55 protein-coding genes (1 of these 55 cut by a window edge) are annotated in these 55,999 nt (G+C 67.5%); 29 read left to right on the forward strand and 26 right to left on the reverse strand.

All coding sequences use genetic code 11. The features are described from left to right. On the reverse strand, positions 1-677 hold a 677-nt coding region (arsH, locus tag HCU64_RS21065; RefSeq protein ID WP_325170007.1), incomplete at its 3' end, for an arsenical resistance protein ArsH. 50 nt (positions 678-727) lie between these two features. Here arsH and HCU64_RS21070 point away from each other — a divergent pair. The 11 genes from HCU64_RS21070 (at position 728) to HCU64_RS21120 (ending at position 12,113) form a co-directional block, all read left to right on the forward strand. Continuing rightward, a complete protein-coding gene (locus tag HCU64_RS21070; protein WP_233386223.1) occupies positions 728-1,087 on the forward strand; it encodes an ArsR/SmtB family transcription factor in 360 nt (119 codons plus the stop codon). Continuing rightward, complete coding sequence (locus tag HCU64_RS21075; protein WP_233386224.1) at positions 1,080-1,607, forward strand: arsenate reductase ArsC; 528 nt, start codon at positions 1,080-1,082, stop codon at positions 1,605-1,607. Before HCU64_RS21070 ends, HCU64_RS21075 begins: the two co-directional genes overlap by 8 nt. Continuing rightward, positions 1,604-2,032 (forward strand): arsenate reductase (glutaredoxin), encoded by a 429-nt coding sequence (gene arsC / locus HCU64_RS21080; protein WP_233386225.1) that lies wholly within the window; start codon positions 1,604-1,606, stop codon positions 2,030-2,032. Before HCU64_RS21075 ends, arsC begins: the two co-directional genes overlap by 4 nt. Positions 2,033-2,066: 34 nt before the next feature. Then, complete coding sequence (locus tag HCU64_RS21085; protein ID WP_233386226.1) at positions 2,067-3,380, forward strand: arsenic transporter; 1,314 nt, start codon at positions 2,067-2,069, stop codon at positions 3,378-3,380. Then, positions 3,377-4,249: a substrate-binding domain-containing protein gene (locus HCU64_RS21090; protein ID WP_233386228.1), complete on the forward strand. Its 873-nt coding sequence runs from the start codon at positions 3,377-3,379 to the stop codon at positions 4,247-4,249. Before HCU64_RS21085 ends, HCU64_RS21090 begins: the two co-directional genes overlap by 4 nt. Continuing rightward, positions 4,246-5,697 carry a sensor histidine kinase gene (locus HCU64_RS21095; protein WP_233386230.1) on the forward strand — a complete coding sequence of 484 codons (1,452 nt, stop codon included), beginning with the start codon at positions 4,246-4,248 and terminating at the stop codon, positions 5,695-5,697. Before HCU64_RS21090 ends, HCU64_RS21095 begins: the two co-directional genes overlap by 4 nt. Then, positions 5,687-7,036, forward strand: a complete 1,350-nt coding sequence (locus HCU64_RS21100; RefSeq protein WP_233386231.1) for a sigma-54-dependent transcriptional regulator — start codon at positions 5,687-5,689, stop codon at positions 7,034-7,036. Before HCU64_RS21095 ends, HCU64_RS21100 begins: the two co-directional genes overlap by 11 nt. Before the next feature lie 21 nt (positions 7,037-7,057). After that, complete coding sequence (locus HCU64_RS21105; protein WP_233386232.1) at positions 7,058-8,434, forward strand: FAD-dependent oxidoreductase; 1,377 nt, start codon at positions 7,058-7,060, stop codon at positions 8,432-8,434. A gap of 207 nt (positions 8,435-8,641) precedes the next feature. Continuing rightward, entirely contained in the window at positions 8,642-9,166 is a 525-nt protein-coding gene (locus tag HCU64_RS21110; RefSeq protein WP_233386233.1) for an arsenate reductase (azurin) small subunit, read from the forward strand. Positions 9,167-9,179: 13 nt separating this feature from the next. Then, positions 9,180-11,792: an arsenate reductase (azurin) large subunit gene (locus HCU64_RS21115; protein WP_233386234.1), complete on the forward strand. Its 2,613-nt coding sequence runs from the start codon at positions 9,180-9,182 to the stop codon at positions 11,790-11,792. 114 nt (positions 11,793-11,906) lie between these two features. After that, positions 11,907-12,113: a hypothetical protein gene (locus HCU64_RS21120; protein WP_233386235.1), complete on the forward strand. Its 207-nt coding sequence runs from the start codon at positions 11,907-11,909 to the stop codon at positions 12,111-12,113. Between the two features lie 80 nt (positions 12,114-12,193). On the opposite strand, the gene HCU64_RS21125 is transcribed toward HCU64_RS21120, so the two are convergent. The 7 genes from HCU64_RS21125 to pstS all read right to left on the reverse strand — a co-directional run bounded on the left by HCU64_RS21125 (position 12,194) and on the right by pstS (position 17,940). Then, positions 12,194-12,565: a hypothetical protein gene (locus HCU64_RS21125; RefSeq protein WP_233386236.1), complete on the reverse strand. Its 372-nt coding sequence runs from the start codon at positions 12,563-12,565 to the stop codon at positions 12,194-12,196. A 31-nt stretch (positions 12,566-12,596) separates the two neighbouring features. Further along, a complete protein-coding gene (phoB, locus tag HCU64_RS21130; protein WP_233386237.1) occupies positions 12,597-13,301 on the reverse strand; it encodes a phosphate regulon transcriptional regulator PhoB in 705 nt (234 codons plus the stop codon). A 12-nt stretch (positions 13,302-13,313) separates the two neighbouring features. Beyond that, positions 13,314-14,042: a phosphate signaling complex protein PhoU gene (gene phoU, locus HCU64_RS21135; RefSeq protein WP_233386239.1), complete on the reverse strand. Its 729-nt coding sequence runs from the start codon at positions 14,040-14,042 to the stop codon at positions 13,314-13,316. A 109-nt stretch (positions 14,043-14,151) separates the two neighbouring features. After that, positions 14,152-14,967 carry a phosphate ABC transporter ATP-binding protein PstB gene (gene pstB, locus HCU64_RS21140; protein WP_233386241.1) on the reverse strand — a complete coding sequence of 272 codons (816 nt, stop codon included), beginning with the start codon at positions 14,965-14,967 and terminating at the stop codon, positions 14,152-14,154. Continuing rightward, positions 14,964-15,863, reverse strand: coding sequence for a phosphate ABC transporter permease PstA (gene pstA / locus HCU64_RS21145; RefSeq protein ID WP_233386242.1), 900 nt, complete (start codon positions 15,861-15,863; stop codon positions 14,964-14,966). Before pstA ends, pstB begins: the two co-directional genes overlap by 4 nt. 19 nt (positions 15,864-15,882) lie before the next feature. Next, positions 15,883-16,857, reverse strand: a complete 975-nt coding sequence (gene pstC / locus HCU64_RS21150) for a phosphate ABC transporter permease subunit PstC (RefSeq protein WP_442785996.1) — start codon at positions 16,855-16,857, stop codon at positions 15,883-15,885. Positions 16,858-16,905: 48 nt separating this feature from the next. Continuing rightward, the gene (gene pstS, locus HCU64_RS21155) at positions 16,906-17,940 is read right to left on the reverse strand and encodes a phosphate ABC transporter substrate-binding protein PstS (RefSeq protein WP_233386243.1); all 1,035 of its coding nucleotides are present in this window, start codon (positions 17,938-17,940) and stop codon (positions 16,906-16,908) included. Positions 17,941-18,208: 268 nt separating this feature from the next. Here pstS and HCU64_RS21160 point away from each other — a divergent pair, with 268 nt between their 5' ends. The 10 genes from HCU64_RS21160 (at position 18,209) to HCU64_RS21205 (ending at position 28,494) form a co-directional block, all read left to right on the forward strand. Then, positions 18,209-18,523, forward strand: coding sequence for an ArsR/SmtB family transcription factor (locus tag HCU64_RS21160; protein ID WP_233386353.1), 315 nt, complete (start codon positions 18,209-18,211; stop codon positions 18,521-18,523). Between the two features lie 58 nt (positions 18,524-18,581). Next, positions 18,582-19,958, forward strand: a complete 1,377-nt coding sequence (locus HCU64_RS21165; RefSeq protein ID WP_233386244.1) for an FAD-dependent oxidoreductase — start codon at positions 18,582-18,584, stop codon at positions 19,956-19,958. Then, complete coding sequence (locus HCU64_RS21170; RefSeq protein WP_233386245.1) at positions 19,955-21,115, forward strand: MFS transporter; 1,161 nt, start codon at positions 19,955-19,957, stop codon at positions 21,113-21,115. Before HCU64_RS21165 ends, HCU64_RS21170 begins: the two co-directional genes overlap by 4 nt. Positions 21,116-21,197: 82 nt before the next feature. Further along, positions 21,198-21,992 carry a sulfite exporter TauE/SafE family protein gene (locus tag HCU64_RS21175; protein WP_233386246.1) on the forward strand — a complete coding sequence of 265 codons (795 nt, stop codon included), beginning with the start codon at positions 21,198-21,200 and terminating at the stop codon, positions 21,990-21,992. 165 nt (positions 21,993-22,157) lie between these two features. Next, positions 22,158-22,550, forward strand: coding sequence for a hypothetical protein (locus HCU64_RS21180; protein WP_233386247.1), 393 nt, complete (start codon positions 22,158-22,160; stop codon positions 22,548-22,550). Positions 22,551-22,631: 81 nt separating this feature from the next. Further along, positions 22,632-23,027: a FixH family protein gene (locus HCU64_RS21185; RefSeq protein ID WP_233386248.1), complete on the forward strand. Its 396-nt coding sequence runs from the start codon at positions 22,632-22,634 to the stop codon at positions 23,025-23,027. Next, positions 23,024-24,490: an efflux RND transporter periplasmic adaptor subunit gene (locus tag HCU64_RS21190; RefSeq protein ID WP_233386249.1), complete on the forward strand. Its 1,467-nt coding sequence runs from the start codon at positions 23,024-23,026 to the stop codon at positions 24,488-24,490. The genes HCU64_RS21185 and HCU64_RS21190 overlap by 4 nt, the downstream gene beginning before the upstream one ends. After that, positions 24,487-27,654 carry an efflux RND transporter permease subunit gene (locus tag HCU64_RS21195; RefSeq protein WP_233386251.1) on the forward strand — a complete coding sequence of 1,056 codons (3,168 nt, stop codon included), beginning with the start codon at positions 24,487-24,489 and terminating at the stop codon, positions 27,652-27,654. The genes HCU64_RS21190 and HCU64_RS21195 overlap by 4 nt, the downstream gene beginning before the upstream one ends. Before the next feature lie 16 nt (positions 27,655-27,670). Then, a complete protein-coding gene (locus HCU64_RS21200; RefSeq protein ID WP_233386252.1) occupies positions 27,671-28,147 on the forward strand; it encodes a DUF411 domain-containing protein in 477 nt (158 codons plus the stop codon). Positions 28,148-28,278: 131 nt separating this feature from the next. Next, positions 28,279-28,494: a heavy-metal-associated domain-containing protein gene (locus HCU64_RS21205; protein WP_233386253.1), complete on the forward strand. Its 216-nt coding sequence runs from the start codon at positions 28,279-28,281 to the stop codon at positions 28,492-28,494. A gap of 201 nt (positions 28,495-28,695) precedes the next feature. Here the strand turns inward: HCU64_RS21205 and HCU64_RS21210 are convergent, their stop codons facing one another. Further along, a complete protein-coding gene (locus tag HCU64_RS21210; protein ID WP_233386254.1) occupies positions 28,696-28,926 on the reverse strand; it encodes a hypothetical protein in 231 nt (76 codons plus the stop codon). 215 nt (positions 28,927-29,141) lie between these two features. On the opposite strand from HCU64_RS21210, the gene HCU64_RS21215 reads away from it, so the two are divergent. Genes HCU64_RS21215 through copM form a run of 4 tightly spaced genes read left to right on the forward strand, consistent with a single transcriptional unit; the run spans position 29,142 to position 34,855 of the window. Then, entirely contained in the window at positions 29,142-30,863 is a 1,722-nt protein-coding gene (locus tag HCU64_RS21215; protein WP_233386255.1) for an efflux RND transporter periplasmic adaptor subunit, read from the forward strand. Between the two features lie 12 nt (positions 30,864-30,875). After that, the gene (locus HCU64_RS21220; protein ID WP_233386256.1) at positions 30,876-34,022 is read left to right on the forward strand and encodes an efflux RND transporter permease subunit; all 3,147 of its coding nucleotides are present in this window, start codon (positions 30,876-30,878) and stop codon (positions 34,020-34,022) included. A gap of 27 nt (positions 34,023-34,049) precedes the next feature. Then, on the forward strand, positions 34,050-34,415 hold the full coding sequence (locus HCU64_RS21225) for a hypothetical protein (protein WP_233386257.1): 366 nt from the start codon (positions 34,050-34,052) through the stop codon (positions 34,413-34,415). Positions 34,416-34,456: 41 nt separating this feature from the next. Further along, complete coding sequence (gene copM / locus HCU64_RS21230) at positions 34,457-34,855, forward strand: CopM family metallochaperone (protein WP_233386260.1); 399 nt, start codon at positions 34,457-34,459, stop codon at positions 34,853-34,855. On the opposite strand, the gene cueR is transcribed toward copM, so the two are convergent. Continuing rightward, positions 34,791-35,276 (reverse strand): Cu(I)-responsive transcriptional regulator, encoded by a 486-nt coding sequence (cueR, locus tag HCU64_RS21235; RefSeq protein ID WP_233386354.1) that lies wholly within the window; start codon positions 35,274-35,276, stop codon positions 34,791-34,793. The genes copM and cueR overlap by 65 nt on opposite strands. A gap of 76 nt (positions 35,277-35,352) precedes the next feature. On the opposite strand from cueR, the gene HCU64_RS21240 reads away from it, so the two are divergent. Then, a complete protein-coding gene (locus HCU64_RS21240; RefSeq protein ID WP_267922557.1) occupies positions 35,353-37,776 on the forward strand; it encodes a heavy metal translocating P-type ATPase in 2,424 nt (807 codons plus the stop codon). Positions 37,777-37,959: 183 nt separating this feature from the next. Here HCU64_RS21240 and HCU64_RS21245 read toward each other — a convergent pair whose 3' ends face one another. The 6 genes from HCU64_RS21245 to HCU64_RS21265 form a co-directional block, all read right to left on the reverse strand. Beyond that, positions 37,960-38,124: a hypothetical protein gene (locus tag HCU64_RS21245; protein ID WP_233386261.1), complete on the reverse strand. Its 165-nt coding sequence runs from the start codon at positions 38,122-38,124 to the stop codon at positions 37,960-37,962. A gap of 7 nt (positions 38,125-38,131) precedes the next feature. After that, complete coding sequence (locus HCU64_RS25315; RefSeq protein ID WP_267922558.1) at positions 38,132-38,257, reverse strand: hypothetical protein; 126 nt, start codon at positions 38,255-38,257, stop codon at positions 38,132-38,134. Between the two features lie 44 nt (positions 38,258-38,301). Then, complete coding sequence (locus HCU64_RS21250; RefSeq protein WP_233386263.1) at positions 38,302-38,856, reverse strand: threonyl-trna synthetase; 555 nt, start codon at positions 38,854-38,856, stop codon at positions 38,302-38,304. Positions 38,857-38,860: 4 nt separating this feature from the next. Beyond that, a complete protein-coding gene (locus HCU64_RS21255) occupies positions 38,861-42,109 on the reverse strand; it encodes an efflux RND transporter permease subunit (RefSeq protein WP_233386264.1) in 3,249 nt (1,082 codons plus the stop codon). A gap of 11 nt (positions 42,110-42,120) precedes the next feature. After that, the gene (locus HCU64_RS21260) at positions 42,121-43,473 is read right to left on the reverse strand and encodes an efflux RND transporter periplasmic adaptor subunit (RefSeq protein ID WP_233386266.1); all 1,353 of its coding nucleotides are present in this window, start codon (positions 43,471-43,473) and stop codon (positions 42,121-42,123) included. A 125-nt stretch (positions 43,474-43,598) separates the two neighbouring features. After that, entirely contained in the window at positions 43,599-43,979 is a 381-nt protein-coding gene (locus HCU64_RS21265; protein ID WP_233386267.1) for a hypothetical protein, read from the reverse strand. Positions 43,980-44,134: 155 nt separating this feature from the next. On the opposite strand from HCU64_RS21265, the gene HCU64_RS21270 reads away from it, so the two are divergent. Beyond that, positions 44,135-44,371, forward strand: coding sequence for a hypothetical protein (locus HCU64_RS21270; protein ID WP_233386269.1), 237 nt, complete (start codon positions 44,135-44,137; stop codon positions 44,369-44,371). Between the two features lie 220 nt (positions 44,372-44,591). Here the strand turns inward: HCU64_RS21270 and HCU64_RS21275 are convergent, their stop codons facing one another. The 6 genes from HCU64_RS21275 to HCU64_RS21300 all read right to left on the reverse strand — a co-directional run bounded on the left by HCU64_RS21275 (position 44,592) and on the right by HCU64_RS21300 (position 50,918). Continuing rightward, positions 44,592-44,849, reverse strand: coding sequence for a hypothetical protein (locus tag HCU64_RS21275; RefSeq protein WP_233386270.1), 258 nt, complete (start codon positions 44,847-44,849; stop codon positions 44,592-44,594). Between the two features lie 98 nt (positions 44,850-44,947). After that, positions 44,948-46,282 (reverse strand): ATP-binding protein, encoded by a 1,335-nt coding sequence (locus HCU64_RS21280; protein ID WP_233386271.1) that lies wholly within the window; start codon positions 46,280-46,282, stop codon positions 44,948-44,950. Further along, positions 46,279-47,025 carry a response regulator transcription factor gene (locus tag HCU64_RS21285; RefSeq protein ID WP_233386272.1) on the reverse strand — a complete coding sequence of 249 codons (747 nt, stop codon included), beginning with the start codon at positions 47,023-47,025 and terminating at the stop codon, positions 46,279-46,281. Before HCU64_RS21285 ends, HCU64_RS21280 begins: the two co-directional genes overlap by 4 nt. Positions 47,026-47,037: 12 nt before the next feature. Further along, a complete protein-coding gene (locus HCU64_RS21290; protein WP_233386273.1) occupies positions 47,038-47,724 on the reverse strand; it encodes a ZIP family metal transporter in 687 nt (228 codons plus the stop codon). A gap of 7 nt (positions 47,725-47,731) precedes the next feature. After that, complete coding sequence (locus tag HCU64_RS21295; RefSeq protein WP_233386274.1) at positions 47,732-48,715, reverse strand: cation diffusion facilitator family transporter; 984 nt, start codon at positions 48,713-48,715, stop codon at positions 47,732-47,734. A gap of 4 nt (positions 48,716-48,719) precedes the next feature. Then, entirely contained in the window at positions 48,720-50,918 is a 2,199-nt protein-coding gene (locus HCU64_RS21300; protein ID WP_233386356.1) for a heavy metal translocating P-type ATPase, read from the reverse strand. Positions 50,919-50,982: 64 nt separating this feature from the next. Between HCU64_RS21300 and HCU64_RS21305 the strand changes: the two genes are divergently transcribed. Next, positions 50,983-51,405, forward strand: coding sequence for a MerR family transcriptional regulator (locus HCU64_RS21305; protein ID WP_233386275.1), 423 nt, complete (start codon positions 50,983-50,985; stop codon positions 51,403-51,405). A gap of 180 nt (positions 51,406-51,585) precedes the next feature. Next, positions 51,586-52,668: a tyrosine-type recombinase/integrase gene (locus tag HCU64_RS21310; protein WP_233386276.1), complete on the forward strand. Its 1,083-nt coding sequence runs from the start codon at positions 51,586-51,588 to the stop codon at positions 52,666-52,668. A gap of 225 nt (positions 52,669-52,893) precedes the next feature. Here HCU64_RS21310 and HCU64_RS21315 read toward each other — a convergent pair whose 3' ends face one another. The 4 genes from HCU64_RS21315 to HCU64_RS21330 all read right to left on the reverse strand — a co-directional run. Then, entirely contained in the window at positions 52,894-53,418 is a 525-nt protein-coding gene (locus HCU64_RS21315) for a helix-turn-helix transcriptional regulator (RefSeq protein ID WP_233386277.1), read from the reverse strand. After that, positions 53,415-53,714: a hypothetical protein gene (locus HCU64_RS21320; protein WP_233386278.1), complete on the reverse strand. Its 300-nt coding sequence runs from the start codon at positions 53,712-53,714 to the stop codon at positions 53,415-53,417. The genes HCU64_RS21315 and HCU64_RS21320 overlap by 4 nt, the downstream gene beginning before the upstream one ends. A 194-nt stretch (positions 53,715-53,908) precedes the next feature. Continuing rightward, positions 53,909-55,363, reverse strand: a complete 1,455-nt coding sequence (locus HCU64_RS21325; RefSeq protein WP_233386279.1) for a hypothetical protein — start codon at positions 55,361-55,363, stop codon at positions 53,909-53,911. 228 nt (positions 55,364-55,591) lie between these two features. Continuing rightward, a protein-coding gene (locus tag HCU64_RS21330; protein WP_233386280.1) for an SGNH/GDSL hydrolase family protein crosses the window boundary here: on the reverse strand, positions 55,592-55,999 show its 3' end. Its footprint extends 549 nt past the window's final position; only the last 408 of its 957 coding nucleotides appear in the window; its start codon lies off the right edge, out of view; its stop codon occupies positions 55,592-55,594.

Here is a 55,999-nt window from a genome sequence, read left to right on the forward strand (position 1 = left end):
CTGTAGCGATCGACGAGGTAGCCAGCCCGCTCGCGGGTCAGAAGGGTGAACTTCACCAACTCCTCGCAGACGTCGACGACCCGGTCGTATAGCGGTCCCGGCCTCATCCGGCCGGCCTCGTCGAACTCCTTGTAGGCCATCGGCACCGACGACTGGTTCGGGATGGTGATCATCCGCATCCAGCGTCCTAAGACGCGGAGTGAGTTCACTGCGTTGAAGCTCTGCGACCCGCCGGACACCTGCATGACAGCGAGCGTCCGGCCCTGCGTCGGCCGCACCGATCCCTCCGAGAGGGGTAGCCAGTCGATCTGGCTCTTGATCACGCCCGTCAGGTTGCCATGCCGCTCCGGGCTCACCCACACGTGACCTTCCGACCAAATTGAAAGGTTGCGTAGCTCCTGCACCTTCGGATGGTCGGCGGTGGCGTCGTCGGGAAGCGGCAGTCCGTGCGCGTCGTAGATCCGGACATCGCCGCCCATGGCTTCCAGCAGCCGTGCGGCCTCGTAGGCCAGGAACCGGGAGAACGACCGCTCGCGCAGCGAACCGTAGAGGATCAGGAAGCGTGGCGCGTGCCGGAAACGTTCGCGAAGGTCGAGGTGACCATTGGTCGGCACCTCGAAATGCGCTTCGTCCAGGTTCGGCATTCCGTCGGTGAAGGGCTGTCGGGGCTTGTCCACGCGTCGATGATCCTCTACATCTCAAAACGTATTGAGATATTGGAGTGCCGATGGACGAACGGCAAGCCCTTTCCGCCTTCGCGGCGTTGGCTCAGGAACATCGCCTCCGGATCGTCCGTCACCTGGTGACGGCCGGCCCTGACGGCCTTGCGGCCGGCGTGCTCGCGAATGCCATCGGCGTCTCGACGTCGAACCTCTCGTTCCATCTGAAGGAACTCGACCGTTCCGGGCTGATCGAGGCCAGGCGCGACGGTCGCTCGATCATCTACAGCGCCGTCTATCCGGCGCTCTCGGGCCTCATCGAATTCCTGATGCGCGACTGCTGCCAGGGCAGGCCCGAGGTCTGCGCCCCGGCCGTCGCCGCCCTGTCCGCCTGCTGCAACCCTACCGGAGAGACCGCCCATGTCTGACCGCGTCTACAACGTCCTGTTCCTCTGCACCGGCAACTCCGCCCGCTCCATCCTCGCCGAGGCGATGCTGGCGAAGCACGGCCACGGGCGCTTCCGCGCGTTCTCGGCGGGCAGCCAGCCGAAGGCCGAGGTCAACCCGCTCGCAATCCGGATCCTGCGCGAATCCGAGTATCCGACCGAAGGGTTGCGCTCGAAATCCTGGGACGAGTTTTCGAGCCCGGATGCACCCGTGATGGATTTCGTCTTCACGGTCTGTGACAACGCCGCGGGAGAGGCCTGCCCGTACTGGCCCGGCCAGCCGGTCACGGCCCATTGGGGCATCGAGGATCCAGCCGCCGTCGAAGGCAGCGAGATGGACCGCCGCGCGGCCTTCGTCACCGCCCAGCGGTACCTCAAGAACCGGATTTCGGCGTTCCTGGCGCTGCCGATGGCCAGTCTCGATCAGGTATCGCTCGCCGCCCAGGTCCGCGAAATCGGCCACATGGCAGGCGCAACCTCCGGACGCCCGGAGGTCGCATGACGGACGTCGTGATCTACCACAATCCGGATTGCGGAACCTCGCGGAACACCCTGGCGCTCATCCGCAATGCCGGGATCGAGCCCCATGTGATCGAGTACCTCAAGACTCCGCCGAGCCGGACGATGGTGCGTCGGCTCGCGGAGCGCGCCGGCATCACGGTCCGGGATCTTCTGCGGGAGAAGGGCACGCCCTATGCCGAGCTCGGTCTCGGCGACCCGGAGCTGTCCGACGATCGGCTGCTCGATGCCATCGGCGAGCATCCGATCCTGATGAACCGGCCCGTCGTGGTGACACCCAAGGGCGGGCGTCTCTGCCGCCCGTCCGAAGCGGTGCTCGACCTGCTCCCGCCCCAGCAGGGCGCGTTCGTCAAGGAGGACGGCGAGCGCGTCGTCGACGAACACGGTCGCCGCGTCGCCACCGCCTGAACCCTCGTCCCGCCAAGAACAAGAAACGGCTTAGATGCTCGCGTTCACCATCTTCATCGTCACTCTCGTCTTTGTCATCTGGCAGCCGAAGGGCCTCGGCATCGGCTGGAGCGCCCTGGCGGGCGCAGCCGTCGCCCTGGCTCTAGGCGTAATCCATCCCGGCGACATTCCGACGGTCTGGCACATCGTCTGGGACGCGACCTTCACCTTCGTCGCACTGATCATCATCTCGCTGCTGCTCGACGAGGCCGGCTTCTTCCACTGGGCGGCGCTCCACATCGCCCGCTTCGGCGGAGGCCGGGGCCGGCTCCTGTTCCCGCTCGTCATCCTGCTCGGCGCCGCCATCGCGGCGGTGTTCGCCAACGACGGCGCCGCGCTGCTCCTGACGCCCATCGTGCTGGCCATCCTCATCCGCCTCGACTTCAAGCCGGCGGCGGCCATGGCCTTCATCATCGCCTGCGGGTTCGTGGCCGATTCGACCAGCCTGCCGCTGGTCATCTCGAACCTCGTGAACATCGTGAGCGCCAACTACTTCGGCGTCTCGTTCGGCCGCTACGCGGCGGTCATGGTGCCGGTGAACCTGGTTTCGCTCGCGGCGACCCTGGTCGTCCTCTGGCTGTTCTACCGGCGGGACATCCCTGCGGCCTATCCGGTGGACCACCTCGAAGCGCCTCGGTCGGCCGTCAAGGACCCGGTCGTGTTCAAGGCGGCGTTCCCCCTGCTCGCCCTGCTGTTGGCGGCCTACTTCGTCACCGCGCCGTTCGAGGTCCCGGTCTCGGTCGTGACGGGCACGGGAGCCCTCGTGCTCCTCGCCCTGGCCGGCCGATGGTTCGCGGGCGGCGACAGTGGCGTCATCCCGATCCGAAAGGTGCTCGCAGGCGCGCCCTGGCAGATCGTTCTGTTCAGCATCGGCATGTACCTCGTCGTCTACGGGCTCAAGAACGCCGGCTTGACCGACCATCTCGCACGCGGTCTCGCATGGCTCGCCGACCAAGGCCCGTGGGTCGCCACGGTCGGCACGGGCTTTGCCGCGGCCATCATCTCCTCGGTGATGAACAACATGCCGAGCGTGCTGCTCGGGGCGCTCTCGATCCAGCAGGCGCCGGACCTGTCGCCTCTGACGCGCGAACTCATGGTCTACGCCAACGTGATCGGCTGTGACCTGGGACCGAAATTCACCCCCATCGGCAGCCTCGCGACGCTATTGTGGCTGCACGTGCTGGCCGGCAAGGGCCAGAAGATCGGATGGGGCCAGTACATGAAGGTCGGTCTCGTGATCACGCCGCCGGTCCTGCTGGTCACCCTCCTCGCGCTGGCCCTCTGGCTTCCGGTGCTGGGGCCGCAATGACGCCGTGGCGGCCATCGCGCAGGGAAATCCTGCCGGCCGCCATGGCCCTCTGCGCCATGCCCTCGATCGGGCGTGGCGCGGCGAGGACGGACGAGATCCGGTTCGGCCTTACGCCGGTCTGCCTGACCTCGGACCTCGAACTCCTGGCGCGGCTCAAATCCTATCTGGAGCGCGTCCTCGGCCAGCCCGTGCGGCTCGTCACGCGGCGCACCTACCAGGAGATCACGTCGCTTCTGATCTCCGGCGAACTCGAAGCCGCGTGGATCTGCGGCTTCCCGCTGGTCGCAGCCCGCTCGAGGCTCGCCCTCGGCGCCGTCCCCGTATGGCGAGGGCGGCCATTGTATCAATCCTACCTCATCACGTCCCGGGACCGACAAGCCGATGGTCTTACCGACCTCGGCGGTGACATCCACGCCTTTTCCGACCCGGACAGCAACAGCGGTTGGTTGGTCACGGCGGCCGAACTCACGGCAGTCGGACAATCGCCCGACCGGTTCTTCAGCCGGACCTTCTTCGCTTGGGGGCATCGGAACGTCGTGCGCGCGGTCGGCTCCGGGCTGGCCGACAGCGGCAGCGTCGACGGCTACGTCTACGAGGTGATGCGCGAGACGGAACCGTCGTTGATCGAACGGACCCGCATCGTGCGCGCGTCGGAATGGCTCGCCTTTCCTCCCGTGGCATTCGCCTCCTCGGCGGCGCAATCCGAGATGGCCGTCCGCTTCCGGTCCGCACTGACGCGGATGGCCGACGACGCCGATGGCCGCGTGGTCCTCGGCATGTTGCGTCTCGACGGCTTCCGGCAGGAAGACATCGCGATCTACGGCCCCATCGCCGCCAAGATCGCCGCGGTCCGGGGGCTGCCGGAATGAGGGCGCGCCCGCTACCGGTGGCGGCGAAGCTGCCTGTCGTCGTCGTGGTCTTCATGGCGAGCGTGGCGACCATCGTATCGTGGCAGGTCCTCGATCGCCTCGACGAGGCTCAGACCCGTCGGCTGCGCGATGTCGCAGCCGCCCATCTCGACGGTCTCGCCGCGGCGCTCACCGATCCGGTCATCCGCGAGGACGTCTGGGAAGTCTACGACGCCCTCGATCGCAGCCGCCAGGATCATGCCGGGCTCCGACCGACCGACACCGTCGTCGCGTCCCGTGACGACCGCATCATCGCTGCTTCGGATCCCAAGACCTTCCGGTCGTGGGCCGCGCTGCCGTCTCAGTTCCTGACCGAGGCGGCGCCGGCCCAGGCCCTCGGCATCCGTACCGACGGCGGCAAGGCGCTCGCGAAGCGGAATCTCTCCTCGGGTGGTCAACCGGTCGGAACCGTCTACGCCACCTTCGATCTCGCTCCGCTCGCGGCCGAGCGGCGCGCGGTACAGTGGACGCTGCTCGCGACGAACCTCGGTATCACCGTCGGCCTCGCCATCCTCGCCTGGCTGACGGTCAGGCATATGACGAGGTCGCTCCGGACCCTGTCCCGCCATCTGCAGGCGGAACCCGGCGACGGCATCGTTCCCATCCCGACCGAAGAGGCTCGCCGGGTCGGCGCCGAAGGGCGGCACCTCTACGCGGCGTTCAATGCGATGGCGGAAGCCGTTCGAGAGAGACAGGTCCTCGCTCGACGCCTGGCCGAGGAGGAGCGCCACGCGAGCCTCGGCCGCCTGGCTTCCGGCATGGCTCACGAGATCAACAACCCGTTGGGCGGCCTGTTCACCGCAATCGACACGCTGAAGGCGCACGGAGACCGTCCCGACGTACGCCGCCGCAGTCTCGACCTCGTCGAGCGCGGCCTGAAGGGCATCCGCGACGTGGTGCGCGCCACGCTCGTCACACACCGCATCGACCGGGAAGAGCGCGACCTTGCGCCGGCCGATCTCGACGACCTTCGATTGCTCGTCGGACCGGAGATTGGTCGCCGCGGATTGGTTCTCACCTGGGACAACGCCCTCGATCGGCCCGTCGCAGTCCCGGCGATGCCCCTGCGTCAGGTGGTGCTCAACCTGCTGCTGAACGCCGCGCAGGCGACGCCTCCGGACGGGGAGGTGTCGCTGGCGGCCATCGTCGACGACGACGTCCTGATCATCACCGTCTGGGATGCCGGGCCCGGCCTGGATGGGCATGGGCAGGCGGTCCTTGCCGGCCGTGAGGACGGCGGAACGGCGGGTGGTCCCGGCAACGGGCTGGGCCTGCCGCTGGTCCGGCGCCTCGTCATCGAGATGGGCGGCACCGTTGCCTCCACGATCCGCGATGCCGGCGGTACCGCTGTCCGGGTCGCCGTGCCTGTCCGCAGGACCGTTCCCGACAGGCTCGCCGATGTCGCTTGAGGGACGGACGATCACACTGATCGAGGACGATCCCATCATGGGGGAGTCTCTGGTCGACCGCCTCACGCTGGAAGGCGCCACGGTCCGATGGTTGAAGGGTTGCGCCGCGGCGGTCGCGGAGCTCCGGTTCGGAACCACGGACCTCGTGATATCCGACATCCGTCTGCCGGACGGCACCGGCGAAGAGGTCTTCGGAGCGGTATCGGCGTTTACGGACGTGCCGCCATTCCTGTTCATCACCGGTCATGGCGACATCGACCAGGCCGTGAGGCTGATGCGGGCAGGCGCGGGCGACTATCTGACCAAACCCTTCGAGATGACGGTCTTCCTCGGTCGGGTGGAGCAACTCCTGAGGCCGCTTGAACGTCCGGGCACACCGGTCCTCGGGGTGTCGCCAGGCATGATCGAGGTCGAGCGCCTCCTTCGACGGATCGGCCGCATCTCCTCCACCGTCCTGCTCACCGGGGAGACCGGCGTCGGCAAGGAAGTCTGCGCGAGGTTCCTTCACGGCTTGCGTGCACCGGATCCCGGACCGTTCGTTGCGGTGAACTGCGCCGCCATTCCCAAGGATCTGATGGAGAGCGAACTTCTCGGGCACGAGAAGGGAGCCTTCACCGGGGCGGCGACGCGGCACCTCGGCTACGCGGAACGAGCGCGCAACGGCATCCTGTTCCTCGACGAGATCGGCGAGCTCGACCTGAAGCTGCAGGCCAAGCTCCTGCGCCTGATCGAGGATCGGTCGTTCCACAGGGTCGGCGGCGAAATTGCGGTTCCGCTGGGCGCCCGGTTGGTCTGCGCCACCAACGCCGATCTCACGGAACGCGTGAAGGCAGGTACTTTCCGCGAAGACCTTTACTACCGCATCAACGTCCTCACGGTCCCCATTCCTCCCTTGAGGATGCGACCGGACGACGTCGAATGGCTCGCCACGCGCCTGCTGGACACCCTGGCCGCCGATCTCGGGTCCGACGTCGCCGGCATAGGGTCGCTGGCGATGGGGGAACTGCGTGCCCATTCGTGGCCAGGGAACGCGCGCGAACTTCGGAACCGGATCGAGCGCGCCGTCGCACTCGCGCCCGGTCGCTACCTGATGACCGGCGACCTCTTCCCGGACAGGGTGGCGACTGGCGAGCGGTCCGTGAGGGCCGTGTCCTTGGAAGCGGCTCGCGACGAGGCCGAAAGCCGGGAGATCCGGCGTGCGCTGGCCGATGCCGAGGGTGGCATCGCCGCCGCGGCGGCCGCCCTGGGCATCTCGCGGACGACCATGTGGGAGAAGATGCGCCGCCTCGGAATCGACGCGTCGTCCGACGCCAGGCCGGAGCCCGGCCGACGCCCATGATCACGAGAGGGGAGACTTGGCATGCACCTTGTCATCGTCGGAGGCAGCGACGCCGGAATCAGCGCCGCGTTGCGCGCCCGGGAGATCGACCCCGACATCAGGATCTCGCTCCTTCTCGCCGACGACTTCCCGAACTTCAGCATCTGCGGATTGCCGTACTACCTCGGCGGCGAAACCCCGGATTGGCATGACCTCGCCCATCGCACCGAGTTTCCCGGCATCGACATCCTGCACCGGCATCGGGCGCTGTCCATCGACGCGGCCGCCAAGACCATCGAGGTCGAGCATGACGGCCGGACCGGAACGATGGGCTACGACCGCCTGGTCATCGCCACGGGCGCGGCTCCGGCCTTGCCGGATATCCCGGGCGCCGAGCGGGACGGCGTATACCTGCTGCAAACCATGCGGGACAGTTTCGCCATCCATCGCCATCTGACCGAGCGGGCGCCGAGGAAGGCCGTAGTGATCGGGGGCGGCTACATCGGGCTCGAGATGGCCGAGGCGCTGACGACGCGCGGGCTCGACGTCACGTTGTTGAGCCGTACGCCGACGGTCCATCCCACCGTGGATGCCGCATTCGGAGGAATGGTCGCGGACGAGCTTCGTGGCCACGGCGTCCGTGTCGAGACCGGTGTCGGCGCCACGCGGATCGATCGCGGAGCCGACACCGCCTTGTCCGTCATGGACACGACCGGCGCGACGCATCCTACGGACCTCGTGATCCTCGCGGTCGGCGTACGGCCGGCCAGCGACCTTGCCGGCGCGGCCGGCGCTCGGCTCGGGACACGGGGGGCCATCGCCGTGAACAGGCGGATGGAAACGAGCCTGCCCGACGTCCTCGCGGCCGGCGACTGCGTCGAGACATACCACCGCCTGCTCGGGGAGCGCGTGTACATCTCGCTCGGTACCCTTTCGCACAAGCAAGGCCGGGTGGCCGGCGAGAACGCGGTCGGCGGCGACAGGATGTTCGCGGGCGCGCTGGGAACGCAGAGCCTGAAGGTGTTCGACCTCGTGATCGCCCGAACCGGACTGCTCGACGGCGAGGCGCGTGACGCCGGCTTCGATCCGTTCACGGTCGTCTTCGACGCGGACGACCACAAGGCGTACTATCCCGGTTCGGTCAGGCTGCACCTGCGGATCACCGGAGACCGCAACAGCGGCCGCCTGCTCGGCGCCCAGATCCTCGGACGGCGCACGGCCGAGATCTCGAAGCGAATCGATATCGTGGCTACCGCGCTATTCCAGGAGGCCACGGTCGAGGACCTCAACGACCTGGACCTAAGCTACACCCCACCGCTCAGCAGCCCATGGGACCCGATCCAGATGGCGGCGCAGGCGTGGGGCACCGCGGTGGCGATGGCGGCCAGGTCCGACGTCGGGTGTGGCGACACCAGCTGAGGCGATCTCACCGACGCCAGTTGTTGCAACAAGCCCGGGACACGTTCGGACATCCAAACGTCGATGCCGCGCGACGTTCGGATGTCCGGTCGCACGTACTCGGACTGATCGCATAAAGCCGTTGTTTCCGAGACGCTTAGCTAAACTCGACGAATGGCACGCGCCCTGCGGAGGGAGCCCAAAGCCCAAACGCGTCGGGAGGTCCTCATGAAGCGCTGCGGTCTGTTGGTCGATGTCGGCCGAAGGAAGTTCCTGTCCGGCGCGGGCGTCGTCGCGGCGGGTGCCGCCGCTACGACGGTCATGGCAGCCCAGCCCACCAAGGCGGCCACGCCGACCGCACGGGTCGCCTATCCCCGGAGCCGGCTCGCCAACCTGAAGGACCTCAAGCCGAACGAGCCCTTCGACGTCGCCTACCCGGACGCAGACGCGCCAGGCGTACTGATCAAGCTGGGCCGCGCCGTTCCAGGCGGCGCCGGTCCCGACCGGGACATCGTCGGCTTCAGCACCGCCTGCCCGCACAAGGGCTTCCCTCTCCACTACAACGCCGAGCGGCGAACCCTGAACTGCCCGGGCCACTACTCGGTCTTCGACTGCGAAGCCGGAGGTCAGGAGACCTGGGGGCACGCCACCCAGAACCTCCCTCAGTACGCGCTCGTCGTGGACGACAAGGGCGACGTCGCCGCCGAAGGCGTCGACGAATTGATCTACGGCCGCCTGTCGAACGTGCTCTGAGGGGGAATCCGAGATGGCCTACAAGAGACAGATCGACCGGCTGCCCATCATCCCGGCCGACGCCAGGAAGCACAACGTCACCTGCCATTACTGCATCGTCGGGTGTGGATACCATGCCTACACCTGGGACATCGACAAGCAGGGAACCGCGGATGCGGGGGGCAACGTCTTCCAGACGGATCTGACGCAGCAGCAGGGGGCCAACACCGAGGCCTGGTACGCCCCGTCGATGTACAACATCGTCCGCCAGGACGGGCGCGACGTGCATCTCGTCATCAAGCCGGACAATGCGTGCGAGGTGAACTCCGGGCTCGGCTCGATCCGAGGCGCGCGCATGGCCGAGATGACGCATTCGGCGGTCCGGAACACCGAGCGCCAGCGCCTCATGGATCCGATGGTCTGGCGCTACGGCCAGATGCAGCCGACGAGCTGGGACGACGCGCTCGATCTCGTCGCCCGCGTCACGACGGCCGTCATCGCCCAGAAGGGCGAGGACGGGCTGTTCGTGTCCGTCTACGACCACGGCGGGGCCGGCGGCGGCTACGAGAACACCTGGGGCACCGGCAAGCTCTACTTCGGCGCCATGAAGGTGCGGAACATCCGCATCCACAACCGTCCGGCCTACAATTCCGAGGTCCACGCGACCCGGGACATGGGCGTGGGCGAGCTGAACAACTGCTACGAGGACGCCGAGCTCGCCGACACGATCCTCGTCGTCGGCGCCAACCCGCTGGAAGCGCAGACCAACTACTTCCTCAACCACTGGGTGCCGAACTTGAACGGCGGCTCGCTGGACAAGAAGAAGCAGCAATTGCCTGGCGAGCCCCATGCCCAGGGGCGGATCATCATCGTCGACCCGCGCCGCACGGTCTCGGTCAACGCCTGCGAGGTCGAGGCAGGTCCCGGGAACGTCCTGCACCTGCCCATCAACTCCGGCACCGACCTCGTCCTGCTCAACGCCTGGTTCACGTACATTGCCGACAAGGGCTGGACCGACGCCGACTTCATCAAAGGCTCGACCAAGGAGTTCGAGAAGGCACGCACGGCCAACCGGATAAGCCTGGAAGAAGCCGCGGGTCTCACGGGCCTGTCGGTGGATCAGATCCGCAAGGGAGCCGAGTGGATCGCGCAGCCCAAGGAGGGCGGCCATCGCCGCCGAACCATGCTGGCCTACGAGAAGGGCCTGATCTGGGGCAACGACAACTACCGGACCAACGGCGCCATCGTGAACATCGCCCTCGCCACCGGCAACATCGGGCGGCCCGGCGGCGGCTGCGTCCGGCTCGGCGGCCACCAGGAGGGCTACGCTCGTCCCTCCGACGCCCATATCGGCCGACCGGCCCCATACGTCGACAAGCTGCTGATCGAGGGTGGTGGAGGCGTCCACCACATCTGGGGCTGCGACCACTACAAGACGACGCTGAACGCGCTCCAGTTCAAGACCGTCTACAAGCGCCGGACCGACATCGTGAAGGACGCCATGTCGGGCGTGCCGTGGGGCGACCGCAAGACGATGGTCGCCGCGATCGTCGCGGCAATCGACAAGGGCGGCCTGTTCTCCGTCGACGTCGACATCGTCCCGACCCAGATCGGCCAGGGCTCCCACGTATGGCTTCCGGCGGCGACGTCGGGTGAGATGAACCTCACCTCAATGAACGGCGAGCGACGCCTGCGCCTGACCGAACGCTACATGGATCCGCCCGGGCGCTCGATGCCGGATTGCCTGATCGCGGCACGTCTCGCCAATCACATGGAGCGGGTGTTCCGGGAGATGGGCAAGGCGGACATCGCCGAACGCTTCAAGGGCTTCGATTGGAAGACCGAGGAGGACGCGTTCATGGACGGCTACCACCGCCATGAGAAGGGCGGCGAGTTCGTCACCTACGCCCGCCTGCGGGCCATGGGCACGAACGGCGTTCAGGAGCCGGCCGTAGGCCTGGAAGGCGACCCGGTGACGCCCAGCGCAACCACCGGCCAGGACAAGGGGGCCGTCGTGCAGGGGTCGGCCATCGAGGCCGCGCGGGGCAAGGAGCCGGCACAGGCCGCCTCCGGGCACGAGGCCCAGGCCGGTTCTGCGCCGACGGACACCCGCCGCATCATCGGTACCAAGCGCCTCTACGCCGACGGAAAGTTCACTTCGAAGGACGGCAAGGCGAGCTTCCACGAGACCGCATGGCGCGGCCTCCAGGCCTCGGGCAAGGAGGCGGAGAAGACGAAGTTCCCCTTCCTCATCAACAACGGCCGGGCCAACCATATCTGGCAAAGCGCCTATCTCGATCAGGGCAACGACTTCGTCATGGACCGGTATCCATGGCCGACCATCGAGATGCATCCGCAGGACATCGCCGACCTGAAACTCAAGGCCGGCGACCTCGTGGAGGTCTTCAACGACAACGGCTCGACCCAGGCGATGGTCTACCCGACCGAGCGGGCGAAGCCGAAGCAGACCTTCATGCTGTTCGGATTCCCGACGGGCGTGCAGGGCAACACGGTGTCCTCGGGCGTCAACGAGTTCGTGATCCCGAACTTCAAGCAGACCTGGGGCAACGTCCGGAAGATCGCCGACGCTCCGGAGGGGATGGCAGGCCACTCGTTCAAGAGCCAGGACTATGCCGCGCCGTCCTGATCCGATGATGCCGGCCATCGGTGCCTCTGAGAGGCCCATGACGACGATCGTCCCGGGGTGCGGAGAATGACGGTGCGCAAATCGCGTTCTCAAGTCCCTTCGGTTCCACGATCGGTGGCGGATTGCGAGCCGAAGTCACGCGATGCCGCGCGGCGGCTGGCCGACGCCGTCGTGACCGTCGTCGTCGGATTGGCGGTCGCCTACGGGGCGGCCTTGAGCGGACCTCCCCACAGCGAACTGGCCTGGCTGCACGGTCTTCTGGGCGGTCTCGGAGCAGCGGTCTTCATGCGATACTTCGCGGACGCAATCTGGCGCAGATGATCACGCCTCCCGAGCGGCAGCCGCGCCGGACCGTGTCGACGAGACGACCTACCGGCGTTCCTGTGCGGGTCGCGGTGCGATCATTCGCCGGTCCTGCCGGCGGCGAAGAACTCGGAGAGTTGCCCGGCCACGACCCTGTCGACGGCATACCGGCAGATGCCGGTGTCGGCATCCTTGCGAACGTCGAGCATCCTCTCCGCCGTCAGCACATGGAGGTTGCGTAGAACGTTGCTATGCAGGTCCTTGATGCCGAGCGCGATTTCCTGGGAGGTCAGGTGTTCCGGCTCGTGCACGAGGTACGCGTAGAGGAGGAAGCGCTTCTCCTGGGAGAGCGTCGAAAGCTTCCTCTGGATCTGTGCGAGGTTCGACGGCTCTTGTGTGGAATTTCCGCCGAGGGCTGCGTCGATGGCGCGCTCGAGACGTCTTCTGGCGAGCGGGCGGGTCGGTTCCATCCACACGGGATCGATAAGCCGCGCCTCCAAGTCAACCGGTCGCCTGATAGAACATCTCGTCGAACGAATAGCCGGAGCCGCGTACGGTCCGGATCGGGTCGTTCTGCTTCGGCCGGTTGATGGCCTTGCGCAGGCGGCCGACATGGACGTCGACGGTGCGTTCGTCGATGTAGACGTCGTGGCCCCATACGCCGTCGAGGAGTTGCTCGCGCGAGTACACCCGGCCGGGGCTGCGCATCAGGAATTCCAGAAGCTTGAACTCGGTCGGACCGAGGTGGATCTCCCGATTTGCCCGACGGATGCGGTGGCTGGCCCGATCCAGTTCGAGGTCGCCGGCGATCAGGACGTTGGCCAGATGCGACGGCTTTGTCCTCCGGAGCAGAGCGCGCACCCGCGCGAGAAGCTCCGGTACCGAGAACGGTTTCGTGATGTAGTCGTCGGCACCCGTGGAAAGTCCGCGAACGCGGTCGCCTTCCTCGCCCCGGGCGGTGAGCATGATGACCGGCAGCGTGTGCGTTTCGGCGCGGGCGCGGATGCGGCGGCAGACTTCGATGCCCGACAGGCCCGGAAGCATCCAGTCCAGGAGAACGAGATCCGGCAGATGTTCGCGCAGGCGCAACTCGGCCTCGTCGCCTCGCGCGACGCAATCGACCTCGAAGCCTTCCGCCTCGAGATTGTAGCGTAGGAGCGTGGTGAGGGATTCCTCGTCCTCGACTAACAGGATGCGTGCATTCATGATCTAGCCGGATCAGACCCCTTGGGCGTTCGCCTCGTGCGGCACGGTGGCGTAGTTCGAGGCATCGTCCTTGGGGCGATCCTCGTCCAGGGCCTGGCCGGTGACGAGATAGTGGATCGTCTCGGCGACGTTGGTGGTGTGGTCGCCGATGCGCTCGACGTTCTTGGCGCAGAACAGCAGGTGCGTGCAGAACGAGATGTTGCGCGGATCCTCCATCATGTAGGTCAGGAGCTCGCGGAACAGCGAGTTGTAGAGAGCGTCGACGGCGCCGTCGCGCTCCCAGACGTCGTGGGCGGCGTCGAGGTTGCGGCTGGCATAGGCGTCGAGCACGTCCTTGAGCTGCTCCTGCACCAGGTCGCTCATGTGCTGCACGCCGAGCACGATCTTCTGCGGTTGCGTTTCCTCGCTGATGGCGACGACGCGCTTGGCGATGTTCTTGGCGTGGTCGCCGATGCGCTCCAGATCGTTCGAGACCCGGATCGCCGAAACCGTCTCGCGCAGATCGACGGCGATCGGCTGACGCCTCGCGATGATGAGGATCGCGCTCTCCTCGATCTGACGCTGAAGCACGTCCAGGCGCTTGTCGGCGGCGATCACGGCCCGGGCGAGGGTCGCGTCGCGGCGGACCAGGGCGTCGGTCGCCTCGGCCATCATCTTTTCGGCGATGCCGCCCATCTCCGAGATGGTCCTGCGCAGACCTTCGAGGTCCTGGTCGTAGGAACTGACGATGTGATCGCCCATGGTCACTGTCCTCGCCCGAGATGCCCCAAGGGGGCGTTGTTCCGGTGACGACCGTCGCTTCGACGGCCGTCGGTGCTGATTCCGTCCATTCCGTCGGCGATGGCTGCTCTCACCCGAACCGGCCCGTGATGTAGTCCTGGGTCTGGCGCTGCTCCGGGCTCATGAAGATGCGGGGCGTCGGACCGAACTCGATGACTTCGCCGAGATACATGAACGTCGTGAACTGCGAGATACGGGCGGCCTGCTGCATGTTGTGGGTCACGATCACGATCGTGAACTCGCTCTTCAATTGTTCGATCAACTCCTCGATCTTGCCGGTCGAGATTGGATCGAGCGCGGAGGTCGGCTCGTCGAACAGGATGATCTCGGGCTTCTGGGCGATGGTCCGGGCGATGCAGAGACGCTGTTGTTGGCCACCCGAAAGACCCATGCCGGATTGCTTGAGCTTGTCCTTCACCTCGGTCCAGAGGGCGCTTCTGCGGAGCGCCTGCTCGACGCGGTCGTCGAGCTCGGATTTCGGCAACCTTTCGTTGAGGCGAAGACCGAAGGCGACGTTGTCGTAGATCGACATGGGGAACGGCGTGGGCTTCTGGAACACCATGCCGATGCGGGCGCGCAGTTCGTTCAGGTCGAGCCGGGGGTCGAGGATGTTGCGGCCGTCGAAGATGATCTCGCCCTCGGCGCGCTGCTCCGGATAGAGACTGTAGATCCGGTTGAAGGTCCGGAGAAGCGTCGACTTCCCGCAGCCCGAGGGGCCGATCAATGCCGTGACCTGGCGATCGTAGAAGCTGAGGTTGATCTTCTTCAGGCCGTGGAACTGGCCGTAATAGAAATCCAGGTTCTTGACCGACATGCGGACACGCGCGCGGTCGTTGGCGTCGGCATGGCCGACGGTGGTCTGGGTCGTGATCGGGGCGGCACTCATCGGGCGTTGTCCCTTCCAAGCGCATAGCGGGCGGTGACGGAGAAGAGGAGAATGGCGGCTGTGATGATCAGGGCGCCGGCCCAAGCCAGCTGACGCCAGTTCTCGTAGGGCGCGGAGGCGAACTGGAAGATCGTCACGGGCAGGTTCGGGATCCCGCCGATCAGTTGGGGACCGAACCACGAATTGTTGTTCAGCGCCGTGAACAGCAGGGGGGCCGTTTCGCCGGCGATGCGGGCGAGTGCGAGCAGGATGCCGGTGACGATACCCGCCCGCGCCGCCCGCCACGTCACCCGCTGCGTCACCATCGACGTCGGAGCACCGAGTGCGACGCCTGCTTCCCGCAGCGTACCTGGAACGAGGCCGAGCATGTCGTCGGTGGTGCGCACGATGACCGGAAGGGCGATGATGGCGAGCGCGATGGCGCCGGCCCAGCCCGAGTAGGTGCCCATCGGTTGGACGACGAGGGTGTAGACGAACAGCCCGATGAGGATGGACGGCGCCGACAGCAGAATGTCGTTGAGGAACCCGATGAGGGCCGCCAGCTTCGAGCCGCGGCCGTACTCCGCGAGGTAAGTGCCGGCGAGAACCCCGATCGGGGTGGCCACGGCGATCCCCAGGAAGGTCAGGACGAAGCTGCCGACGATGGCGTTCGCCAATCCCCCGCCTTCGGAGCCGGGACCAGGCGTCGCCTGGGTGAAGACGGACCAGGACAGGGAAGAGCCGCCCTGGATGATCAGCATGCCGAGGATCCAGAACAGGACCACGACCGATATGCCCGTGGCGATCCACGCGCTCGCCTTCAGGACCTTGTCGGCGATCCGTCGGGAGCCTCTGACGCGCCCCCAGGCCGAAGGGACGTCGGATGCAATCGGGGGCAGCGGAGGTTCTGCGTGCATGGTTGCGTTTCCCACCTTCTCAGACCGCCTTCATGCGGGCGACGAGCAGCCGCGCGACGACGAGGACCACGAAGGTCACGAGGAACAGGATGCAGCCGGTCGCGATCAGGGCGTTCATCTGCAGGCCGATGGCCTCGTTGAACTCGTTGGCGATGCGTGAGGCGATGGTCGAGCCCGGGTCGAGGATCGAGGTCGAGAGGCGGTTGGCGTTTCCGATCACGAAGGTGACCGCCATCGTCTCTCCCAGCGCGCGACCGAGGCCGAGCATGATCGCGCCGATGATCGAGACGCCGGCTTGGGGCACCAGCACGTAGCGGACGACCTCCCAGGTCGTGCAGCCGATGCCGTAGGCGCTCTCCCGGAGGACGGTTGGGATCTGGGCGAGCATGTCACGGGCGATGGAGGCGATGAAGGGTACGATCATGAAGGCGAGGATGATGCCCGCCGTCGCGACGCCGAGGCCGGTGGGGGACCGCGCGTAGAGGATCGTCCCGACGATCGGCAGCCCCTCGGTGACGTTCGAGACCGGCACTTGGAAGTACTCGGCGAACAGGGGCACGAAGATGAAGAGGCCCCACATGCCGTAGATGATGCTCGGCACGGCCGCGAGAAGTTCGATGGCCGTCGCGACCGGCGTTCTGATCCAGCGCGGAGCGAGCTGGGTCAGGAAGATTGCGACGCCGAGCGACAGCGGCACGCCGATGGCCAGCGCGATGACGGCGGAGGACAGGGTTCCGGCGATGGCCGGCCATGCACCGTATTGGTCGGACTGGGTATCCCAGGCGGATCCCGTGAAGAACCCGAGACCGAAGGCCCGGAAGGCCGGCCACCCGCCGATCACCATCGAGAGGAGGATGCCCGCGAGAACCGCGAGCACCAGGAGCGCCGAGGACAGGCAGAGGGCGCGGAAGATCGTGTTCCGGGTCGAGAGGGACATCGTACGGCCGCGCGCCGCCGTCTCGGTGTAGACCACCGTTTCAGTTCCTGCGGACATGTCCTCTCTCCCGTCCCTAAGCATCCGGACCTTCGCTATCGTCCAGGGCTAGAACAGCGGCTTGCCGCCGGCGTCCTTGATCTCGGCCTTCCAAACGGCGCGGACCTGATCCTTCACGTTCGCCGGCAGCGGAACGTATTCGAGATCGGTGGCGAGCTTGTCGCCGTTCGCATAGGCCCAATCGAAGAACTTGAGCGCGGCGGCCGAGCCTTCGGGCTTGTCGCTCTTCTTGTGCATGAGGATGAAGGTGGCCGATGTGACGGGCCATGCCTTCTCGCCGGGCTGGTTGTTCAGGATGATGCCGAAACCGGGCGCTTCCTTCCAGTTGGCGTTGACCGCCGCTGCCTGGAACGACTCGATCTCCGGCACCGGATACTTGCCGTCCTTGTTCTGGATCAGCGCGTACGCGAGCTTGTTCTGCTTGGCGTAGGCGTATTCTACGTAGCCGATCGAGTTCGGCACCTGCTTGACGGTCGCGGTTACGCCCTCGTTGCCCTTGCCGCCGACTCCGACGGGCCAGCTCACCGAGGTGTTCGCGCCGACCGTCGTCTTCCACTCGTCGGAGACGCGGGAGAGGTAGTCGGTCCAGACGAAGGTCGTGCCCGAGCCGTCCGAGCGGTAGACGACGTTGATGCCTGCGCTCGGAAGCTTCAGGTCGGGGTTGAGCTCCTTGATCTTGGCGTCGTCCCACTTCTTGATCTTGCCGAGGTAGATGTCGGCAAGGACCGCTCCGCTCAGCTTCAACTGGCGAGCTTCGATGCCCGGTACGCTGATCGCCGGAACCTCGGCGCCGATGGCGGAGGGGAACTGCGCGAGTCCGTCCTTTTCGAGGTCCGCGCCCTTGAGGGGCATGTCCGAAGCGCCGAAGTCGACCGTGTTCGCCTTGATCTGACGGATGCCGCCGCCGGAGCCGATGGACTGGTAGTTGAGGCCGTTGCCGGTGGCGGCCTTATAGGCCTCGGCCCACTTCGAGTAGAGCGGGAACGGGAAGGTCGCGCCGGCGCCGGTGATGTCGGCAGCTGCGGCCATGCCGACGGAAGCCATGCCGATTCCGGCGATGGCTGCGAGTGTCCGAAATTTCATGTGTGTCTCCCGATGGAGAGTGCGTCGAGGCTACGAGCGGGCGAGCCGCATCCTGCGAGGACCGCGCCCGGTGCCCCGTCGTCGCGAGGCTTTATGATTGCTCCACGACAGTTCGATGACGCACGCGACGTCGGACCGGGCGCGTTCGGAGCTGCCGGTGGAAAAGGAGCCCATCCGCAAAATCGCACATCCGATCCGAACGTTGCCTCATGCTACGGAGGGCGAATCGGAGGTTGACCGACCCGGCCGTTTTCGACATCTTATTTCCATGGATATCGAAATTGCAGCCAAGCAGCTCGAGGCGCTCGGTAGCGCGACCCGTCTGCGGGTGTATCGTGCTCTCGTCCGGGCCGGCCATGCGGGTCTGCCTGTACGACAGCTGCAGGAGCGGATCGGCATTCCGGCTTCGACTCTGTCGCATCATCTCCACCGCCTGATCCAGACCGGGCTCGTCGTGCAGGAACGTCAGGCCACCACCTTGATATGCCGGGCGGTGTATCCGGCCATGCGCTCCCTGGTCGGTTTCCTCGTCGACGAATGCTGCGTCGAGGAACGTTGCGGTCAGGCTGGAAAAGCAGCCTGAAGCGCCCCTTTTTTTCGAATGGTAATTCGATAATTCCGAAATAACAGGAGAACGTGCGATGAGCGATCTGGGACACCTGCCGATAGTCGTCGTCGGCGCCGGACCGGTCGGGCTCGCCGCCGCCGCGCATCTCGTCGGACGCGGCCTGGACGTGAAGGTCTACGAGGCGGAGGACACGGTGGGTGCCCATGTTCGGCAATGGGGGCATGTGAGGTTGTTCTCGTCCTGGAAGTACAACGTCGACGCCGCCGCGCGCGATCTCCTGGAGAAGGACGGCTGGCAGGAGCCGGACGGCGAGGGCTACCCGACGGGCGCGGAACTGGTTGAGAGGTATCTGGTCCCGCTATCGCGCACGCCGGAGCTGGGCCCCGTGATCGAGACCGGACTGCGCGTGGCAGGGATCGGACGCGAAGGTCTCGACAAGGCGAACAGCCGCGGGCGGGCCGAGCGGCCCTTCGTGCTCACCCTGGTGGATACGGCCGGCGGGACTCGACAGATCCGGGCACGGGCCGTCATCGACGCTGCGGGCACATGGGGGACGCCGAACCCCCTCGGCGCCGATGGGCGACCTGCCGCGGGAGAGATCGATGCATCTGAAGCCGTCGCATACGGGATCCCGGACGTCCTCGGGCGAGACAGGGCCACCTATGCCGGCCGCACGACCGTGGTCGTTGGTGCCGGCCATTCGGCGGCGAACGTCCTGATCGATCTGGCGCGATTGGCCGAGGATGCGCCAGGCACCGCGTCGCTATGGGTGACCCGCGGCAGCAATCTCGCTCGCGTGTACGGCGGAGGTTCTGCCGATCAACTGGCCGAACGCGGCGCCCTCGGTGGCCGTCTGCGGGTGCTCGTGCAGGATGGTAGGCTGACGCTCGTGACGGGGTTCGCGGTGTCGGGCGTCGTCCGGGCAGGCGCGCGCTTTCAGCTCTCGGGGGAAACCGCGGACGGTCGGCGCATGCTCGATCCGGTCGACCGGATCATAGTGGCCACCGGCCAACGGCCGGATCTAGGGCCGACTCGGGAACTGCGCCTCGATCTCGACCCCGGCCTGGAGAGCGTTCGGTCGCTCGGCCCTCTCATCGACCCCAATCTGCATTCCTGCGGCTCTGTCCCACCGCATGGACATCGGCAACTCTCTCACCCCGAGCCGGGCTTCTACACGGTCGGGATCAAGTCGTACGGCCGGGCACCGACGTTTTTGATGATGACCGGCTACGAACAGGTACGGTCCGTGGCAGCCGCCTTGGCAGGGGACCTGATCGCTGCCGACGATGTCCATCTCACTCTTCCGGAAACGGGTGTCTGCACGTTGCTGGCCGACCAGCCGGATGCCGCCTGTTGTGGTCCCTCATCCGACGGCCACGCAGCCGCTGCCCCCGGCCGTCCTCCAACTCTCGAACCGAGGACGACATCCTGCTGCGGCACGGCGGCATGACCAGGCATCGTCGCCTTGTCGTCATCGGCGCCCTCGGCGTGGTGCAGATCCTGACATGGGGATCGTCGTTCTATCTCCTGGCGGTCTTGAGCCAGCCCATGTCAACGGACACCGGCTGGCCTCTCTCCTGGATCATCGGCGGCCTATCTGCGGGTCTGCTGACAGCCGGGTTGATCTCGCCGCGTGTAGGGGCGTTCGTCGGGCGGCGCGGCGGGCGCCCGGTGCTCGCGTGCGCCGCAGTGCTCCTGGCCGCCGGCTTGACGATCTTGGGCCTCGCGCCGACCATGCCGGTCTTCGTCGCCGGTTGGCTCGTCATGGGGCTGGGGATGGGCACCGGGCTCTACGATCCGGCCTTTGCCACGCTCGGCCGGCTCTTCGGCGCCGAGGCTCGATCGGCCATAACCACGCTGACCCTTTGGGGCGGGTTCGCCAGCACCGTCTGCTGGCCTCTCTCGGCCTTCCTCGTGGAACAGGTCGGCTGGCGAGGCACCTGCTTCACCTACGCGGTACTGCACGTCGTCCTCACTCTGCCTTTGGTTCTGGGCCTGATCCCATCGGCACCTGCCTCGAGGGAGGGAACGGAAGTCATAGAGGAGGCGGTTCAGCTCACGTCCCGCGAGCGTCGGGCATTCCTCCTGATGGCCGGTGTGCTCGTGCTGGGGGGCACCGTGATGACGCTGGTGTCGGTGCACTTGATCACCCTCCTTCAAGCTCGGGGCGTCGCGCTCGCAACGGCCGTGTCCTACGGCGCCCTCATCGGCCCTTCGCAGGTGGCTGCCCGCATCCTGGAGATGGCGAACAAGGGCCGGCATCACCCGCTCTGGACACTGACGTCGGCAATGGCGCTGGTGGCGCTCGGGGTGGGTATCCTGGCGGCGGGTGTGCCCGCTGTAGGGATCGCTCTCGTACTCTACGGGGCAGGAAACGGGATCTATTCGATCGCGCGGGGGACGGTGCCGCTCGTGCTTTTTGGACCTGAACGCTATCCAGCCCTGGTCGGGCGCCTGGCGCGACCGAGCCTCATCGCCCAGGCGGTGGCGCCGTCGCTCGGTGCAGCGGCTCTCAGCCTTGGCGGTGCGAACACCGCCTATGGTCTCCTCGCGGCGCTGGCCGTAACGAACGTCGCGTTTGCCTGCGCTCTGTGGACGGCCCGGTAGTACGGCCCCTTCGTGCGATTGATCTCGATGCAGGTGATAACTAACGCGACAGCATGATCGCTCGACCCCATCGGATCTCCGGATGATCGAACGCGTGCGACAGGGGATGCCGGCCGCTTTCGCCGGAGGAGGCGCCATCGGCCTCCTCGGCGGCATGATCGGCCTAGGAGGCGCGGAATTCCGGCTACCGCTGCTGATCGGGGCATTCGGCTTTCCGGCTCTTGAAGCGGTCATCCTCAACAAGGCGATGTCGCTCGTCGTAGTCGCGAGCGCGCTCCCGTTTCGTTCGCAGACCGTGCCCTTCGTCGAAGTCGGGGCGAACTGGCTGGTGGTCGCGAACCTCCTTTGCGGCAGCCTGGCGGGCGCTTGGCTCGGGGCCGGCTGGGCAACCCGCCTGCGTTCGGAAACCCTCTACAAGGTCATCGCCGTGATGCTCGTCGGCATCGCCGGCGTCCTGCTGCTTGGGCATGGCTCGGAGGGGGCACCAGCCGTCCTGTCGGGTGCCGCCCAGGTTGCGGCGGGGGTGGCCGTCGGTTTCCTGATCGGCGTCGTGGCTGCGGTGCTCGGTGTCGCCGGCGGCGAGTTGCTGATCCCGACTATCGTTCTACTCTACGGTGCCGACATCAAGCTCGCCGGAAGCCTGTCGTTGGCCGTCTCACTTCCGACAATGCTGATCGCGTTCGCCCGCTACAGCCGGGACGGTAGCTTCGCCGTGATCAGGCGCGAACGCTCCTTTGCTTTGACCATGGCCGCCGGCTCGGTTGCGGGTGCCTTCGCCGGCGGATACCTGCTCGGACTGGTCCCAGGCGCGATCCTGCTGCCGCTGCTAGCCACCATCCTGCTGGTCTCGGCCTGGAAGGTCTGGCGACACCAGTAAGATTCGACCTCATCATCCGCTCAGCAAGCCTTGACCGCTCCTTCCTGAAATCAATCCTTGACCTTCCCACGGTGGGAAGCGTTACCAACCATTCAGCGTCGCATCTCAGCGTTCCGTTGGATCGGCACGCTTCATACGGTTCGTGAAAACTGGCATCATGGCGTCGTGACGTTCTGGATGACCCTACGGCGGCTGCTTCCGCTCCTCGCGGTCCTCGGCCTCGCCCTCGCTCCGGTGACCGCTTCTGCGGCTGCCGCCGGCATGCGCGCGCCAATCGCGATGCAGGGTGACACCATGGTGATGCCCGACGAGGACATGGACGGCATGGCGGTTGCCATGGACGACATGCCCTGCTGCCCGCAGGAAACCCCGGCGATGCCGGATTGCTCCAAGGGTTGCCCTCTCATGGCGCTTTGCCTGGCGAAGGTGGCCTCCGGGCTTCCCGTCGGCATCGGTCTGCTCACTCGGGCGGCCATCGTCGCGGAGCCTGCCTGGCGCGAGACTGCCGACTTCGACAGCGTCTCGCCGTCTCCGTCTCCCGAGCCCCCTCGATCCTGAACCCGATGCCGCCGGCGCTTGCGCCGGCACGGTGACGCGCGTCCGCGCGTGGCCATCCATCGCGTTCAGGAGACATCACCCGTGACCAAGAACCCCTTCGCGTGCGCCCTCGCGGCCGCGCTGCTCGGCGCCATCCTCGCCGGGCCGGCCCTCGCCGACACCAAGGACTACGAGTTCCAGCTCGTCCGGCAGGAGGCCAAGGTCGGCGAGGCCGTCCTCGACGTCCGCCTGGTCGACAGGCGCACGTCGAAACCCGTGCCCGACGCCGTGATCTTCGCCAAGCGGATCGACATGGCGCCCGACAGCATGGAGGAGATGACCTCGAAGATCGAGCAGGTTCCCTCGGCGGAGCCTGGCGTCTACCGCTTCAAGGCGAAGCTCACCATGGCCGGCGGCTGGCAGCTTTCGCTCGGCGCCAAGGTCCAGGGTGAGACCGGCACCGTCGAGGGCAAGCTGTTCCTCAAGGCCGTCAAATGAGCCGGATGGCATGGGTCGTCGGGAGCCTCGTCGCGCTCGCGACGGGGGTCTTCGGGTATGGAGCGGGACGCGAGGGCAGTCCCGTTCCGGCGCTCGTCGGGCAGGCGCGGAGCCAGTTCGCGCACTGGCTTCCCGGCAAGGCGGACGTGGTGGTCCAGCCACCCGCGAAGGCGTCCGGCCCGGTGGTCTACTACCAGAATCCGGACGGGAAGCCGGCCTATTCGCTCACCCCTATGGCGACCGTGGACGGACGCGCGTTCCGCGCCGTGCACGCGAGCGAGGACCTCCGCTTCGACGCCGACGAACCAGAGCCCGAGGTGGGTACGGAGGCATCCGCGGCCGCCGGGACCAAGCGCGTCCGCTTCTATCGCAACCCGATGGGGCTGCCGGATACCTCGGCAACTCCGAAGAAGGATTCGATGGGGATGGACTACCTCCCCGTCTACGAGGGCGAGGACAGCGACGACGGCACCGTCAGGATCTCACCCGGTAAGCTTCAGCGGACCGGGGTCCGGACGGAAGTCGCGGAGCGCCGCGTGCTGTCGATGCCGGTGCGGGCCCCCGGTGCCATCGAGGAGGATGAGCGTCGCATCTCCGTAATCGCGATGCGCACGGACGCCTTCATCGAGAAGGTCGAGGGCGTCACCACCGGCGACCATGTCCACAAGGGCCAGCCGCTGCTTCGGCTGTTCTCGCCCGAGATGAACGCGGCGGCCGCGCAGTACCTTACCGGCATCGGCTACGAGGGTGCCCGCCGGCGCCTGGAGAACCTCGGCATCCCGCCCGAGGTCATCGACGAGATCGAGCGCACCCGAAAGGTGCCGGCGACCATCACCTGGTCGGCGCCCCGCGACGGCGTCGTGGTCGAGCGCAACGTCTCCGATGGCATGCGGGCCAAGTCCGGCGACACCCTGTTCAAGCTCGTGGACCACTCCCGGGTCTGGGTGCTCGTCGACGTGACGGAGCGTGACCTCGCGGCCGTCGCCGAGGGGCAGAAGGCAACGGTGCGGGCCAGGACCTTCCCGGATCGCGCGTTCACCGGAACCGTGACACGGATCTACCCGCACCTGGCCATGGGCACGCGCACAGCCCGCCTGCGGATCGAGCTCCCCAACCCGAACGGCGACCTGCGCCCCGGCATGTTCGCCGACGTCGAGATCGCCACCGGCACCGACAAACCCGTGGTCGCGGTGCCCGACGATGCGGTCATCGACACCGGCGCCAAACAGGTCGTCCTCGTCGACAAGGGAGACGGTCGCTTCGAACCGCGTCCGGTCAGGCTTGGTGTCCGCGGCGACGGTTATGTGGAGATCCGGGACGGCATCGCGGCCGGCGACCGGGTGGTGACGTCGGCCAATTTCCTGATCGATGCCGAGAGCAACCTCAAGGCCGCCCTGCAGGGGCTATCGGAGCCGAAGCCCGATCCAGGTCCCCAGGCCGCGGCGGAAGGGAAGTCGCCATGATCGCCCGCCTGATCGCCTGGTCGGCGCGGAATCTGATGCTGGTCCTGATCGGCACCGTGTTCGCCGTGGGCGCCGGTCTCTACGCCCTGAAGACCCTGCCGCTCGACGCCATTCCCGATCTCTCGGACGTCCAGACCATCGTCTACACCGAGTACCCGGGACAGGCGCCCCAGGTCATCGAGGACCAGGTCACCTATCCGCTGACCACCGCCATGTTGACGGTGCCGAGATCGAAGGTGGTGCGGGGCTTCTCGTTCTTCGGCGTCTCCTTCGTCTACGTCATCTTCGAGGACGGCACCGACCCATACTGGGCCCGCTCGCGGGTGCTCGAATACCTGAACACGGCGGCCAAGCGCCTGCCGGCAGGCGTGACCCCGACACTCGGCCCCGACGCGACGGGAGTGGGCTGGGTCTACCAGTACGTCGTGGTGGCCAAGGAACGGACGCTGGCGGAGCTCCGGTCGCTCCAGGACTGGGTCGTGCGCTTCGGGGCGTCCCGGGCCGAGGGGGTGGCCGAGGTCGCGGGCGTCGGCGGCTTCGTCAAGCAGTACAACGTCGTGGTCGACCCGAACCGCCTTCGGGCGCAGGGCATCACGCTGTCCAAGCTTCGGGATGCGGTCCGGTCGAGCAATGCCGACGTCGGCGGCCGGACCGTCGAGCTGTCTGAGTTCGAGTTCGTCGTCCGGGGACGGGGCTACCTCAAGAGCGTCGCGGACATCGAGAGCATCGTCCTCAAGACCGAAGCCGGCACGCCGCTTCGGGTGAAGGACGTCGCACGGGTCGAACTCGGCCCCGACGAGCGCCGGGGCATCACCGAGATGAACGGCGACGGCGAGGTCGCCGGCGGCATCGTCCTCCAGCGGTTCGGGGCCAATGCCCTGAACGTCATCGAGAGCGCCAAGGCTCGGCTCGCCGAAGTCGCCGCGAGCCTTCCCAAGGGCACCGAGATCCTGCCCGTCTACGACCGCTCGCACCTGATCGAGGCGGCCATCGAGACGCTCAAGGGAACGCTAATCGAGGAGAGCGTCATCGTCGCCCTCGTGTGCATCGCGTTCCTGCTCCACGTCCGCAGCGCCCTCGTCGCCATTCTGATGCTGCCGGTCGGCATCCTGATCGCGTTCGCGGGCATGAAGGCGCTCGGGCTCGGCGCCAACATCATGAGCCTCGGCGGCATCGCCATCGCGGTCGGCGCCATGATCGACGCGGCCATCGTGATGATCGAGAACGCCCACAAGCACCTGGAGCGGGCGCCGCCGGACAAGCCCCGGGTCGATATCCTGATCGAGGCCGCGAGCGAGGTCGGTCCATCGCTATTCTTCTCGCTCCTGATCATCACCGTGAGCTTCCTGCCGATCTTCACCCTGGAGAGCCAGGAAGGCCGGCTGTTCGGGCCGCTCGCCTTCACCAAGACGTTCGCGATGGCGGCGGCGGCGGTGCTGTCCCTGACCCTCGTCCCCGCCCTGATGGTCCTGTTCGTCCGCGGCCGGATCATCCCCGAGCAACGCAATCCGGTGAACCGGCTCCTGATCTGGCTCTACCGGCCGCTGATCGCAGGCGTGCTCCGAGCGCGCGTGATCACGATCCTTCTCGCCCTGGGCGTCCTCGCGGCGACGGCTTGGCCGGCGAGCCGGCTTGGGTCGGAGTTCATGCCGGACCTCGACGAGGGCACGCTGATGTACATGCCGACCACGCTGCCGGGTATCTCGGTGACCAAGGCCGGGGACCTTCTCGCCACCCAGGACCGGATCATCAAGTCCTTCCCCGAGGTCGCTTCGGTCTACGGCAAGGCCGGACGCGCCAACACGGCGACCGACCCCGCGCCGAGCGAAATGTTCGAGACCATCGTCAACCTGAAGCCGAAGGCGGATTGGCGGCCGGGCGTGACGACGGCGAGCCTGCGGGCCGAGATGGATGCCGCACTCCAGTTCCCGGGCGTCTCGAATGCCTGGACGCAGCCGATCCGCGCCCGCATCGACATGCTGTCGACCGGCATCCGCACGCCGGTGGGGATCAAGGTTCTGGGGACCGATCTCACCGAGATGGAAAAGGTCGCCCGGCAGGTCGAGGCCGTGGTGAAGGCGGTGCCGGGCACCTCCAGCGCCTATGCCGAGCGGGTGCAGGGCGGCTACTTCCTCGACATCACACCCGACCGCGAAGTCTTGGGGCGCTACGGCCTCACGGTCGGCGACGTGCAGGACGTCATCGCCATGGCGCTGGGCGGCGACAGCGTCACCAACACCGTCGAGGGGCGCGAGCGCTACACCGTGAACGTGCGCTACCCGCGCGCTTTCCGGTCGAACCCGCAATCCATCGCGAACGAGGTGCAGGTGTCGATTCCGAGCGGGGGCACGGTACCGCTCGGCGACGTGGCGAAGGTTCAGTTGAATCGCGGGCCGACGCAGATCCGGACCGAGAACGGGCAACTCGCGGTCTTCATCTACGTCGACGTCGCCGGACGCGATCTCGGGGGCTACGTCGCCGAGGCGAGGGCGGCGGTGGCCAACGAGGTGAGGCTGCCGCCAGGCACGTTCATCCAGTGGAGCGGGCAGGTCGAATACCTCGACCGGGCGACGGCGCGGCTCAGGATTGTGGTCCCCCTGACACTCCTGATCGTGTTCCTGCTGCTCTACCTCAACTTCCGCCGGCTCACGGAGACGCTCATCGTCATGCTGTCGCTGCCCTTCGCCCTGGTCGGCGGCGTCTGGCTGATGTGGTGGATGGGCTTCAACATGTCGGTGGCCGTCGCCGTCGGCTTCATCGCGTTGGCGGGCGTCGCCGCCGAGACCGGTGTGATCATGTTGGTCTACCTCGACCATGCGCTGGCCGAGATCCGCGCCGAGTGCGAGCGGGCGGGTCGGTCGCTATCGCGAGACGACCTGCGGCGGGCCATTATGGTCGGTGCCGTCGAGCGGGTTCGACCGAAGATGATGACCGTGGTCGCCATCATGGCCAGCCTGCTTCCGATCCTGTGGAGCACTGGCGCAGGGTCCGAGGTCATGCAACGGATCGCGGTTCCCATGATCGGCGGCATGGTGTCGTCGACGGTGCTCACCCTCGTCGTGATCCCGGCCGTCTACGGCCTCGTGAAGGGTTGGAGCCTGCCCGGAGCCGAGATGCCGACCGAATCCGTCGAACACGCCAAATTTCCCCTGGCCGCGGAATGAGAACCGGAGACCGACCATGATAGAGACGACGAATACGTCGCGCCGTGCCGTGGTCCTGGGCCTGGCGGCATCGGTCGCCTTCGGGCGCCATGCCCTGGCGCAAGGGCTGCCCTCGGTCGCGGTGACCAAGGACCCGACCTGCGGATGCTGCGAGAAGTGGGTCTCCCACCTGCGTGAATGCGGGTTCACGGTGACGGTGACCGAGGAGCCGGTGGCCCCGCTCAAGGTCCGCCTCGGGGTCCCGCGGGAGCTCGCCTCTTGCCACACCGCGCAGGTCGGCGGCTACGTCGTCGAGGGTCACGTCCCGGCAGGGGCGATCAAACGCCTGCTGGCGGAAAGGCCCCAGGGCACCGGGTTGGCGGTTCCGGGGATGCCCGTCGGCTCGCCCGGCATGGAGGTCGCGGGCATGGAGCCCGACACCTACGACGTCGTCCTCTTCGGGCCGGCCGGCCGGGGCGCCTTCGCCCGGTATCGGGGCGAGGTCGCCCTCTGAGAAGGTCGCCATCAACTCGCGAAGCCTCGGGCAAGTTTGGCTAGCGGACCATCGTCCATCGGTTCGCCCCTTGACCTTCCCACTATGGGAAGCCCCATTTCGATGGGACGCCGGCCTACGGGAGAGCCGTCATGTTCCAGATCAAGGTTGCCAGGATGAACTGCGGCGGTTGCGCCAAGTCGGTCACCCGCGCGATCCACGCCGTGGACACCGGTGCAACTGTCGCGGTCGACCTCGCCGGCGGCACGGTCGCGATCACCAGCCCTGCCGGAACGCCGGCCGGGCGCTTCGTCGACGCCGTTCGTGCCGCCGGCTACGGAGCGGACGCCCTGCCCCTCGCGGAATAGACCGCCGGAAACCTGCAACCCATAGCCCGGTCCGAGGATTGCTTTCGTCGATCCGGGCGTTTCTCGCGTCTCGAAATTGGTGTACCCAAGTCTCATGAACCTCGACCGGCAACTTGCGCGCCTGATGGCGGCGATGATCGTGATGATCATCGCCTACGTCTCGCCGTCTGCCGTGCAGGCCCATGAGGGCCATGCCCACCATCAAGCGGCCGTGGCCGAGGTCGCGACTGTGCCGCCGGTCGTCCATTCGGTGTCGGCGCCGGTGGCGTTGACGAGGGTCCCGTCGGCAATCATGCCGGCTTCCGCACCCGAGACCCTAGCGGCTTCCGCCGTCGTCGGATCGATCCAATCCGACGAGCAAGGCAAGGGATGCTGCCCAGGCCCGTGCAAGGGGACCTGTTGCGGGACGATGTCCTGCTGCGTTTCCGCCATGCTGATAGGTCCGGTCGTAATGCCGACTCCGGCCTTCGCGCGCGTCGCCCCGGTGCTGTACGACGTCGCCGGTCTTCCCGGCGTCGGTCCCGAGGCTCTGCCCAGGCCCCCCCGAACCCTCGCGTAACGAACGGCGCGCCCAAGGCGCGCAACGGTCGGATTCCGTCTGCCTGTCCAGACGCGCGTCCGATGTTCGAACGTGAGGAAGTCCCACAATGTCGTCTCGATTTGCCGCCGCCCTCGGCGCGGTGGCGCTGGCTGCCGCCGTGCTGGCGGGGTCCGCCCATGCCCATGACGGGCATGACCATGACGCAGCCCCGCCGCCCGTCTCCAAGTCAATCGCCCCACGGGGCGAGGCCGCCTCGGAGGCGCTCGAACTAACCGCCATCCCGCGGGACGGGACGGTCGCGTTCTATCTCGACCGCTTCCGCACGAACGAACCCGTCAAGGGCGCAGTCGTCGAGGTCGAGACGCCCGAAGGTCCGAGGACCGCGACGGAAACGGACGAGGCCGCCTACGTCCTGCCCGCGCCCTGGATGACCAAGCCGGGCCCGCACGACCTCCTCGTCACCGTGACGGCCGGCGCCGTGGTCGACGTCCTGACCGTCTCCGTCACGGTCCCCGACACGAAGGCTCCGGCTCCGACGGCTTCCTCAGCTACGCCGTCCGCGATGGCGAGGGCATCCGACCTGGTCACCGACCTGAAGACCCGCGGCGTCGCCAGGGACCCGGTCCTGATGCTGGCCTCGGGAGGGGCGTTCCTGCTCGGGATGCTCCTGACTGTGGCGATGCGCGGCCGGCGCCGAGTGCCCGCCGTCGTCCTGACCGCCGTGCTGGTCACGCTGGTGCTGGGCGGGGCCGCCTTCGCCCATGGCGACGAAGACCATGGAGCACCCGTCCAGGGCTCCGCCCTGATCGAGCCGGCGCAACCGGCGTCGGACCTCGCGCAGAGGCTTCCCGATGGCTCGGTGTTCGTGCCCAAGCCCACGCAGCGCCTGCTGGTCCTGCGTACGACGATGACCGAGAAGGCGACCTTCCATCGGACGATCGAGCTGCCGGGTCGGGTCATCCCGGACCCGAACGCCAGCGGCGTCGTCCAGTCCTCGGTCGGCGGCCGCCTCTCGCCGCCGCCGTCCGGCCTGTTCCCGCGCCTCGGCACCCGGGTGCGCAAGGGCGACGTGCTCGCCTTCGTCACGCCCCCCGTCCAGGCCGTGGACGTCTCCGACATGCGCCAGACCCAGGGCGACCTCGATCAGCAGACCTCCATCGTCGAGCGTCGGGTCGACCGCTTTCGCAAGCTCGCCGTCACCGGTGCCGTCGCCCAGACCCAGCTCGACGACGCGCTCGCCGAGCTCAAGGGCCTCCAGGACCGCCGCGCCTCCCTCGACAGAATCCGGCAACAGCCGGAACCCCTGTCGGCGCCCGTCGACGGCGTGATCGCGCAAGCTTCGGCCGTGGCCGGGCAGATGGCCTCGCCGGGGGCGATGGTCTTCCAGATCGTCGACCCGACCCGCCTCTGGGTCGAGGCCCTGAGCTTCGACGCCCTGACGCCGTCCGAGAACGCGACGGCCCGCTTCGCCGACGGGCGCACCCTGTCCCTCGTGTATCAGGGTGCCGGCCTCGCCGACCGCAACCAGGCCATCCCGGTCCAGTTCGCGGTCTACGGCGACACCTCCGGCCTGCGCGTCGGGCAGTTCCTCACCGTGCTCGCCGGCACGGACGCCGAGCAGTCCGGTCTCGCCCTGCCGCGCGCCGCCGTGGTCCGGTCCGGCAACGGGCAGGCCATCGTCTACGAGCACGTCGCCGCCGAACGCTTCGAGACGAGGCAGGTCCGGGTCGAGCCCCTGGACGGCGCGAACGTGCTCGTCGCCGAGGGGGTCGGCGCCGGCAAGCGCATCGTCACCGAGGGTGCCGAACTCCTCGATCAGGTCCGGTGAGGAGGCGCATCCATGTTCAACGTCCTCGTCGCGCAGTCCCTGCGCAACCGGCTCATCGTCCTCGCGGTCGCCGCCGTCTTGGTCCTGTACGGGGCCTTCACGGCGACCAGGCTTCCGGTCGACGTCTTTCCCGACCTCAACAAACCGACGGTCACCATCATGACCGAGGCGGAGGGATACGCCCCGCCGGAGGTCGAGCAACTCGTCACCTACCCCATCGAGACCCGCATGAACGGGCTGCCGGGCGTGAGCCGGGTCCGGTCGGTCTCGGGCGTCGGCCTATCGATCGTCTACGTCGAGTTCGACTGGGGCACCGACATCTATCGGAACCGGCAGCAGATCGCCGAACGCCTGACCCTGGTCCGTGACCAGCTTCCGCCGAACGTCACACCCCAGATGGGCCCGATCTCGTCGATCATGGGCCAGATCCTGCTGGTGGCGGTCACCAGCGACACCGCTTCACCCATGGAGATCCGCGAGGCGGCCGACTTCGTGCTGCGGCCCCGCCTGCTCACCATCCCCGGCGTCGCCCAGGTCATCCCCATCGGCGGCGAGGTGCGCCAGTTCCGGGTCAGCCCGAACGTGGCGGCCATGCGGGCACTCGGGGTCACCAACGCCCAGCTTGAGGCGTCCCTGACGCAGTTCGGCACCAATGCCGGCGGCGGCTTCACCGACCAGTACGCCCGCGAGTACCTCATCCGGAACATCGGCCGGACCATGAGTCTCGACGACCTCCGCAGCGTCGTGGTTGCCAATGTCGCGGACGCGCCGGTCTACCTCCGTCAAGTGGCGGAGGTCTCCTTCGCTCCGAAGGTGAAGCGCGGTGACGGCGGCTACATGGGCAAGCCTGCCGTCATCGTCTCCGTCGAGAAGCAGCCCGACGTCGACACGGTCCAGCTCACCCGCGAGATCGAGGCGGCCCTGAAGGAGGTCACCGCGACCCTGCCGAACGGGATCAAGGCCGACCAGGTCCTCTTTCGCCAGGCCAACTTCATCGAGACCTCGATCTCGAACGTCGAGCGCGTGCTCATGGAGGCCATCGTGGTGGTGGCCATCGTCCTGTTCGCGTTCCTCCTGAACGTGCGCACCACGGTCATCTCGCTAACCGCCATCCCGGTCTCGATCCTCGCCACCGCCGTCGCCTTCCACGTCGCCGGGCTGTCGATCAACACGATGACCCTCGGCGGCCTTGCCATCGCCATCGGCGAGCTCGTCGACGACGCCGTGGTCGACGTCGAGAACATCTTTCGCAGGCTCGGCGAGAACCGGGCGGCCGGCTCGCCGCGCTTCACCTTCGAGGTGGTGGTGGCGGCCTCGTCCGAGGTGCGCTCCGGCATCGTCTACGCGACGATGATCATCGTCCTGGTGTTCGTGCCGCTGTTCGCCCTGTCCGGCATCGAGGGCCGGCTCTTCGCCCCCCTGGGGCAGGCCTACATCATCTCGATCCTGGCGAGCCTCCTAGTGTCGGTGACGCTGACGCCGGTGCTGGCCTACTACCTGCTGCCCGGGCTCAAGAACCTTTCCGAGCACGACAGCGCCCCACTGCGGTGGCTCAAGCGCGGCAACGCCCGCCTGCTCGGCGTCGCCTTCCGGCACCAGCGGGTGCTGGTCGCCTCCGTCGCGGTCGCGGTCGTGGCGGCCGGCATCGTCGCCTGGAACCTGCCGCGGGCCTTCCTGCCGCCGTTCAACGAAGGCTCGTTCACCGTCAACACGACCTTCAACCCCGGGATCTCGCTTTCCGAGAGCAACCGCGTCGGCCTCATCGCCGAGAAGCTGCTCCTGCAGATCCCGGAGGTCGCCTCGGTCGGGCGCCGCACCGGCCGGGCCGAGCTCGACGAGCACGCCGAGGGCGTCCACTCCTCCGAGATCGAGGTAGAGCTCAAGGGGACCGGGCGCGGCAAGGACGCGGTGGTGGCCGACATCCGGCAGCGTCTGTCGCGGCTACCGCTCTCGGTTAACGTCGGCCAGCCGATCTCGCACCGACTCGACCACATGCTGTCGGGAGTCCGGGCCGAACTCGCCCTGAAGATCTTCGGGGAAGACCTCGACGCGCTGCGGAGCGTGGCCAATGACCTCCGGGACCGGATGGCGAAAATCCCGGGACTCGCCGACCTCCAGGTCGAGAAGCAGGTCCGGATCCCGCAACTGGAGATCCGGGTCGACTATACCCGGGCCGCCCTCTACGGGGTCCAGCCCTCGGCGGTGGTCGAGCAGCTCAGCCGCCTCTCGAACGGGCGCGTCGTCTCGACCGTGGCCGACGGATACAAGCGCTTCGACGTCGTCCTGCGCCTGCCCGAGCGCCAGCGCACCACGCAGGGGCTCAAGGACCTGCTGATCGAGACGCCCTCGGGTTGGGTGCCGGCGCGCCAGGTCGCCGACATCCGGGAGACCGACGGCCCGAACCAGATCCTGCGGGAGAACAGCCGGCGCCGCCTCGTCGTGCAGGCCAACACCAACGGGGCGAGCGACATGGCCACCATCGTGGCGGCCATCCGCAAGGAGGTGTCGGACGCCAAGCTCCCGCCCGGTTTCTTCGCCCGCCTGGAGGGCACGTTCCAGGCGCAGGAGGAGGCGAGCCGGACCATCGCGGCCCTGTCCGGCCTCTCGCTCGCCCTTGTCTTCGCCATCCTCTACAGCCGCTACCGCTCGGCGGTGCTTGCGCTCATCATCATGGGCAACGTGCCGCTCGCCCTGATCGGCAGCGTGCTCGCCCTGTGGCTGGTGGGGCAGCCGCTGTCGGTGGCGTCGATGATCGGCTTCATCACGCTGACCGGCATCAGCGCCCGCAACGGCATCCTGAAGATCAGCCACTACCTGAACCTGTCGCTGCACGAGGGTATGCCCTTCGGGCGCGACCTCGTCGTGCGCGGCAGCCTGGAGCGGCTGACCCCTGTGTTGATGACGGCGCTGTCGGCCGGCGTAGCCCTGGTACCGCTGCTGATCGACGCCGCCACCCCCGGCAAGGAAATCCTGCACCCGGTCGCGGTGACGATCTTCGGCGGGCTCATCAGCGCCACCCTCCTCGACACGGTCCTGACCCCGGTCCTGTTCCTGCGGTTCGGTAGGGCTCCGCTGGATCGCCTACGCGCCGCACAGGGCGAAACCCCCGACGCCCCTCATCCCGACGGCGCCAAGCCGCGTCCGGTCGAGGCGTTCTGAACCCACCCCCGAGAACGGAGAGAACCGATGATTCCCTGGAGAATGGCCTTGGCGGCGAGCGCGCTGCTCGCGTTTCCGGTCTCCGCTCACGAGAGCGGCGGCAACAACGGTGGCCGGATCACGGACGCCGGCAAGTTCCATGTCGAGCTCGTCACCAAGGACAGGACCGTCGACGTCTACGTCCTCGACGGCGACGAGAAGCCCGTCCCGGCCACCGGCTTCAAGGGCACCGCGATCCTGGTGGTCGACGGCAAGCCCGCCCGGGTCGCCCTGGCCCCGGCCGACGGCGTTCGCCTGACCGGCACCTCCGAGGTTCCGCTCACCCCCAAGCCAAAGGGCGCGGTGCAGCTGACGGCCCCCGACGGCTCCACCGCCAGCGGCAAGTTCGACTGAGCGGCTCCATCCCGGACCGTGCATCCAGAAGGAAGACCATCATGACGATTTCCAAGACCGTTCTCGCCTCGCTCTTGTCCCTCGGCTTGGCCGGCCCAGCCCTCGCGCAGGGCATGAAGGACCACGGCGCAATGTCCGGCAAGGAAATGGGGTCGATGGGCTCGATGAAGCCCGACCCGACGGACGACGCCTCGACCAAGGACTTCAAGGCCGCCGACATGGCGATGATGAAGAACATGGACGTCGCCTACACCGGCAACCCGGACGTCGACTTCCGCCTGCACATGATCCCGCACCACAAGGGCGCGGTCGACATGGCCAACGTCGCGCTGAAGCACGCCAAGGACCCCGCCACGAAGCAGATGGCCCAGAAGATCATCGACGATCAGGAGAGGGAGATCGGCGAGATGGAGGCTTGGCTGAAGAAGAACGCGAAGTAGGGCGCCCGGTGCATGGGCCGGAGGGCGGCACCGGGCCGGCCTCCAGCCCCGCGATGATAGGGCAGTCCGGGCGTCCGTCGCCGTCGCAGGAGAGGGCAAGGCCGCGCAGGACGTCCGCCATCTCCTGAAGATGGCGGGCCTTATCTTCGAGTTCCCCGATGTGGCTCAGGGCGAGGGCCTTCACCTCGGCGCTGCTGCGGCCGGGGTCGCCCCAAAGGCCCAGGAGCACCCGGATGCGTTCCAGGGGAAAGCCGAGGTCCCGTGCCCGCCGGACGAAGCCGAGCCGGTGCACGTCCTGCGGGCCGTAATCGCGGTAGCCGCTGTCCCGGCGGTCGGCACGGGGCACCAAGCCGATGCTCTCGTAGTGCCGGATCATCTTGGCCGAGACGCCCGACGCCTCCGCGGCCTGCCCGATGTTCACGGCAATCCCCATGGTTGACCTTCCCATGATGGGAAGCCGCAAGCCGATAGGCAATACGAACTGTCAGGAACCCGACATGGCCAACGACCCCGTCCCGAAAGTCCAAGCCCATACCCACGACCACGGAGGGCATGGCCTTCCTATCGGTCACGACCATGCGGGACATGGACACGGTCACGACGTCCAGGCCGACCAGGGCGTCAAGATTGCCAAGGACCCGGTCTGCGGGATGGCGGTCGACCCCCAGACGGCAAAGCACCGCTCCGAGCACGAGGGGCATCCCTTCTATTTCTGCTCGAACGGCTGCCGGACGAAGTTCGAGGCGGATCCGGCACGCTACCTCGATCCGGCAGCCGCCGCGGCGAAGGCCGACCCCGTCCCCGAGGGCGCCATCTACACCTGCCCGATGCACCCCCAGATCCGCCAGGTCGGGCCAGGCTCCTGCCCGATCTGCGGCATGGGCCTGGAGCCGGAGACCGTGAGCGCCGACGACGGCCCGAGCGAGGAAGCCGTCGACATGACCCGGCGGTTCTGGGTCGGACTCGTTCTGACGCTGCCGGTGTTCATCCTGGAGATGGGCGGCCATCTCACCGGCCTGATGGAACGGGTCGGGCAGCAGAACTCCAACTGGATCCAGTTCGTCCTGGCCACGCCCGTGGTGCTCTGGGCCGGCTGGCCGTTCTTCGTGCGCGGATACCAGTCGGTGGTCCTGCGCTCGCTGAACATGTTCACGCTGATCGCCCTCGGCACGGGAGCGTCCTGGGTCTACTCCGTGGTTGCCACCCTGGCGCCCGGCTTGTTCCCGGCAGCCCTGCGAGGTCATGGCGGTGCCGTGCCCACCTATTTCGAGGCGGCCGCCGTCATCACGGTGCTTGTCCTTATCGGGCAGGTCCTCGAACTGCGGGCCCGCGAGAGCACCGGCGGCGCACTCCGCGCGCTCCTCGATCTGGCACCGAAGACCGCACGCCGGCTTCACGACGACGGGACCGACGACGAAGTCCGGCTCGAAGACATCGCGGTCGGCGACCGCCTGCGCGTGCGTCCCGGCGAGAAGATGCCGGTCGACGGTACCGTGATCGAGGGCCGGAGCTCGGTGGACGAGTCCCTCGTCACGGGAGAATCGATGCCGGTCACGAAGGAGGCCGGCGCCACCGTCGTCGGCGGCAGCATCAACCAATCCGGCTCACTCGTCATCGAGGCCCGTAAGATCGGGCGCGACACCATGTTGGCCCGCATCGTCCAGATGGTGGCCGAGGCCCAGCGCAGCCGAGCCCCGATCCAGCGCCTCGCCGACCGGGTCGCGGGCTGGTTCGTCCCCGTCGTCATCGGCGTCGCGGTCCTTGCCTTCGTGGCCTGGATGGCCCTCGGGCCGGAGCCCCGGTTCACCTACGCGCTCGTGGCCGCCGTCGCGGTCCTCATCATCGCCTGTCCCTGCGCCTTGGGCCTGGCGACGCCGATGTCGATCATGGTCGGGGTCGGACGCGGCGCCGGTGTCGGCGTCCTGATCAAGAGCGCCGAGGCCCTGGAACGCATGGAGAAGGTGACGACCCTCGTCATCGACAAGACAGGGACCTTGACCGAGGGCAAGCCGACGGTGACTCGCATCGTCCCGGCGGGTGGCTTTTCGGAGGAGGAGATCCTTCGGCTGTCCGCCGCCGTCGAGCGGTCGAGCGAGCATCCGCTGGCGGTCGCCATCGTCGCGGCGGCCCAGAAACGAGCGATGAAGATTCCCGAGGTTTCGGAGTTCGATTCCCCCACCGGCAAGGGCGCCCTAGGCACCGTCGAGGGACGGCGTGTCCTTCTCGGCAACTCAAAATTCCTCGGCGGGGAGGACGTCGCGACCGGGGATCTGGACTCCGTCGCAGAGGAGCTGCGCAGGGACGGAGCCACCGCGATCTTCTCTGCCGTCGAAGGGCGACTCGCGGGCGTCATCGCCATCGCCGACCCGGTCAAGGCGACGACGGCCGAGGCCTTGGCCAGTCTCAAGGAGGAGGGCATCCGCGTCGTCATGCTGACTGGCGACAATCGCACCACCGCCGAGGCCGTCGCCCGGCAGCTCGGGATCGACGAGGTCGAGGCGGACGTGCTGCCCGACCGGAAGGCGGCAGTGGTCGAGCGACATAGGGCGTCCGGTCAGGTGGTCGCCATGGCGGGTGATGGGGTCAACGATGCCCCCGCCCTGGCCTCGGCGGATGTCGGCATCGCCATGGGGACGGGCACCGACGTCGCCATCGAGAGCGCCGGCATCACGCTGCTCAAGGGCGACCTAATGGGCATCGTGCGAGCCCGTCGGCTGTCGCGTGCCGTGATGGGAAACATCCGGCAGAACCTGTTCTTCGCCTTCGCCTACAACGCCGCCGGCATCCCGATTGCGGCCGGCGCGCTCTACCCGGCCTTCGGTCTGCTGCTGTCGCCTGTCATCGCGGCCGCCGCGATGTCGCTCTCATCCGTGAGCGTGATTGGCAACGCTTTGCGCCTCCGGTCGGCCCGGCTCGATTGAGGCGTATCGATGGGGAAAGACGGCCGGCGCAGCGCCTCATGTTCCAGGCAAGGTTCTACGCTTGGCCAGAGCGGAGCCGAAGCGGCAGGGCCTGAGAAGCCGACCATGACCGCCACAATAACCAGGCCGGCAAATGTCGGAACGCGCGTGCTCTCTCCCTCTTAGGGCTTGGAAGGGGGCGTTTCATAGGCGCGCCAGGATTACGACCACGACCAGGAAGGCGACCAGCAGCAATACCGTCCCCAGCATCGTGCGATCCGCGGCCCGGCGGATGAAGGGCCGAACCTTTCGCCGTCGCCTCTGACCACCGCCATAGTCCGATTGCGCGCGGGCGAGTTTCTTGCTCACGTCGTCCTCAGGCCGGCAGGTGCACGCCTTCGGCGGCAAGCGCCTCGTCCTCGAACTGGTTGGCGGCCGCCGAACCCGAAGGAATTCCGCCTCCATGGGAATGGCCGCCGCCTCGCGAGTGTTCTTGTCCCATGGGTCTCCTCCGCATGCGTGGGGATGTGTTCCGGGCAGGCAGCCTCACGGGGTGTCTCCGCCGATCAGGTCGGCGACGTGCGCGCCGGCCGGGTGGCCTGTCGCGACGCGGTGGGCCTCGGAGCAGGCGACGTAGCCGGGACCGAAGGAGGTCATGACGAGCTCGCGGCGTCCGTCCGGGGCTTCCCTGCTGGCTAGCAGCGCCCGGCCGCCCGGCCAGAGTTCGGAATCGGGCAAGGGGCCCCGGCCCGGCTCGCCGTAGCGCCGCACGCCCTCGTCGTGGATGGCCCGGCGCGCCCGGGCAAGCGCCTCGCCCGACAGCGGCAGCCCTACCCAGACCACCTTCTGCAGGCCTTCGTCCCGGCAGACCACCAGCACCACCTCCGAGGTCCCGGCTCCGGTCGCCGGTCGCCAGCCCTGCGGGTAATAGAGCGCCGTCAGGTTCGCCTCGCGGTCCGCCTTGAGCGGGCGCGGCATGTCGGTGACCGGGCCCCAGGTGAGGCCGAACGGCGCCTCGCCCTGTTTCGCCTCACCCGCAGCGGAAGCGCAGGTCAGGGCAAGGAAGGGCGCCATTGCCGCCAGGAGGGGCGCGGGGCGCATCGATTTACTCCGCTGCCTTGAGGCGTGCCGGGGCGATCTCCGCCGGCCGGACGCTCGCCTTCGCCGGCGCGATCTTGCCGAAGCGGGCGTAGAGCGCCGGCAGCACCACCAGCGTCAGGAGGGTCGCGCTGATCAGGCCGCCGATGACCACTGTCGCCAGGGGCCGTTGGATCTCGGCGCCCGTCTCCGTGGCGATGGCCATCGGCACGAAGCCCAGCGAGGCGACCAATGCCGTCATCGCCACGGGCCGCAGCCGGGTCATCGCCCCTTCCAGGATGGCCTCACGCTTGGGCCTGCCCTCCGCCACGAGTTGCTTGATGAAGGTCAGCATCACGAGGCCGTTCAGCACCGCCACGCCCGAGAGCGCGATGAACCCGACGGCCGCAGGCACCGAGATCGGCATGGCCCGCAGCCACAGGGCGAAGATGCCGCCCGTCAGCGCCAACGGCACCGCGCTGAACACCAGCAGGGCGTCGCGGGGCGACCCTAGAGCCGAGTAGAGCAGCAGGAAGATCAGGAAGAAGCAGACCGGCACCACGACCATCAGGCGCTGCTTGGCCGAGGCGAGGTTCTCGAACTGCCCGCCCCAGGTCACGTAGTAGCCGGACGGGAGCTGGACCCCGTTCGCCACCTTCGCCTGCGCTTCGGCCACCAGGCTGCCGATGTCGCGACCGCGGACGTTGGCCGTTACCACAACGCGGCGCTTGCCGTTCTCGCGCGAGATCTGGTTCGGTCCCTCGGTGACCGAGAAGCTTGTCACCTGCTTCAGCAGGACCGAGGCCGCGCGCCCGCTGGGACCGGGAGGGAGGGGCACCGGGATGTTCTCCAGCGCCTCGCGATCCTCGCGCACCTTGTCGTTCAGGCGCACGACGATCGGGAAGCGGCGGTCGCCTTCGAAGACCACGCCGGCATTCTTGCCGCCGATGGCCGCGCCGATGACCTCCTGGACGGCGCCGATGCTGAGGCCGTAGCGGGCGGCCTCGGCCTTGTTGATCTTGATCTCCAGGAACGGCAGGCCGGCGGTCTGCTCGACCTTGACGTCCTCCGCCCCGTTGATTCCGCGCAGCACCTGGGCGACCTGGTTGGCCGCCTTGAGCATGGGCTCGAACTCCTCGCCGAACACCTTGACGGCGAGGTCGCCGCGGGTACCGGCCAGGAGCTCGTTGAAGCGTAGCTGGATCGGCTGGGAGAACTCGTAGACGTTGCCGGCAAGCTGCCCGACCGCCTTCTCGATCTGCTCCTGAAGGTTGGCCTTCGAGAGGCTCGGGTCGGGCCACTCGTCCTGAGGCTTGAGGATGACGAAGGTGTCGGACGAATTCGGCGGCATCGGGTCGGAGGCGACCTCCGCCGTGCCGGTCTTCGAGAAGACGTAGGCGACCTCGGGGAACTTCGAGATCGCCTGCTCGACCTTCAGCTGCATCGCCTGCGACTGGGTCAGCGAGGTCGAGGGAATGCGCGTAGCGTTGAGCGCGATGCTCTTCTCGTCGAGCTGCGGGATGAACTCGGTCCCGAGTCGGGTGAACAGGATTCCGGCCCCGACGAGGAGAACGAGCGCCCCGCCGACGAAGGCGAACGGAGCGCGGACCGCGGAGGCCAGCACCGGCCGATAGACCGCCTTGAACGAGCGGATGATGAGGTTGTCCTCTTCATCGACCTTGCCGGTGATGACGATGGCGATCAGGGCCGGCACGAAGGTCAGCGACAGGACGAAGGCCGCCGCGAGCGCGATGATGACGGTCAGCGCCATCGGCTCGAACATCTTGCCCTCGACCCCGGTGAAGGTCAGGAGCGGCACGTAGACGAGGATGATGATGGCCTGCCCGTAGAGCGAAGGCTTGATCATCTCCTCGGCGGAGGCCCGCACCGTCTGCAGCCTCTCCTCGGTGTCGAGGCCGCGGCCGAGTTCCTGCTGTTTCTCGGCGAGGTGCCGCAGCGCGTTCTCGGTGATGATGACGGCCCCGTCGACGATCAGGCCGAAGTCGAGCGCCCCGAGGCTCATGAGGTTGGCCGAGATCTTGGCCTCGACCATGCCGGTCATGGTCATCAGCATGGCGACGGGGATGACCAGCGCCGTGATGATGGCGGCGCGGATGTTGCCGAGCAGCAGGAACAGGATGACGATGACGAGGGCGGCGCCCTCCGACAGGTTCTTGGCCACCGTCTTGATGGTCGCCTCGACGAGGCGGGTACGGTCGAGGACGGTCTGGACCTCGACGCCGGGCGGCAAGGACCTGCGGATCTGCTCCATGCGCACGTCGACCGCGGCGGCGACCTTGCGGCTGTTCTCGCCGATCAGCATCAGGGCCGTGCCGACCACGACCTCCTGGCCGTTCTCGCTGCCCGAGCCCGTGCGCAGGTCCTTCCCGATGCGGACCTCGGCGATGTCCTTGATCCGCACCGGCACGCCGCCGCGGGTCGCGACGACGACGTCGCCGATCTCGTCCATGTTCTCCAGGCGCCCGGCGGCGCGCACGACGTAGCCTTCGCCGTTGTCCTCCAGGTAGCGAGCGCCCTGGTTGGCGTTGTTGGCCTCGAGGGCCCTGGCGACGTCGCCGAAGGACAGGTCCCGGGCGGCGAGCTTCGTCGGGTCCGGCTGGACGTGGTATTGCTTCTCGAAGCCGCCGATGCCGTCGATGCCGGCGACCCCCGGGACCGTCTTGATCTGCGGCCGGATGATCCAGTCCTGCACCGTGCGCAGGTAGGCAGTCTGCTCCAACTCGGTCTTGAGGCTTTGGCCTTCCGGCGTCAGGTAGCTGCCGTCAGGCTGCCAGCCGGGCTTGCCGGCCTCAGAGACCTTGCGCTCGGCCGGCTTCGCGTAGTGGATCGACCACATGTAGATCTCGCCGAGACCTGTTGAGATCGGGCCCATGCTCGGCTCGGCACCCGGCGGCAGGTCCTGCTTCACCTGCGCGAGGCGCTCGGCGACCTGCTGTCGCGCGAAGTAGATGTCGAGTTTTTCCGCGAAGACCGCGGTGACCTGCGAGAAGCCGTTGCGCGAGAGCGAGCGGGTGTATTCCAGGCCCTTGATGCCGGCGAGCGCGGTCTCGACCGGATAGGTGACCTGCTTCTCGATATCGACGGGCGAGAGCGAGGGCGCGGTTGTGTTGATCTGGACCTGGTTGTTGGTGATGTCCGGGACGGCGTCGATGGGCAGTCTCGTCACCGCGTAGCCGCCGAAGCCGGCGGCTAGCAGCGACAGCAGTAGGACGAGCCAGCGCTGGTGGACCGAGAAGTCGAGGATCTTGGAGATCATGTCCCGTCCCCTCAGTGGGCGTGATCGGCTTCGCTCTTTCCGAGCTCGGCCTTGAGGAGGAAGGTGTTGCCGACGGCGATGGTCTCGCCCGCCTTGAGACCCGAGGCGACCTCGAAGGCGTCGTCGTCGGAGCGCCCGAGTTCGACCTCGCGCTTCTCGAAGCCCTCGTCCGTGCGGACGAAGACGACGCGCTTGCCCTCGACGGTCTGGAGCGCGGCCTTGGGCACGCTCACCGGCACCGCGTCCTGCGAGATCTCGACCTCGGCGGTGATGTATGTGCCGGGACGCCAAGCCATCTCCTTGTTCGGCAACGCGACGATGACCTTGGCGGCACGGGTGTCGGCGGTCAGGAATGGGCTGACGAAGACGACTTTGCCCCGCTCGTGGCGCGCGTCGCCCTCCTGGCTCGGCGTGACGGTGACCAGTGCACCTTCCTTGATCTTGGCGAGTTCCGAGGTCGGCACCGAGAGTTCGATCCATACGGTCGAGAGGTCTGCAACGGTGTAGAGGTCGGACGGATCGCCCTCCTTGCCTACGGCAGTGCCGACATCGACCTTGCGCTCGACGATGCGCCCGGACATCGGCGAACGCAGCTCGTACTGGCGCAGGCTCGACAGGTTCGGGGTGCTTTCGTCGCGCTTTGCGAGCTTGGCGACGGCGGCCGCGTCGAGCCCGAGGGCCGAGAGTTTCTGCCGGGCGAGGTCCTGCCGAAGCGTCGCCTCGGAATAGACGGCCTTGGCATTCAGGTAGGCGCTTTCGGCCGAGATGCGCTTGTCCCAGAGGGCGGCCTGCCGGTCGAAGTTGGTCTTCTCCAGATCGGCCTTCACCGAGGCGGTGAGGTACTCGCTCTTGGCGTCGGCGACCTCGCGGCTGTCGAGGACGGCGACGACCTCGTCCCTTGCGACCGAATCCCCGAGACGCTTGCGCATCTCGGCAACGGTGCCGACGACGCGGGCCGGAACCCGTGCGATCCGATCGGTATCCGGCGTGATCGTGCCGGGAACGAGGATGTGCCGGGACAGGGTCCCGCCCTCGGCCTTGGCCACCTTGATGTCCTGGTTCTCGATCTGCTCGGCGGTCATCTTGACGTGACCCTCCTCGCCCTCGGATTCGGAGTGCTCGTGCTCGCCATGGGCATGCTCGCCCTTGGGCTTGGCAGCCGGTTTGCCGTGATCGTGGCCGTCGCCCTCGGCATGCTCGGCCTCGGCGGATTTCGCAGCGTCGGGACCGGCGGCGAAGGTAAAGACGGTCGGTGACACGCCGGCCGAGGCGAGGAGACCTCGGACGAGGTCGGACACTGCGGGAACGGCGGCGCCCACGAAGATGCCGGCGGCCACCAGAAGGGTGGTCAGAAAAATGCGCATGGATGCCTGCTGGGACGCGCCGGAAGCCGATGACGGCGTTCCGGGCATTTGCTGGTCGACAACATCAGGAAATGGCCCGGGCCGCTCGGCCTCGGGCTCAGGACGCACGCGTTGGCGGCGTCACCTCAGGCGCGGGGCGGCCGGGGCAGGCGGTCGGGCGCGACCGAGGAAAGGGTCGCGGATACCCGGGCGTAAGACGGCCGAGAGGTCGCCGTCAGCGGCGCGGGCTCGGTATTGTCCACGGTCGCGGCGACGTGGCAGCCGCAATGCACGTGGCAGGTCAGCCCCGGATCGGCTGCCTGCTCCCCGCCTGATGCCGTGTCCGACACGAATGAAAGCTCAATACGGTCATGGCCTTGATGGCCCTGATGGAAGGCGAGATCCTCGGCGATGCAGACGGTCGGCATGGCGACGGCGAGCGCCAGGACGAGCGCGAGCGCGCGGGCGGCGGTCGCCCACCAGCCCGTCATCGCCCCGAAGGCTCTATGGCGTCGCGCCGAAAGCATCACAGTCCTTATGTGCGATTCAGGGGCTTGGTCACAAGCCGCGGTCGCATGGCGTGGTGAAGGCATCCCTGGTCGGCGGATGCCTGAACGGCAGCTTCACACCCCATTCAAAGAATTCGGCAGAACCTGGCGCGATCATCAAAGGGATTTGGCCCATGAAACGTCATCTGATCGCCCTGGCGGCTGCCGTGGTGGCTCTCGCTCCCGTGGCGGCGTCGGCCCAATATTACGGCTACGGATCGCCTCATCATCATCACGAGGAGGTTCGCCGCTACCATCATGGCGATCACGACCACGTGGAGGTTCGTCGCCATCATCACGACGGCTGGGACGAGCACCGCCACGGCTTTCAGCGCCAACATCACCATCATCACCACGACTTCGACGATTGAGGATGGTGCAGCCCGGCGGGTGCCCGCTCCGACGTGCGATCGGAGCGGGCGTATCCGCGGTGTGTGAGGGGGTGGATCACACCACGGATGACTGTCCTCGCCGGAAGCGACCTAAGCCAGCGCGTAGCCAATGCCCGCGGCAAGGATTGCGAAGACGACGAGGAGGGGCAGCATCCTCATGGCACCGTCCCGGCCCTCTGCCCCTAACTGAGGGGTGGCCTTACTTCTTGCCCGGTTTGTCGTGGCTGTGGCCATGGGCATGTCCGTCGTTCTCGGAGTGAACCGGCTTGCCGTCCGGACCCTTCTGCTGTGCCTCGCTGACCCGCGGGTCGTCGCGGTGCAGCGGTCCGCCGGACACGCCGCCGGTGTTCGGGACCGCCCGCTCCGGATTGGAGGCGTTGCCGTGTCCGTCGATTGCAAGGGCTGGGGTCGCGGTCAGCATCGCGGTGGCGAGAGCGGCGGCGAGGATGCGCTTCATGGGTGTGTCTCCAATTCGGGGCGACCAAGTCGGCCGCGTCGAAACCTGAGATAGACGAGCCCTTTGTCTCCCAATCGCCGGGATCGTGACGAATTATGTCAGCCCTTGGCACTCGGCCGAGGCAGCCTGATCTCCGCGCGCAAGCCGCCTTCCGGCCGGTTCGACAAGGTAAGGGTGCCGCCTTCAGCTTCGACGGCCCTCTTGGCGATGGTCAGCCCGAGCCCGGTCCCGCCGGTATTGCGGTTCCGTGATCCTTCCAGCCGGGTGAAGGGCTCGAAGGCCCGCTCGACGTCCTCCGGTGCTACGCCAAGGCCGTCGTCGTCGATCCGGATGAGCAGCGCGTCCTCCTCGACCCTCAGGCGGATCTGCACCCGCGTTCCGTAGCGCACGCCGTTATCGACGAGGTTCTCCAGCGCTCGCCGGAAGGCGACGTGCCGCATGGTCGCCAGCGCCCGGCCCGGTCCGTCGTAGGTCACGTCCCTGTCACCATCGGTCGAGGCATCGGCGACCCCCATCAGGACGCTTGCCACGTTGGTGACCTGCCGTGCCTCCGGATCAGCGTCGCCGCGCAGGTAGGACAGGGTCGCGTCGATCATGGCCTGCATGTCGTCGAGATCGGCCGCCATGGCTCGCCGCTCCTGCGGGTCGCCGGCCCGGTCCAGGCGCAATCGGAGGCGTGCAATCGGCGTGCGCAGGTCGTGCGAGACGGCTGCCAGGGCCTGGGTTCGTTCTGCGATGAGTTCGTGAATGCGCTCCTGCATGGCGTTGAGCGCCTGCCCGATATCGCGGGTCTCGTCCGGGCCGACCTCGGGCACAGGCACGACGTTCCCGTGCCCGATCCGGGCGGTGGCGCGGGTGAGGTCGCGCAGCGGTCCCGCGATTTGGTGCATCAGGACAACGGCGGCGGCCCCGACGAGGATCGCCATTGCCGTCGCGAGGTATGCCCAGGGTGCCTGACGCGCCAAGCTTGGCGCATGTGCCGAGCGGAAGGTCAGCAGACTCCTGTCCGGAAGGGTCACGACACCGCGGAGGTCAGGCTGGTGAAGGGGGTCGTCCTGGACCTCAAGGGTCAGGGCTAGGTTCGGACCGAGCACCGGTTCGAGGTCGGTGAGACGGACGCGAAGTTCCCGGAGCGCGGGGTCGGACTGCGTGACCGGATCGGTCGACCCCGGTGCCGTCCAACCGATCTCGAAATGGTTCGACGAGAGGGCCTTCGCTTCCGTTCCTCGCTCGTCAGGCGGCCGCCTCAGGATCGCCTCACGCGCCAGCACGAGTTGCCGGGCGACCTCGATGGCGAAGGCATCGTCGGCGGCGGCCACGGCCGAATATCGGTAGAGCAGCAGAGCCCCGCCATGGACTAGGAGGACAGCCAGGAGCAGGACGGCGACGGTACGTCCTTCAAGGCTGCGTGCCAGACCTGACAGGCCCCTCATGAGCGCCCGACCTTGGCGGCCAGCATGTAGCCCGACCCGCGAATGGTCTTGATGACGGGCATGGCGCCCTCCGGTGGTTCGAGCTTGCGCCTCAGGCGGCTCACCAGCGTGTCGACGCTGCGGTCGGACGGTGCCGCAAGGCGGCCGCGCCCCATCTCCAGGATCTGCTCGCGCCCGAGGACACGCCCCGGATGCTCCAGGAAGACGAGGAGCAGGTCGTACTCCGCCCCCGACAGGTCGACGACGGCTCCCTCGGGGTCGGCCAGCACGCGGCTGCGCAGGTCAAGTCGCCAGCCGGCGAACGTCATCGTCTCCGTCCGCGTCGCGGCGGTCGGCGTCGGTGCGATGGCAGCGCGGCGGAGCAGGGCACGGATGCGGGCGAGAAGCTCGGGACGTCCGAACGGCTTGGCGACGAAGTCATCGGCCCCGAGTTCCAAGCCGAGCACCCGGTCCGCTTCCTCGCTGCGTGCGCTGAGCATGATGACCGGAACGGTGCCCTTCGCCCTCAGGGACCTCAGCAGATCGAATCCGGAAGCCCCCGGCAGCATGACGTCGAGCAGCACGAGATCGACCGCGGTATCCGAGAGGAGCGACCACATCTCCGCGCCGTTCCGGCAGCCCGTGACCCGATAGCCGCTCTCACGCAAGAGGCGGGCAACGAGCACGCGCATGCCGTCGTCATCCTCTACGAGCAGGATATGGGCTCCAGCGGCCGGCGGATTCTTCCCGGTTTGCGAGCCCATCGTTTCTTCCGGCTAGGCGACGGCTTGGTCGAGGAGGAGCAGGAGCAGGAAGCCCGCGAAGAACATCGCCGTTACCCAGGGCCGGTCCTCAGTCTCGTGCGCCTCGACGAGGAGTTCCTCGGTGACGAGGTAGAGCAGCGCGATCAGGCCGAAGGCGAGGAAGCCGGCCTGGACCGGCGCCGAAAGGGTGGCGACGGGGCCGCCGAGCAGGGCCCCGAGCGGCAACAGGACGACCAGGCCCGCGGTCAGGCCGACCACCCTGCCCTTGGACGTGCCGGAGCCGCCGAGCTCGTTCGCCACCGTCAGTCCGAGGAACAGCACCTCGATGGTCAGGGCGACGGTAAGCAGGATGCCGGCCTTGGCGCCGGCCGCGAAGGCGATGCCGAGGACGAGGCCGTCCACCAGGATGTCGATGCCGGTGACCGACATCAGTCCGACCGGTCCTTTCGCCCGCTTGCCTATGCTTTTGACGAGAAGCATCGCGGCGACACCGATTGCTCCGCCGACGAGCGTTGCCCAAGGCGACCCTGCATGCTTGAGGTCCGGCAGGATCTCTCCCGCCGCTGCCGCGAAGACCACACCCGCCGCGAAATGCTGGATGGCGCTGACCAGGACGGGTCCGGGTCGGAGGTTGACCGCGACCGCGGCGCCGACAATCGCGGCCGCGGCGGGGATCAGCGTGTAGATCCAAGCCTGCATGACCGCCTCAGACCACGTTGTCGGGGGCGAGGGCGCAAGCGGTCTCCGTGCTCGTCTCGACCTGCAAGGTGGTGTGCCCGATCCCGAACGTCTCCTTCAGTTGGCTCGCGACCCGCATCAGAAAGTCGTCGCCTGGATGGCCAGCCGGGATCACGAGGTGGGAGGTCAGGGCGGTCTCCGTGGTGCTCATCGGCCAGATGTGGAGGTCGTGGATGGCGACGACCCCGGGAAGGCCCTGGAGGTGACGGCGGACGGCGTCCGGGTCGATGCCGGGCGGCACCGCCGCGAGCGACAGCGTCAGGCTGTCGCGCAGCAGCCCCCAGGTGCTCCAGACGATGACGGCCACGATGCCGAGGCTGACCAGGGGATCGAGCCATGTCCAGCCCGTGTAGAGGATCACGAGGCCGGCCAGGACGACGCCTGCGGAAACTGCCGCGTCGGCCGCCATGTGCAGGAATGCGCCCTTGATGTTGATGTCGCCCTTGGCACCGGACGCGAACAGCCATGCGGTCACGCCGTTCACGGCGATGCCGATGGCCGCGACGATCATCACGGTCTTGCCCGCGACGGGCGCCGGCTCCCCGAAGCGCTGGATCGCCTCCCATGCGATGGCCCCGACCGCGACGAGCAGGAACACGGCATTGAACAGCGCCGCCAGGATCGACGAGCCCTTCATCCCGTAGGTGTAGCGCGACGTCGGCGCGCGCTTCGCCAGGACCGTCGCGGCCCACGCGACCACGAGCCCGAGCACGTCGGACAGGTTGTGGCCGGCGTCGGCGAGGAGCGCCACCGAGTTGGCGAGCACGCCATAGGTGGCCTCGATGGCTACGAACCCGACGTTGAGCGCGATGCCGATGGCGAACGCCTTCCCGAAGCTCGCCGGCGCGTGGGCGTGGCCGGGGCCGTGCTGGTTGCCCGCATGATCGTGCGCATGGTCCCCGTGACCATCGCCGCCGTGGTCGTGCCCGTGGTGCTCGTGATCGTTCGCCATGGGTTCAGATCCTGGTGCGGAGGAGCCGCAGCGCATTCGCGGTGACGAGCACGGTGGCGCCGGTGTCGGCGAGGATGGCGGGCCAGAGCCCGGTGATGCCGAGGACGGTGGTGCCGAGGAGCACGCCCTTCAGGCCGAGCGCGATGGCGACGTTGGCCCGGATGGTTCCCATCGTCCGTCGCGACAGGTCGATCATGCGGGCGACGTCCGCCACCCGGCCGTGCAGGACGGCGGCGCCCGCGGTCTCAAGCGCCACGTCGGTCCCGCCGCCCATGGCGATCCCGACGTCGGCCGCCGCCAGGGCAGGCGCGTCGTTGATGCCGTCGCCGACCTTGGCAACGACCGCGCCGGCTGCCTGCATCTCGTGGACGATGCCCAGCTTGTCCTCGGGCAGAAGCTCGGCCCGCGGGGTCATGCCGAGCGTCCTCGCGATCACGCCGGCGGTGCGGCGATTGTCCCCGGTCAGCATGACCACGTCGACGCCGAGTGCGCGGAGCGCCGCGATGCCGGCGACGGCGTCGGGTCTCGGCTCGTCCCGCATCGCCACGAGGCCGGCCAATGCGCCGTCGGCGATCAGGACGGACACGGTCTTGCCCTCATCGGTGAGGGCCCCGACGCGGGATGCCTGATCCTGGCTCAACTCCACGCGCTCGGCGGCGGCCTGTGGCGATCCGAGGAAGAGGTCCGTCCCGCCGACCCTCGCTGCGACGCCCTTGCCGGCAAGGGCCCGGGCCTGCGCGGCCGGCGGGACCGGGACGCCGGCCCCCGACGCCTTTGCCAGGACCGCGCGGGCGAGCGGATGGTTCGAACCGGCTTCAAGGGCGGCTGCGAGCGAGAGGACATCGCGCTCGGACCGCCCGAACGGGACCACGTCCGTGACCAGGGGCCGGCCCTCGGTCAAGGTGCCCGTCTTGTCGAAGGCCACCATGGTGACCGTGCCGAGGGTCTCCAGGACGGCGCCCCCCTTGATCAGGAGGCCCCGTCGGGCGCCCGCCGACAGGCCCGCCGCGATGGCCGCGGGCGTCGAGATGACGAGGGCGCAGGGGCAGCCTATGAGCAGGATAGCCAAGCCCTTGTAGACCCAGGCGCCCCATGGGTCGCCGAGCAGCAGCGGCGGCATCGTCGCCACCATGGCCGCCACAGCAACGACGACGGGCGTGTAAAGCCTTGAGAATCGTTCGATGAACCGCTCGGTCGACGCCTTAGCATTCTGCGCCTCCTCGACGAGGCGGACGACCCGGGCGATGGTGTTGTCCCGCGCCGACGCCGTCACCCTGACGCGCAGCACGGACAATCCGTTGATGGTCCCGGCAAAGACGATGTCGTCCACGGTCTTCCGCTTCGGGACGCTCTCGCCGGTCACCGGCGCCTCGTCGACCTCGCCGTCCCCTTCAATCACGACGCCGTCACCCGGGATGCGGTCGCCCGGGCGCACCATCACCGTCGCGCCGACGGGGAGATCCTCCGCCGGGATCTCATCGATACGACCGTCCCGCTCGACGAGCGCGATTCGCGGCACCAGGTCGGTCAGGCCCCTGATGGAGGCGCGGGCACGCCCCGCCGCCACGCCCTCAAGCAGTTCGCCGACGAGGAACAGGAAAACCACGGTCGCCGCTTCCTCGGCGGCACCGATGCAGACCGCGCCCACGGCCGCGACGGTCATGAGCATCTCGATGGAGAACGGAGTCCCGAAGCGGGCAGCCGCGAAAGCCCGCCGCGCGATCGGCACCAGGCCGACCGCCATCGCCGCCAGGAACGCATACGGGCCGATCCTGGGCGCGGCTTGGCTGACAAGGAATGCGGCCGCGAGCGCCCCGCCGCAGGCGATGGTCAGGAGGCTCCGTCCGCCGCGCCACCAGGTCGAATTGCCCTCGGCCGCATGTGCACCCTCGGCGCCCATGGGGCGGCCCGTTGCATCGGTCTCCGACGTGCCCCCCTTCGGCGCTTCGATCCCGAAACCGAGCGCCGTCACGGTGCCGGCAAGCATCGCGGGGGTGACGTCGTCCCGATGCCTGACCGTCACGGTTCCCGTGCCGACGGAGACCTCGACGTCTTCGACGCCGGGCAGGCGCCGCACGGCGTTCACGATCTTCCCCGCGCAGGACCCGCAATCCATGCCCGAGACGAGCAGGCGGGTCGACGGCACAGGGGGCGTCTCGATAGTCGCCAAGTCTTCCACCGCCGCTATCCGTGGATCAGCCATCATCGTCTTCCCTGTCGGACAACGATGCCGTACCTCCTCTAGCGGCTAGAGGAGCAAGCGGAAAATGAGACCCCTCGCAATCGGCGCGTTGTCCGAGCTGGCAGGCGTGAAGATCCCGACCATCCGCTACTACGAGGGGATCGGCCTCCTGCCGGCGCCCGAGCGAACGGATAGCAACCGTCGAACCTACGATGACGCCACCGTCCGGCGCCTAAAGTTCATCCGCCATGCTCGCGAGCTCGGATTCGAGGTCGAGGCCATCCGGACGCTCCTCGGACTGGCCGACCAGCCGGGACGTCCCTGCGCCGAGGCCGACGTCATCGCGCGCCGGCACCTCGCCGACATCGACGACCGCCTCGCCCGGCTGACTACCCTCCGCACGGAGATCCAGGCGATGGTCGAGCAGTGTGCTCGGGGAAGCATTGCGCATTGCAGAGTCATTGAAGTTCTTGCAGATCATGAGGAATGTCTGCATCAAACACACTAATGTCAGTGTTGCTTTCTGAAGCCGGATGGGCTGCCACAAAAACTGCGTTCGGCCCCAAGATCGGCGTTGCATACAAAGAGGCGATCCAGAAATCGGCGTTCAAACGATCCGCCCAACGAGCGAAATAAAATTACCACCGATAATGGCAGCTATCGCGGGAAATGTGTGGATCGTTAACGTTTGGACGGCTACGCTGCCGCCATGGAACTTGACGCCGCCGATTCCGCTTCCGGGCCATCCCACGACTCGTTCGCCGCGCCGATCCCGTTCGCCCACGCGCTGCCGCCCGGCCTCGACCTCTTGGTCGAACGCCTGGAGGACCACGCCCGTGCCGCCCGCGGCGCCTTCGCCGACAATACTCTCCGTGCGTTCGCCGCCGACAGCCGGATTTTTGCGGCTTGGTGCGCCAGTGTCGGTCGGACCATGCTCCCGGCCACCCCCGAGACCATCGCCGCCTTCATCGACGCGCAGGCTGAGACCAAGTCCCGCGCCACGGTCGAGCGCTATCGCTCCTCGATCGCGGCGCTGCATCGCGCCGCCGGCCTGCCGAACCCCTGCGCCGACGAGATCGTCCGGCTGGCGGTGAAGCGGATGAGCCGGGTGAAGGGCCGGCGCCAGAAGCAGGCCGAGCCGCTCAACCGGGGCAGCATCGAGCGCATGCTGGCGGTGAAGACGCCCGGACGGCTTCATCGGCGCATCCTTGAGGGCGAGCGCGAAACCCCGCTGATCGCCCTGCGCAACGCCGCCCTGGTCGCGGTCGCCTACGACACGCTTCTGCGGCGCTCCGAGCTCGTCTCTTTATATATACGGGATCTGGAGCGCGGGGCGGACGGCTCGGGCACGGTGCTGGTGCGGCGCTCGAAGGCGGACCAGGAGGGCGAAGGCGCGATCAAGTACCTCGCCCCCGACACCATGGCGCACATCGCGGCGTGGCTCGCGGCGGCGCAGCTGGAAAGCGGGCCGCTGTTCCGGCCGCTGACCAAGGGCGGCCGGGTCGGCGACGCGGCACTCGGCGATGGCGAGGTCGCGCGGCTGTTCCGGGAACTCGCGGTCACGGCCGGGCTGAAGCTGCCCCGCCTCCCCTCCGGGCACTCGACCCGGGTCGGGGCGACGCAGGACATGTTCGCGGCCGGGTTCGAACTGCTCGAGGTGATGCAGGCCGGCTCGTGGAAGACGCCGGCTATGCCGGCCCGCTACGGCGAGCGCCTGCGCGCTCAGCGCGGGGCGGCTCGCAAGCTTGCGACATTACAAAATCGAGCTTAGCGCGAGCAGCGGGCTTTTAACCTGAAAATCTTGAGTTCGTGCCCCAGCACGCTCAGAAATAATCTCAATCACTTACGGTCGATCGTGTGGACGCGGGATGATCGCTACGATCTCAATGATACGGTTTGCCTGGGTGTTCCCAGACCAAACGAAGCATCGGAAGTTCATGTAGAGTTGTAAGTCGCCATCTAGCTCCCGTACTTACTCGTCAGCCTCCGCCTGCCCTCAAGCCACCAAGCGCTTGAGGTCCTCGGGCGCGTCCGTCACGTAACGGTGCGCCTCCCGCGCGATGTTGACCGCGCGAGCCGCCGCCGCCGTCTCATGCACGACCGGGTCGGGCTCGTAGCCCTTGCGGCCGTCCAGCCAACCCAGCACGTCCGCCAGGTGCCAAAGCACCACGCTCCCGTCATGTATAGGCAGGGGAAAGTCGTCGTGGCCGAGCATCAGCTTGCGCATGCTCTGGCGCGCCACGCCCATCAGCTCGGCGATGTCCGTCAGCCCCACGAGATCGGGGGCCGCTTCCACCAGCATCGCAGACGGGATCGTAGCCTTGATGTCGGCGAGCGCGCTGCAGACGGCCTCCCGCGCGCTGTCCGCCTCCCGGGTGAAGTCCAGGGCGAGCCGTCCAGCAATCCCAACGCCGACGAGGGCATCAGTGCAGCCGGCCTCGCCGAGTCGCTCCACCAACGCATCGGGATCGCGGTCTTCGTCCGAGAGACGATATTTCAGGATGAAGCTGTATTCGGTCATGGCTCTCGCTCTTGCGCCTCGGCCCTCTCGGCTTCGACACGCGCCGCGGCTTCCACCTTGCGAGTCGTGCAATTGTCGACGACCCGCTTGATCTTCCTCGCTTCGTTGCCGGCGTTCTTCGGTGTGCTCCAGATGCTCGTGATGCAAAATTCGCCGCAGCGACACGTCTCGTCATCGAAGGGGCAGTAGATCTTGCCCCAGGCATGACTGCCCCCGACGCTGACGCGCCAGCCGTGATCCTCCGCATGCCGGAGCGCGTCCTCGATCTCCTTCTTCGGATGCGGTTTGCGCGCCATCCCGTAGCCTCGACGATATGTGCTTTCTCGCGAGGGTGTCAAGTGACACCCTATGACGTAGTTCGAGCCTCCTCATGCCTCGGCGGCGCCGACCGGTGCAACCACAACCCGCCCGGAAGGCGATCGGCCGGGTCGGCACTTGAGATGACCTGTTCACCGTAGGGAGCAGCGAGTTAGGAGTAGCAGCACACACATTATGCCGTTTCGGCGTCGCCCTTGGCCTTGATCTCCTCCTGCGTGAGACTGTCGCCGAGGAGCTCGCGAATGGGATCGGACATGGTCCGATTGAGCCTGTCTAGACGCGATGCGACCTCGAGGAAGCACAACGCAAACGCAGCTTGTGCGCGGCGGATGTCCATCTCGCGACCACTATCGCCCGTGTGGACGATCTCGCTGCGGGCCTTGTGAACGGCAACGACGCTATCCTGGTACGGGCGGACGTTCGGCCGCGTCGCGAGGCAGATCCCGACGCGGCGCTTGAGGCGGGCGACGCTCCCAGGTGCATAGTGATCGGTCAGCAGGGTCTCGAAGGCGACGGCCAGCGCGACGATCGCCTCTGCTTCGTTCGTCCGTGACCCGAATGACTGCCTGTACCAGTCGATCGCGGTCACGAGCCGGCGAAAGACGCGGCTATGCACCTTCTCGCTCGACGTCAGGTTGACGTACTGCAGATAGCCATGCTCGACGGCCCGCAGTGCCGGCGTCAATCTCTGTTCCAGCGCGTGAAGCTCGGGACGGGCCAGGGTTCGCGTGCTCAGCGTCACGGCGAGATCCGACAGCCGGGCAAGCTCGAGCGCCGCGACGTTCATCGGTACACGGCGAAGACTGAGCGGCTTTTCCGCCCGCGTCGCCTCGCCGATCAGGTAGTGCCGGATGTCGAGCGTCTCGTTGTTGCTGACCTCGGCGGACGAATTGAATTTGTCGACCGTGATGCCGGCATCGACGCTCAGGGCGTGCAGCATCACTATCAGTGCGGCCGCGACCCGGATCTTCAGTGTGTATATGAACTGGTTCTCGTAGTAGGCGCCCGTATGCGATGAGAGCCGGACAAGCAGGAGCGGATTGCGCGTCATCCATCTCATGTTTCCGGCCCGCACGTGATGTTCGAAGCTCGACCGGTCGGGCACGGCCGTGATGCCGAGTGCCGCTGCCATCTCGTTCAGCCTGGCATAGGCGCCTTCGATGCTGCCGGTCTGGGCCGTCAGTGCGAAATCGGCTTCTCGGAAAACCGCAAAGTTCCTAAGATCGGGCTCCGACCCGAAGAACGGGATCTCCATCCCGAACTCGGTGAGCGGATAAAGCACGAAACCGGGCCGTTCGACGCCTGCCTGCCGCAGACGGTCGATGACGCGACCGCAGATGTCAGGCTGTCCGGATTTGGTAACCTCCAACACGAAATCGTCGAGGATGGAGGTCCCGGTGTAGAGGCCGGCTTTCCACAACACGCGCGCAACCGCTGAGCGAAGCTGGAGGAGGTGGTGCAGGACAGCGTCCCGATCCTTCTCGGTGAGCGTCTCTTCGTCCGTCGCAAGATCCTCGACGCTGTCGAAGGCCTTCAGCACGTTGTGCTTCGAGAGCAGGTAGGTCTCGGACTGAGCCCTCTTCTTCGATGGCGGGATCGTCAGGTCTGGGAGCGGAGCATCGGACATGGTGACGGGAGGTTCGGCCGGGATCGGGAGAATAGCACGGTCGGGAGCGAGCTCGACAGGTAGAGGGGAGCGCCCAAGATCGGGCATCGGCATGCCTGTCCGATCCCGCATCTTTGTGCTGGGCCGGTTCAACGACCCGCGCAAAGGCGGCTCGCGGATGATCGGTCGGATCGCGCAGCCGGAGTTCCGGCGGAAGCGGCTATTCCTCGGGAGTTCAGTCCCGCGCTCTCACCCCTTTTTGGGTCCCCTCCCCCGCCCGGGCGTCTTCGGCGCCTCGGCGAGAGCGACCTGTGAGAGAGGCCCGAGTTCAGCCGCGAGCGCATCCGCGAATTTCTGCGCGATCTTCCGGAAGCCGTTGGGATAGGGGTGGAGTTCGTTCGCCCAGTCGGCCGGCGCCAAAGTCCCCTGGGTATCGACGAGGTGGAAGCGGTTAGCCGGCTTGTCCGCGAGCCGCTTCACCATCGCGCGGAAGGCCGCCAGCGCGTCGTGGACGATGGTCGTGCCGTCAGCGACCGACCAGTTGCAGAAATCAAGCGACGGCTTGAGCCAAGGGCCGGCGCAGGGCGGATGCGCGCCGTTCGGGATCGGGAAGTCGTAGCAGTGACCGAAGATCGGCACTCCTGGCGCGATCCGGTC

Source organism: Methylobacterium sp. C25 (genome assembly GCF_021352225.1).
Classification (GTDB): domain Bacteria; phylum Pseudomonadota; class Alphaproteobacteria; order Rhizobiales; family Beijerinckiaceae; genus Methylobacterium.

What these genes read in the sequence shown, in the direction of transcription:
- phoB (WP_233386237.1), bottom strand. Translation starts at nt 13,301, where the DNA reads ATGAATGCACGCATCCTGTTAGTCGAGGACGAGGAATCCCTCACCACG.
- HCU64_RS21265 (WP_233386267.1), bottom strand. Translation starts at nt 43,979, where the DNA reads ATGCTTTCGGCGCGACGCCATAGAGCCTTCGGGGCGATGACGGGCTGG.
- copM (WP_233386260.1), top strand. Translation starts at nt 34,457, where the DNA reads ATGACGATTTCCAAGACCGTTCTCGCCTCGCTCTTGTCCCTCGGCTTG.
- HCU64_RS21190 (WP_233386249.1), top strand. Translation starts at nt 23,024, where the DNA reads ATGAGCCGGATGGCATGGGTCGTCGGGAGCCTCGTCGCGCTCGCGACG.
- phoU (WP_233386239.1), bottom strand. Translation starts at nt 14,042, where the DNA reads ATGGGCGATCACATCGTCAGTTCCTACGACCAGGACCTCGAAGGTCTG.
- HCU64_RS21100 (WP_233386231.1), top strand. Translation starts at nt 5,687, where the DNA reads ATGTCGCTTGAGGGACGGACGATCACACTGATCGAGGACGATCCCATC.
- HCU64_RS21095 (WP_233386230.1), top strand. Translation starts at nt 4,246, where the DNA reads ATGAGGGCGCGCCCGCTACCGGTGGCGGCGAAGCTGCCTGTCGTCGTC.
- HCU64_RS21270 (WP_233386269.1), top strand. Translation starts at nt 44,135, where the DNA reads ATGAAACGTCATCTGATCGCCCTGGCGGCTGCCGTGGTGGCTCTCGCT.
- HCU64_RS21210 (WP_233386254.1), bottom strand. Translation starts at nt 28,926, where the DNA reads ATGGCGGAAACGCAGCAGGACATCGTCCCGCAACAGGTCCCCTTGCAC.
- pstS (WP_233386243.1), bottom strand. Translation starts at nt 17,940, where the DNA reads ATGAAATTTCGGACACTCGCAGCCATCGCCGGAATCGGCATGGCTTCC.
- HCU64_RS21215 (WP_233386255.1), top strand. Translation starts at nt 29,142, where the DNA reads ATGTCGTCTCGATTTGCCGCCGCCCTCGGCGCGGTGGCGCTGGCTGCC.
- HCU64_RS21220 (WP_233386256.1), top strand. Translation starts at nt 30,876, where the DNA reads ATGTTCAACGTCCTCGTCGCGCAGTCCCTGCGCAACCGGCTCATCGTC.
- HCU64_RS21205 (WP_233386253.1), top strand. Translation starts at nt 28,279, where the DNA reads ATGTTCCAGATCAAGGTTGCCAGGATGAACTGCGGCGGTTGCGCCAAG.
- HCU64_RS21175 (WP_233386246.1), top strand. Translation starts at nt 21,198, where the DNA reads ATGATCGAACGCGTGCGACAGGGGATGCCGGCCGCTTTCGCCGGAGGA.
- HCU64_RS21090 (WP_233386228.1), top strand. Translation starts at nt 3,377, where the DNA reads ATGACGCCGTGGCGGCCATCGCGCAGGGAAATCCTGCCGGCCGCCATG.
- HCU64_RS21305 (WP_233386275.1), top strand. Translation starts at nt 50,983, where the DNA reads ATGAGACCCCTCGCAATCGGCGCGTTGTCCGAGCTGGCAGGCGTGAAG.
- HCU64_RS21115 (WP_233386234.1), top strand. Translation starts at nt 9,180, where the DNA reads ATGGCCTACAAGAGACAGATCGACCGGCTGCCCATCATCCCGGCCGAC.
- HCU64_RS21225 (WP_233386257.1), top strand. Translation starts at nt 34,050, where the DNA reads ATGATTCCCTGGAGAATGGCCTTGGCGGCGAGCGCGCTGCTCGCGTTT.
- HCU64_RS21260 (WP_233386266.1), bottom strand. Translation starts at nt 43,473, where the DNA reads ATGCGCATTTTTCTGACCACCCTTCTGGTGGCCGCCGGCATCTTCGTG.
- HCU64_RS21165 (WP_233386244.1), top strand. Translation starts at nt 18,582, where the DNA reads ATGAGCGATCTGGGACACCTGCCGATAGTCGTCGTCGGCGCCGGACCG.
- pstB (WP_233386241.1), bottom strand. Translation starts at nt 14,967, where the DNA reads ATGAGTGCCGCCCCGATCACGACCCAGACCACCGTCGGCCATGCCGAC.
- HCU64_RS21275 (WP_233386270.1), bottom strand. Translation starts at nt 44,849, where the DNA reads ATGAAGCGCATCCTCGCCGCCGCTCTCGCCACCGCGATGCTGACCGCG.
- HCU64_RS21285 (WP_233386272.1), bottom strand. Translation starts at nt 47,025, where the DNA reads ATGGGCTCGCAAACCGGGAAGAATCCGCCGGCCGCTGGAGCCCATATC.
- HCU64_RS21295 (WP_233386274.1), bottom strand. Translation starts at nt 48,715, where the DNA reads ATGGCGAACGATCACGAGCACCACGGGCACGACCACGGCGGCGATGGT.
- HCU64_RS21325 (WP_233386279.1), bottom strand. Translation starts at nt 55,363, where the DNA reads ATGTCCGATGCTCCGCTCCCAGACCTGACGATCCCGCCATCGAAGAAG.
- HCU64_RS21320 (WP_233386278.1), bottom strand. Translation starts at nt 53,714, where the DNA reads ATGGCGCGCAAACCGCATCCGAAGAAGGAGATCGAGGACGCGCTCCGG.
- pstA (WP_233386242.1), bottom strand. Translation starts at nt 15,863, where the DNA reads ATGCACGCAGAACCTCCGCTGCCCCCGATTGCATCCGACGTCCCTTCG.
- HCU64_RS21195 (WP_233386251.1), top strand. Translation starts at nt 24,487, where the DNA reads ATGATCGCCCGCCTGATCGCCTGGTCGGCGCGGAATCTGATGCTGGTC.
- HCU64_RS25315 (WP_267922558.1), bottom strand. Translation starts at nt 38,257, where the DNA reads ATGGGACAAGAACACTCGCGAGGCGGCGGCCATTCCCATGGAGGCGGA.
- HCU64_RS21075 (WP_233386224.1), top strand. Translation starts at nt 1,080, where the DNA reads ATGTCTGACCGCGTCTACAACGTCCTGTTCCTCTGCACCGGCAACTCC.
- HCU64_RS21085 (WP_233386226.1), top strand. Translation starts at nt 2,067, where the DNA reads ATGCTCGCGTTCACCATCTTCATCGTCACTCTCGTCTTTGTCATCTGG.
- HCU64_RS21300 (WP_233386356.1), bottom strand. Translation starts at nt 50,918, where the DNA reads ATGGCTGATCCACGGATAGCGGCGGTGGAAGACTTGGCGACTATCGAG.
- pstC (WP_442785996.1), bottom strand. Translation starts at nt 16,857, where the DNA reads ATGTCCGCAGGAACTGAAACGGTGGTCTACACCGAGACGGCGGCGCGC.
- HCU64_RS21315 (WP_233386277.1), bottom strand. Translation starts at nt 53,418, where the DNA reads ATGACCGAATACAGCTTCATCCTGAAATATCGTCTCTCGGACGAAGAC.
- HCU64_RS21240 (WP_267922557.1), top strand. Translation starts at nt 35,353, where the DNA reads ATGGCCAACGACCCCGTCCCGAAAGTCCAAGCCCATACCCACGACCAC.
- HCU64_RS21160 (WP_233386353.1), top strand. Translation starts at nt 18,209, where the DNA reads ATGGATATCGAAATTGCAGCCAAGCAGCTCGAGGCGCTCGGTAGCGCG.
- HCU64_RS21200 (WP_233386252.1), top strand. Translation starts at nt 27,671, where the DNA reads ATGATAGAGACGACGAATACGTCGCGCCGTGCCGTGGTCCTGGGCCTG.
- HCU64_RS21125 (WP_233386236.1), bottom strand. Translation starts at nt 12,565, where the DNA reads ATGGAACCGACCCGCCCGCTCGCCAGAAGACGTCTCGAGCGCGCCATC.
- HCU64_RS21250 (WP_233386263.1), bottom strand. Translation starts at nt 38,856, where the DNA reads ATGCGCCCCGCGCCCCTCCTGGCGGCAATGGCGCCCTTCCTTGCCCTG.
- HCU64_RS21255 (WP_233386264.1), bottom strand. Translation starts at nt 42,109, where the DNA reads ATGATCTCCAAGATCCTCGACTTCTCGGTCCACCAGCGCTGGCTCGTC.
- HCU64_RS21290 (WP_233386273.1), bottom strand. Translation starts at nt 47,724, where the DNA reads ATGCAGGCTTGGATCTACACGCTGATCCCCGCCGCGGCCGCGATTGTC.
- HCU64_RS21170 (WP_233386245.1), top strand. Translation starts at nt 19,955, where the DNA reads ATGACCAGGCATCGTCGCCTTGTCGTCATCGGCGCCCTCGGCGTGGTG.
- arsC (WP_233386225.1), top strand. Translation starts at nt 1,604, where the DNA reads ATGACGGACGTCGTGATCTACCACAATCCGGATTGCGGAACCTCGCGG.
- HCU64_RS21110 (WP_233386233.1), top strand. Translation starts at nt 8,642, where the DNA reads ATGAAGCGCTGCGGTCTGTTGGTCGATGTCGGCCGAAGGAAGTTCCTG.
- HCU64_RS21105 (WP_233386232.1), top strand. Translation starts at nt 7,058, where the DNA reads ATGCACCTTGTCATCGTCGGAGGCAGCGACGCCGGAATCAGCGCCGCG.
- HCU64_RS21070 (WP_233386223.1), top strand. Translation starts at nt 728, where the DNA reads ATGGACGAACGGCAAGCCCTTTCCGCCTTCGCGGCGTTGGCTCAGGAA.
- HCU64_RS21280 (WP_233386271.1), bottom strand. Translation starts at nt 46,282, where the DNA reads ATGAGGGGCCTGTCAGGTCTGGCACGCAGCCTTGAAGGACGTACCGTC.